At 72.4% G+C, this 55,207-nt stretch carries 53 protein-coding genes; 24 read left to right on the forward strand and 29 right to left on the reverse strand.

The window, feature by feature from the left end; all coding sequences use genetic code 11:
* The first annotated feature begins 838 nt into the window (after positions 1-838).
* Positions 839-3,709: a Helicase associated domain protein gene (locus ACFYXE_RS35720; protein WP_389319909.1), complete on the forward strand. Its 2,871-nt coding sequence runs from the start codon at positions 839-841 to the stop codon at positions 3,707-3,709.
* A 221-nt stretch (positions 3,710-3,930) separates the two neighbouring features.
* Here the strand turns inward: ACFYXE_RS35720 and ACFYXE_RS35725 are convergent, their stop codons facing one another.
* Both ACFYXE_RS35725 and ACFYXE_RS35730 read right to left on the reverse strand, forming a co-directional pair.
* Positions 3,931-5,394, reverse strand: coding sequence for a hypothetical protein (locus ACFYXE_RS35725; RefSeq protein ID WP_389319912.1), 1,464 nt, complete (start codon positions 5,392-5,394; stop codon positions 3,931-3,933).
* Positions 5,395-5,685: 291 nt separating this feature from the next.
* Positions 5,686-7,908: an alpha/beta fold hydrolase gene (locus ACFYXE_RS35730; protein ID WP_389319915.1), complete on the reverse strand. Its 2,223-nt coding sequence runs from the start codon at positions 7,906-7,908 to the stop codon at positions 5,686-5,688.
* Positions 7,909-7,990: 82 nt separating this feature from the next.
* Between ACFYXE_RS35730 and ACFYXE_RS35735 the strand changes: the two genes are divergently transcribed.
* The 4 genes from ACFYXE_RS35735 to ACFYXE_RS35750 all read left to right on the forward strand — a co-directional run bounded on the left by ACFYXE_RS35735 (position 7,991) and on the right by ACFYXE_RS35750 (position 12,133).
* Positions 7,991-8,560 carry a TetR/AcrR family transcriptional regulator C-terminal ligand-binding domain-containing protein gene (locus ACFYXE_RS35735; protein ID WP_389319918.1) on the forward strand — a complete coding sequence of 190 codons (570 nt, stop codon included), beginning with the start codon at positions 7,991-7,993 and terminating at the stop codon, positions 8,558-8,560.
* A gap of 354 nt (positions 8,561-8,914) precedes the next feature.
* A complete protein-coding gene (locus tag ACFYXE_RS35740) occupies positions 8,915-9,304 on the forward strand; it encodes a RidA family protein (RefSeq protein ID WP_389320213.1) in 390 nt (129 codons plus the stop codon).
* 398 nt (positions 9,305-9,702) lie between these two features.
* Entirely contained in the window at positions 9,703-11,139 is a 1,437-nt protein-coding gene (locus tag ACFYXE_RS35745) for an FG-GAP and VCBS repeat-containing protein (protein WP_389319921.1), read from the forward strand.
* 319 nt (positions 11,140-11,458) lie between these two features.
* Positions 11,459-12,133, forward strand: a complete 675-nt coding sequence (locus ACFYXE_RS35750) for a class I SAM-dependent methyltransferase (protein WP_389319924.1) — start codon at positions 11,459-11,461, stop codon at positions 12,131-12,133.
* A 195-nt stretch (positions 12,134-12,328) separates the two neighbouring features.
* Here ACFYXE_RS35750 and ACFYXE_RS35755 read toward each other — a convergent pair whose 3' ends face one another.
* Together ACFYXE_RS35755 and ACFYXE_RS35760 are read right to left on the reverse strand one after the other, a co-directional pair.
* On the reverse strand, positions 12,329-12,943 hold the full coding sequence (locus ACFYXE_RS35755) for a class I SAM-dependent methyltransferase (RefSeq protein ID WP_389319927.1): 615 nt from the start codon (positions 12,941-12,943) through the stop codon (positions 12,329-12,331).
* 76 nt (positions 12,944-13,019) lie between these two features.
* Positions 13,020-14,615, reverse strand: coding sequence for an MFS transporter (locus ACFYXE_RS35760; protein WP_389320216.1), 1,596 nt, complete (start codon positions 14,613-14,615; stop codon positions 13,020-13,022).
* Between the two features lie 159 nt (positions 14,616-14,774).
* Here ACFYXE_RS35760 and ACFYXE_RS35765 point away from each other — a divergent pair, with 159 nt between their 5' ends.
* Positions 14,775-15,119, forward strand: a complete 345-nt coding sequence (locus tag ACFYXE_RS35765; protein WP_389319930.1) for a hypothetical protein — start codon at positions 14,775-14,777, stop codon at positions 15,117-15,119.
* Here the strand turns inward: ACFYXE_RS35765 and ACFYXE_RS35770 are convergent.
* Both ACFYXE_RS35770 and ACFYXE_RS35775 read right to left on the reverse strand, forming a co-directional pair.
* On the reverse strand, positions 15,106-15,372 hold the full coding sequence (locus tag ACFYXE_RS35770) for a hypothetical protein (RefSeq protein WP_389319933.1): 267 nt from the start codon (positions 15,370-15,372) through the stop codon (positions 15,106-15,108). The two genes, ACFYXE_RS35765 and ACFYXE_RS35770, sit on opposite strands and share 14 nt — an antisense overlap.
* Before the next feature lie 140 nt (positions 15,373-15,512).
* Positions 15,513-16,241, reverse strand: a complete 729-nt coding sequence (locus ACFYXE_RS35775) for a TetR/AcrR family transcriptional regulator (protein WP_389319936.1) — start codon at positions 16,239-16,241, stop codon at positions 15,513-15,515.
* An 89-nt stretch (positions 16,242-16,330) separates the two neighbouring features.
* Between ACFYXE_RS35775 and ACFYXE_RS35780 the strand changes: the two genes are divergently transcribed.
* Both ACFYXE_RS35780 and ACFYXE_RS35785 read left to right on the forward strand, forming a co-directional pair.
* Positions 16,331-17,191: an SDR family oxidoreductase gene (locus tag ACFYXE_RS35780; RefSeq protein WP_389319939.1), complete on the forward strand. Its 861-nt coding sequence runs from the start codon at positions 16,331-16,333 to the stop codon at positions 17,189-17,191.
* Positions 17,192-17,414: 223 nt separating this feature from the next.
* Positions 17,415-19,091, forward strand: coding sequence for a flavin-containing monooxygenase (locus ACFYXE_RS35785; protein ID WP_389319942.1), 1,677 nt, complete (start codon positions 17,415-17,417; stop codon positions 19,089-19,091).
* Between the two features lie 188 nt (positions 19,092-19,279).
* Here ACFYXE_RS35785 and ACFYXE_RS35790 read toward each other — a convergent pair whose 3' ends face one another.
* The 5 genes from ACFYXE_RS35790 to ACFYXE_RS35810 all read right to left on the reverse strand — a co-directional run bounded on the left by ACFYXE_RS35790 (position 19,280) and on the right by ACFYXE_RS35810 (position 23,470).
* Complete coding sequence (locus tag ACFYXE_RS35790) at positions 19,280-19,543, reverse strand: GlsB/YeaQ/YmgE family stress response membrane protein (protein WP_389319946.1); 264 nt, start codon at positions 19,541-19,543, stop codon at positions 19,280-19,282.
* 35 nt (positions 19,544-19,578) lie between these two features.
* Positions 19,579-20,502 carry an ion transporter gene (locus ACFYXE_RS35795; RefSeq protein ID WP_389319950.1) on the reverse strand — a complete coding sequence of 308 codons (924 nt, stop codon included), beginning with the start codon at positions 20,500-20,502 and terminating at the stop codon, positions 19,579-19,581.
* Between the two features lie 257 nt (positions 20,503-20,759).
* Positions 20,760-21,890: a hypothetical protein gene (locus ACFYXE_RS35800; protein ID WP_361176994.1), complete on the reverse strand. Its 1,131-nt coding sequence runs from the start codon at positions 21,888-21,890 to the stop codon at positions 20,760-20,762.
* Positions 21,891-22,163: 273 nt separating this feature from the next.
* Positions 22,164-22,886 (reverse strand): cysteine hydrolase family protein, encoded by a 723-nt coding sequence (locus ACFYXE_RS35805; RefSeq protein WP_389319955.1) that lies wholly within the window; start codon positions 22,884-22,886, stop codon positions 22,164-22,166.
* Entirely contained in the window at positions 22,886-23,470 is a 585-nt protein-coding gene (locus ACFYXE_RS35810; RefSeq protein WP_389319958.1) for an isochorismatase family protein, read from the reverse strand. The genes ACFYXE_RS35805 and ACFYXE_RS35810 overlap by 1 nt, the downstream gene beginning before the upstream one ends.
* Positions 23,471-23,592: 122 nt before the next feature.
* Here ACFYXE_RS35810 and ACFYXE_RS35815 point away from each other — a divergent pair, with 122 nt between their 5' ends.
* Positions 23,593-24,645: a GlxA family transcriptional regulator gene (locus ACFYXE_RS35815; RefSeq protein WP_389319961.1), complete on the forward strand. Its 1,053-nt coding sequence runs from the start codon at positions 23,593-23,595 to the stop codon at positions 24,643-24,645.
* 111 nt (positions 24,646-24,756) lie between these two features.
* Here the strand turns inward: ACFYXE_RS35815 and ACFYXE_RS35820 are convergent, their stop codons facing one another.
* Positions 24,757-25,134: a DoxX family protein gene (locus ACFYXE_RS35820; RefSeq protein ID WP_361177002.1), complete on the reverse strand. Its 378-nt coding sequence runs from the start codon at positions 25,132-25,134 to the stop codon at positions 24,757-24,759.
* Positions 25,135-25,349: 215 nt separating this feature from the next.
* On the opposite strand from ACFYXE_RS35820, the gene ACFYXE_RS35825 reads away from it, so the two are divergent.
* Entirely contained in the window at positions 25,350-25,523 is a 174-nt protein-coding gene (locus ACFYXE_RS35825; protein ID WP_361177004.1) for a hypothetical protein, read from the forward strand.
* Between the two features lie 166 nt (positions 25,524-25,689).
* Here the strand turns inward: ACFYXE_RS35825 and tpg are convergent, their stop codons facing one another.
* Complete coding sequence (gene tpg, locus ACFYXE_RS35830; protein WP_389319966.1) at positions 25,690-26,247, reverse strand: telomere-protecting terminal protein Tpg; 558 nt, start codon at positions 26,245-26,247, stop codon at positions 25,690-25,692.
* A gap of 6 nt (positions 26,248-26,253) precedes the next feature.
* The gene (tap, locus tag ACFYXE_RS35835) at positions 26,254-28,509 is read right to left on the reverse strand and encodes a telomere-associated protein Tap (RefSeq protein ID WP_389319970.1); all 2,256 of its coding nucleotides are present in this window, start codon (positions 28,507-28,509) and stop codon (positions 26,254-26,256) included.
* A 348-nt stretch (positions 28,510-28,857) separates the two neighbouring features.
* Between tap and ACFYXE_RS35840 the strand changes: the two genes are divergently transcribed.
* Positions 28,858-29,826, forward strand: a complete 969-nt coding sequence (locus tag ACFYXE_RS35840) for a hypothetical protein (RefSeq protein ID WP_389319973.1) — start codon at positions 28,858-28,860, stop codon at positions 29,824-29,826.
* A 27-nt stretch (positions 29,827-29,853) separates the two neighbouring features.
* On the forward strand, positions 29,854-30,144 hold the full coding sequence (locus ACFYXE_RS35845; RefSeq protein WP_389319976.1) for a hypothetical protein: 291 nt from the start codon (positions 29,854-29,856) through the stop codon (positions 30,142-30,144).
* Positions 30,145-30,247: 103 nt separating this feature from the next.
* Here the strand turns inward: ACFYXE_RS35845 and ACFYXE_RS35850 are convergent, their stop codons facing one another.
* Both ACFYXE_RS35850 and ACFYXE_RS35855 read right to left on the reverse strand, forming a co-directional pair.
* Positions 30,248-31,600, reverse strand: coding sequence for an aldo/keto reductase (locus tag ACFYXE_RS35850; RefSeq protein WP_389319979.1), 1,353 nt, complete (start codon positions 31,598-31,600; stop codon positions 30,248-30,250).
* A 121-nt stretch (positions 31,601-31,721) separates the two neighbouring features.
* A complete protein-coding gene (locus tag ACFYXE_RS35855) occupies positions 31,722-31,937 on the reverse strand; it encodes a DUF6199 family natural product biosynthesis protein (protein ID WP_389319982.1) in 216 nt (71 codons plus the stop codon).
* A gap of 291 nt (positions 31,938-32,228) precedes the next feature.
* Here ACFYXE_RS35855 and ACFYXE_RS35860 point away from each other — a divergent pair, with 291 nt between their 5' ends.
* Both ACFYXE_RS35860 and ACFYXE_RS35865 read left to right on the forward strand, forming a co-directional pair.
* Positions 32,229-32,990 carry a formylglycine-generating enzyme family protein gene (locus ACFYXE_RS35860; protein WP_389319985.1) on the forward strand — a complete coding sequence of 254 codons (762 nt, stop codon included), beginning with the start codon at positions 32,229-32,231 and terminating at the stop codon, positions 32,988-32,990.
* Positions 32,991-33,129: 139 nt separating this feature from the next.
* A complete protein-coding gene (locus ACFYXE_RS35865) occupies positions 33,130-33,654 on the forward strand; it encodes a hypothetical protein (protein ID WP_389319988.1) in 525 nt (174 codons plus the stop codon).
* 115 nt (positions 33,655-33,769) lie between these two features.
* Here ACFYXE_RS35865 and ACFYXE_RS35870 read toward each other — a convergent pair whose 3' ends face one another.
* Positions 33,770-34,426, reverse strand: a complete 657-nt coding sequence (locus tag ACFYXE_RS35870) for a hypothetical protein (protein WP_389319991.1) — start codon at positions 34,424-34,426, stop codon at positions 33,770-33,772.
* Between the two features lie 109 nt (positions 34,427-34,535).
* Entirely contained in the window at positions 34,536-34,943 is a 408-nt protein-coding gene (locus tag ACFYXE_RS35875; RefSeq protein WP_361177024.1) for a rodlin, read from the reverse strand.
* Positions 34,944-35,143: 200 nt separating this feature from the next.
* Here ACFYXE_RS35875 and ACFYXE_RS35880 point away from each other — a divergent pair, with 200 nt between their 5' ends.
* Positions 35,144-36,013: an endonuclease/exonuclease/phosphatase family protein gene (locus ACFYXE_RS35880; RefSeq protein WP_389319995.1), complete on the forward strand. Its 870-nt coding sequence runs from the start codon at positions 35,144-35,146 to the stop codon at positions 36,011-36,013.
* Between the two features lie 24 nt (positions 36,014-36,037).
* Here ACFYXE_RS35880 and ACFYXE_RS35885 read toward each other — a convergent pair whose 3' ends face one another.
* The 5 genes from ACFYXE_RS35885 to ACFYXE_RS35905 form a co-directional block, all read right to left on the reverse strand.
* Positions 36,038-36,724 (reverse strand): HNH endonuclease, encoded by a 687-nt coding sequence (locus ACFYXE_RS35885; protein WP_389319998.1) that lies wholly within the window; start codon positions 36,722-36,724, stop codon positions 36,038-36,040.
* Between the two features lie 191 nt (positions 36,725-36,915).
* Positions 36,916-37,431 (reverse strand): GNAT family N-acetyltransferase, encoded by a 516-nt coding sequence (locus ACFYXE_RS35890; RefSeq protein WP_389320001.1) that lies wholly within the window; start codon positions 37,429-37,431, stop codon positions 36,916-36,918.
* A 397-nt stretch (positions 37,432-37,828) separates the two neighbouring features.
* A complete protein-coding gene (locus ACFYXE_RS35895) occupies positions 37,829-39,016 on the reverse strand; it encodes an NAD(P)/FAD-dependent oxidoreductase (protein WP_389320004.1) in 1,188 nt (395 codons plus the stop codon).
* 79 nt (positions 39,017-39,095) lie between these two features.
* Positions 39,096-40,043: an RNA polymerase sigma factor SigJ gene (gene sigJ, locus ACFYXE_RS35900; RefSeq protein WP_389320007.1), complete on the reverse strand. Its 948-nt coding sequence runs from the start codon at positions 40,041-40,043 to the stop codon at positions 39,096-39,098.
* A gap of 178 nt (positions 40,044-40,221) precedes the next feature.
* Entirely contained in the window at positions 40,222-40,728 is a 507-nt protein-coding gene (locus tag ACFYXE_RS35905) for a MarR family transcriptional regulator (protein WP_361177035.1), read from the reverse strand.
* Between the two features lie 285 nt (positions 40,729-41,013).
* Between ACFYXE_RS35905 and ACFYXE_RS35910 the strand changes: the two genes are divergently transcribed.
* From ACFYXE_RS35910 to ACFYXE_RS35940, 7 genes are all read left to right on the forward strand, one after another.
* Positions 41,014-42,300 carry an MFS transporter gene (locus ACFYXE_RS35910; RefSeq protein WP_389320011.1) on the forward strand — a complete coding sequence of 429 codons (1,287 nt, stop codon included), beginning with the start codon at positions 41,014-41,016 and terminating at the stop codon, positions 42,298-42,300.
* Between the two features lie 843 nt (positions 42,301-43,143).
* Positions 43,144-44,532 (forward strand): ATP-binding protein, encoded by a 1,389-nt coding sequence (locus ACFYXE_RS35915; protein WP_389320014.1) that lies wholly within the window; start codon positions 43,144-43,146, stop codon positions 44,530-44,532.
* Between the two features lie 2 nt (positions 44,533-44,534).
* On the forward strand, positions 44,535-44,951 hold the full coding sequence (locus tag ACFYXE_RS35920) for a roadblock/LC7 domain-containing protein (RefSeq protein ID WP_361166875.1): 417 nt from the start codon (positions 44,535-44,537) through the stop codon (positions 44,949-44,951).
* On the forward strand, positions 44,948-45,304 hold the full coding sequence (locus tag ACFYXE_RS35925; RefSeq protein WP_389320019.1) for a DUF742 domain-containing protein: 357 nt from the start codon (positions 44,948-44,950) through the stop codon (positions 45,302-45,304). Before ACFYXE_RS35920 ends, ACFYXE_RS35925 begins: the two co-directional genes overlap by 4 nt.
* 25 nt (positions 45,305-45,329) lie before the next feature.
* Positions 45,330-45,893 carry an ATP/GTP-binding protein gene (locus ACFYXE_RS35930; RefSeq protein WP_361166869.1) on the forward strand — a complete coding sequence of 188 codons (564 nt, stop codon included), beginning with the start codon at positions 45,330-45,332 and terminating at the stop codon, positions 45,891-45,893.
* Positions 45,890-47,098: a cytochrome P450 gene (locus tag ACFYXE_RS35935; protein ID WP_389320023.1), complete on the forward strand. Its 1,209-nt coding sequence runs from the start codon at positions 45,890-45,892 to the stop codon at positions 47,096-47,098. Before ACFYXE_RS35930 ends, ACFYXE_RS35935 begins: the two co-directional genes overlap by 4 nt.
* 12 nt (positions 47,099-47,110) lie before the next feature.
* Positions 47,111-48,343 (forward strand): cytochrome P450, encoded by a 1,233-nt coding sequence (locus ACFYXE_RS35940; protein ID WP_389320026.1) that lies wholly within the window; start codon positions 47,111-47,113, stop codon positions 48,341-48,343.
* Between the two features lie 12 nt (positions 48,344-48,355).
* On the opposite strand, the gene ACFYXE_RS35945 is transcribed toward ACFYXE_RS35940, so the two are convergent.
* The 3 genes from ACFYXE_RS35945 to ACFYXE_RS35955 are packed head-to-tail and all read right to left on the reverse strand — an operon-like array spanning position 48,356 to position 50,565.
* Positions 48,356-48,919 carry a TetR/AcrR family transcriptional regulator gene (locus ACFYXE_RS35945; protein ID WP_389320029.1) on the reverse strand — a complete coding sequence of 188 codons (564 nt, stop codon included), beginning with the start codon at positions 48,917-48,919 and terminating at the stop codon, positions 48,356-48,358.
* Between the two features lie 28 nt (positions 48,920-48,947).
* Complete coding sequence (locus ACFYXE_RS35950) at positions 48,948-50,339, reverse strand: amidase (protein WP_389320032.1); 1,392 nt, start codon at positions 50,337-50,339, stop codon at positions 48,948-48,950.
* Positions 50,326-50,565, reverse strand: coding sequence for a hypothetical protein (locus ACFYXE_RS35955; RefSeq protein WP_389320035.1), 240 nt, complete (start codon positions 50,563-50,565; stop codon positions 50,326-50,328). The genes ACFYXE_RS35950 and ACFYXE_RS35955 overlap by 14 nt, the downstream gene beginning before the upstream one ends.
* Before the next feature lie 239 nt (positions 50,566-50,804).
* Between ACFYXE_RS35955 and ACFYXE_RS35960 the strand changes: the two genes are divergently transcribed.
* Positions 50,805-51,725 (forward strand): MBL fold metallo-hydrolase, encoded by a 921-nt coding sequence (locus tag ACFYXE_RS35960; RefSeq protein WP_389320038.1) that lies wholly within the window; start codon positions 50,805-50,807, stop codon positions 51,723-51,725.
* Positions 51,726-51,739: 14 nt separating this feature from the next.
* Here the strand turns inward: ACFYXE_RS35960 and ACFYXE_RS35965 are convergent, their stop codons facing one another.
* Both ACFYXE_RS35965 and ACFYXE_RS35970 read right to left on the reverse strand, forming a co-directional pair.
* On the reverse strand, positions 51,740-52,189 hold the full coding sequence (locus ACFYXE_RS35965; RefSeq protein ID WP_389320041.1) for a hemerythrin domain-containing protein: 450 nt from the start codon (positions 52,187-52,189) through the stop codon (positions 51,740-51,742).
* A 9-nt stretch (positions 52,190-52,198) separates the two neighbouring features.
* The gene (locus ACFYXE_RS35970; RefSeq protein WP_389320044.1) at positions 52,199-53,143 is read right to left on the reverse strand and encodes a LysR family transcriptional regulator; all 945 of its coding nucleotides are present in this window, start codon (positions 53,141-53,143) and stop codon (positions 52,199-52,201) included.
* Positions 53,144-53,276: 133 nt separating this feature from the next.
* On the opposite strand from ACFYXE_RS35970, the gene ACFYXE_RS35975 reads away from it, so the two are divergent.
* Positions 53,277-53,666, forward strand: coding sequence for a VOC family protein (locus ACFYXE_RS35975; RefSeq protein ID WP_389320047.1), 390 nt, complete (start codon positions 53,277-53,279; stop codon positions 53,664-53,666).
* A 22-nt stretch (positions 53,667-53,688) separates the two neighbouring features.
* Here the strand turns inward: ACFYXE_RS35975 and ACFYXE_RS35980 are convergent, their stop codons facing one another.
* The gene (locus tag ACFYXE_RS35980; RefSeq protein WP_389320050.1) at positions 53,689-55,122 is read right to left on the reverse strand and encodes an aspartate aminotransferase family protein; all 1,434 of its coding nucleotides are present in this window, start codon (positions 55,120-55,122) and stop codon (positions 53,689-53,691) included.
* Positions 55,123-55,207 lie beyond the last annotated feature (85 nt).

The following is a 55,207-nucleotide window of genomic DNA, read 5'->3' on the forward strand; positions in this document are numbered from 1 at the left end:
TCCGATCTCCCGCGGAGCGGGTCCCTTCGGGCTGCGCCCGAAGTAAGCGAAGCACCGCGCTGCGCGCGGTGCTTCCGTTCCCGCTCCGCGGGAACGGAAGCTGGGGCACTGCGTGCCCCAGCACACCAGCCTGGCTTCGCCAGGCTGGTGAAGGTCCGTTCGCTGCGCTCTCGGACCGGCGGGACTTCGTCCCGCGCCAGGCTTGCGCTGCGCTCCAGCCTGACTGGCGGGTCCGCTGCGCTCCCCCGCCTGGGGCCCTTCCGGCTGCGCCTTCAGGGCCTTTGGGCCCGCTGACGCGGGCCAGCTGGCTACGGGAGAGGGCGGAGGCTGCCGGGGGTCGTCATCCGGCGTAGGTAGTACAGGCTCAGGAGGAGCATTGTCGGGAAGATGACCGAGCCGGCTCCCGTAAGGATCAAAGTCCAGGAGCTGGGGTGTCGTTCCGTCAATGTCCATATGAAGACGCCTAGTTCAAGTGTGCTGAACACTGCGAAGAACCAGCAGTACTTCTTCAGCTGTCCGCTGGTCTTGCCTCTGCCGAGGAACCAGTGTGCCTGTTTGTTTCGCATCCGTCTCCTCTGCCCTTGTCGTGGTGGGATACGCCATGTGCTCACGCGGCTGGGGTTTGGTGTACTGCGTGCATCAGTTTGATGCAGCATGTATTTTTGGGGAAAACATGGGGCATGGTGGAGCTGTACTGAAATTAGCCAGCGAGAAGGTGCTTCCACGTTGGAGGCCCTGAGGTAGGACGGATCACCCGGAGGGCGTAGGGCGGTCGAGGGCTGTCAGAGCTACCGTCCCCCGCACGTCCGTGTGGACCCGCGCCCCAGAAATGGACACTATGGCAGTCGTTCAACTCCGTGAGCACCAGGTTGATCAGAAGTCGGCTTTTCGTCGGTGGGTGGGATTTCCTGCGAGGTCATCCGTGCCCCCGCAGGGTGCCAGAGGCACGATCGTGTCCGCGACCGGCTCGGGTAAAACGATCACGGCCGCTGCGTGCGCGCTGGAGTCGTTCGCGGGCGGCCGGATCCTCGTCACCGTGCCGACCCTGGACCTGCTCGCCCAGACCGCCCAGGCGTGGCGGGCCGTGGGCCACCGGGCGCCGATGGTCGCGGTGTGCTCGCTGGAGAACGACGCGGTCCTCGACTCGCTGGGGGTGCGCACCACCACGAACCCGATCCAGCTCGCTTTGTGGGCCAGGTCCGGGCCCGTCGTCGTGTTCGCCACGTACGCCTCGCTCGTGGATCGCGAGGACATCGGCGCACCTGAGGGCCAGGGGAAGGTTCGTGGGCCGCTGGAGGCTGCCCTGGCGGGCGGGGAGCGGCTCTACGGGCAGCGCATGGAGGGCTTCGACCTCGTCATCGTGGACGAGGCCCACGGCACCGCCGGTGAACTGGGGCGTCCCTGGGCGGCGATCCACGACAATGCTCGCATCCCCGCCGATTTCCGCCTCTACATGACCGCTACCCCGCGCCTCCTCGCCGCGGCCCGGCCTCAGCGGGGCGCGCACGGCCAGGAGGCGGAGATCGCCTCGATGTCTGACGACCCGGACGGCACGTATGGTGCCTGGCTCGCCGAGCTCGGTCTGAGCGAGGCGATCGAGCGCGGGATCCTCGCCGGATTCGAGATCGATGTCCTGGAGATCCGCGACCCCTCCCCTGCCCTCGGCGAGACCGACGAGGCCCGGCGGGGTCGGCGCCTGGCGCTTTTGCAGACCGCGCTCTTGGAGCATGCCGCGGCGTACAACCTGCGCACGGTCATGACGTTCCACCAGAAGGTCGAAGAGGCCGCCGCGTTCGCAGACAAGCTCCCCGTGACCGCAGCCGCGCTGTACGCCAACGACGCCACCGAGCAGGACCTGGCTGCCGCCGAGAAGCTGCCGAAGTCGTCGATCGACGCCGTCTTCTACGGGCTGGAGGCCGGCCGCCACGTCCCACCGGACCGGCTGTGGTCGGCCTGGCTGTGCGGAGACCACCTCGTGGCCGAACGCCGGGAAGTGCTGCGCCAGTTCGCAGACGGCATTGATGCGACCGGACGCCGGGTGCACCGCGCCTTCCTCGCCAGCTGCCGCGTCCTGGGAGAGGGGGTCGATATCACCGGCGAGCGAGGTGTCGACTCCATCTGCTTCGCCGATACCCGCGGCTCCCAGGTCGAGATCGTCCAGAACATCGGTCGGGCGCTCCGGCTCAACCGTGACGGCAGCACGAAGGTGGCCAGGATCATCGTGCCCGTCTTCCTGGAGCCCGGCGAGGATCCGAGGGACATGGTGGCCTCTGCCAGCTTCAAGCCGCTCGTAGCCGTCCTCCAAGGCTTGCGCTCGCACGACGAGCGCTTGGTCGAACAGCTCGCCTCCCGCGCCCTCGCCAGCGGCAGACGCACAGTCCACATCCAACGCGACGAGGAGGGACGGATCGTCGCGGCCGTCGGCACGGGCGAGGGCGAGGGCCAGGAGCGCACCGACGCAGCGGCCGAGTCCGCGCTGCTCCACTTCTCCGGCCCACGCGATGCCGCGACCATCGCGGCGTTCCTGCGCACCCGGGTCTACCGTCCCGAGTCGCTGGTGTGGCTGGAGGGCTACCAAGCCCTGCTCCGCTGGCGGAAGGGGAATCAGATCACCGGTGTCCATGCCGTCCCCTACGACACCGAGGCCGAGGTCGGCGTCACCAAGGGCTTCCCCCTCGGCCGGTGGGTGCACCAACAGCGCAAGGCGCTGCGGGCCGGGGAGTTGGAGGAGCGGCGCAAGATCTTGCTCGACTTGCCGGAGGCCGGGATGGTGTGGGAGCCGGGGCAGGAGGCGTGGGAGGCCAAGCTCGCCGCGCTCCGCTCGTTCCGGCGGGCCACCGGGCACCTCGCACCGCGTCAGGATGCGGTGTGGGGCGAGGGCGAGGCGATGGTGCCCATCGGGCAGCACATGGCCAATCTTCGCCGCGAAGGCGGCCTCGGCAAGGATCCGAAGCGTGCCGCCGTACGCGCGGCGCAGCTGGCAGCGATCGACCCGGACTGGAACTGTCCCTGGCCGCTGCGCTGGCAGCGGCACTACCGGGTCCTCGACAACCTCGCCCAGGACGAACCGGGCGGGACGCTGCCCGACATCGCACCCGGCGTGCAGTTCGACGGCGACGACATCGGCACCTGGAGGTGGCGGCAGCAGGAAGCCGGTACCTGGGCGCAGCTTCTGCCCGAGCAGCGTGAACGGCTGACCGCCCTGGGTATGCGCGGCGACGTCTTCCCTGCGGCTGCTGCAGACGCGGCGGGGCTCGGTTCGGCGCCGGTTGCCGCCCTGAAGGGCTCGAAGAAGCCCGGGAGCAAGTCTGAGCAGGCGTTTCGACGGGGCTTGGTCGCCTTGGCGCAGTGGGTGGAGACGGAGGGGTGGCGGCCCGTCCCGCGCGGCGCGGCTGTGGAGATCGCGGTCGACGGCGAGGCAGAGCCGGTGGCCGTACGACTGGGTGTATGGCTCTCGAATACCAAAGCGCGGCGGGGCAGACTCAGCGCGGAGCAGCGCGCTGCCCTCGCCGCACTTGGTATGGAGTGGGCGGGTCCGGCTCCGGTCGCCGAGGTCGCTTCGGGGCCGTCCGCGCCGCCGGCCGCTCTGAAGCCGCGGGGGGTGCGCGAGCACTTGGAGGGGTGCGGCAGGGCGCGCTACGGCGGTGGTACGTGCGTCTGCGATCTCATCGATCAGTACGGGCCGCCCTGTGAGCGCGACGACGACTGACCGCTCTCCCGCTCCTTACTGGGCCCCCATGAGTCGGCGCGGTGGGCTCGGCCGCCGCGCAAGCGGCTGTGTGGGCTGCGCTCCCCGGCCGGGGTCGCGCGTTCGTTGCGGCGCGTTCCTTCTTCGCTTCGGCCCGGGGGGGATGGGCAGAGCGGCGGCAAGGGGGATGTCCGTATCCCGACCGCAGCCATGCCGTGCGGTGACGTGCCCGGAGTGGGTGGTCAGGGGGTGATTCCGATGTCGTTGATGTGGCTCCAGGTTTTCTCCTGGGTGGCTGTCATGGCGGGCCATCGCAAGCCGCCGGGGCGGGGGTTGATGCGGGATGCGAAGGTGCTGGGGTGGTAGTGGGGGGCGTAGAAGCAGCCGGTGCTGTAGATGCGGTCGAATGCGGTGCATGAGTGGGCGATGGTGCGGGGGGTCGGCTTCTTGCCGGTGCGTGTCCACGTGTCGAGTGCTGTGATCGAGGTGGCGTATTCGGCGTCGCTCAGTTCGCTGTGGTCGCTTTCCCTGGTGAACGTCTGCACGAGGTGGCGGCTTCGGTGGGCGCCCTTGAGGGTGGCGCGGTAGGCCGTCTCGTGTTGCACGAAGGCGGTCGGGTCGTCGATCGCGTGCATCGTCAGGACGGGGATGGCGATCTTGCCGGTCAGGTCGCTGTCGTAGGACAGGTCGCGTTTGGCGGTCGGGTCTGCCGTGAAGCGCTGGATGCCGGCGTTGAGGGCCTTGTCGTCGTGGGATCCGGAGTATGTGACGCCTTTGTTGGTGAAGGGGTTTCGGCCGCCCAGGCGGTGGTGGACGATGTCGCGGAATGTGAAGGTGGCGAAGCTCAGGTGTGATTCAAGGGTGCGTTCGGGGATTTTGGTGACGGCCAGGATGTCGTCGAGGTTGCGCTGCTGCAGGGGTGTCCGGTTCTGCGGGGGTGATGCGTAGCCGGTGCATTCCTGGAGTCGGGTGCGCAGGCCGGTGGTGGTCATGGTCGAGTCGGCGCGCAGGCCTTGCCACACAGGGTATTGGGGTTCGTTCGGGCGGGGGTGGTTGTTGCAGTAGTACTGGTACACCGTGCGCAGATCGACGCGGTAGTCGTAGCCGCGTGAGGCGCCGGCCAGGACGCCGTTGGTCAGGAGTGCGCCGTCGTAGGGGCCTTGGGTGGGGGCGTATTTTTCGACCACTTTTGCGGCGACGTTTCCGCCCCAGGACTGGCCGTGCACGTAGGTCCGTTTCGGCTGGGCGAATTTTTTCACGAACAGGCGGCGTACGTTCTCGGTGTCCTGGGCTGCCATGCGGGTCCCGAATCCGCCGCGGCGGTAGGACGAGCCGGCCCAGGCATAGCCTTCCTTCACCATCACCGACCAGCGGTTCAGGTCGTCGGCGCTGCGTTGGGGGTCGGGGGTGGCGTTGAGGTCGGGGCCGCCGTGGGCGTGGACGACGAGTGAGCCGTTCCAGGTGTGGGGAAGGGCGATGGTGTAGTGCGCGCCGTTGGTGTCTTGTCCGCTGTAGCAGGTGGCGGTGTGTGTCAGGTCTGCCGGGCAGGTGGTCGGTGCGGGGCGGTCCGGGGCGGCGTGTGCGGTCGGTGTGCTGGTGAGGGTGCCGAGCAGTGCGCCGGTGGCGCAGGCCGCTGCTGCGATGCGGCGCTTGGTCCGGGGTGTGGGTCGCCGGGGAGGGGAGGCAGAGGTTCTCGGGTTGTTCAAGGTGCGGCTCCTTGTCTGTGCACGACGCTTGTCGCGTTGCGCACAGGAGGCTAAGGAGGGGGTGAACGGATGGCTATGCTGCGGCTGTTGCGGTCATTGTGTTCGCCGATGAGTTTGTCGTTGTGTCCCCCGCGGGTGCGTGTCGTTGTGTCCCCCGCGGGTGCGTTGGAATTGTGCGGGTGGGGCTGCGGGGTCGTCCTTCGTTCGTTCGGGCGTCCGTGCTGTCCGTGTGCACGGGGTGGTCTGCCTGGCTTGTTGGTGGGTGCCGGGCGTGGGATGCCCCGTCGTTGCTCATCGAAGGTTTCTGTCGTGCAGCCAGGTGCGGATGGCTTCGATGTGGTGGGCCTTGGTTTCCAGGGGCAGCCAGTGTCCGGCGGGTATGCGGGTGATGGTGAGGTCTGCGCAGGCCGCGCGCATCGGGTCGCCCTGGCGGTTTCCCGAGATGGTGCAGATCGCGTCCCATTCTCCGTTGATGAACAGCACGGGCTGGGCCAGGCGGCCGCCGTGTGGTGCGGTGAGCGCGTAGGCGGTGTTGGCGTCGTCGTTGGTGTACCACGCGCAGGGAGGGCTGAAGCCGTGGGCTTTGAAGGCCTGCACCAGGGCGTCGAAGTCCGCCGGTGGCCACAGCGCGGGGTCGGCTGCGGTGGGTGGTGCGCGGTGCGCGGCGCCGAAGCGTCCGCCGTCGCGGGTGACCGTGGCGGCCGGTGGGATCGTGCTGGTCGAGGCGGGGTTGCCCGGCTGGTAGATCGAGGCCAGCGTTGCCGCCGGGTCGGCGTCGAGGTCGGCGACCGCGGCGTGGAAGTGGGTCGTGTAGTAGCGGTAGTAGTCCCACTGTCCGTCCGGGTACCGGTCGGCCGGGTAGAGCTGGCGGTCGACCAGGGGGACGAGGGTGGTCAGGCTGTTGGCGGTGGGGAAGTAGGCCCAGGAGGTCAGTACGAGGCCGCGGCAGCGATGTGGTTCGTGTGCGGCCATCGCACCCGCCACGGTGCTGCCCCAGTCGTGGCCGATCCAGACCGCGGTCCGTGCGCCGAGGTGGTCGTGGAGCTCCGTCAGGTCCTTCACGGCTTCCTCGACGGTGTAGGCGTCGAACTGGGGTGGGGCGGAGGATTTGCCGTATCCGCGCAGGTCGGGCGCGATGCAGTGCCATCCGTCGGCGGCGAACGCCTCCATCTGGGCCCGCCACAGCAGGGCGATGCCCGGCCATCCGTGGAGGAAGAACATCAGCGGTCCGTCGGTCGGCCCGCACTCGAGGTAGTGCGTGGTGTGGCGGGGCGTGGCGAAGGTGCGCGAGAGCAGTGGTGGTGCGGTGTGGCGCCGGTGCTGGTTCTTGCTGTTCTGTGGGTGCGTGCGGGTGGTTCCGGTGAGGAGCGCGAGCAGGACCAGGGCGATGTCCAGGCTTGCGAAGGCGACGGCTGTGGGTTTGAGGCCGTAGCGTTCGGCGGCGAGTCCGGCGGCGAGGGCGGGCACGCTGAAGGCGAGGTAGCTGACGATGTACATCGTCGCGAACACCTGGCCTCGCCGGGCGGGCGGGGCCGCCTGGCCCAGGGCGTGGACGGCGGAGCGGAAGGTCGCTCCGAAACCGAATCCCGCGATCAGTGACCCGGTCACGTAGAGCGGCAGCGTGGCCGTCAGCATGGCGGCGATGGTGATCAGGACGCCGGTGGCGAGGGGCCCGAGGCCGAGCCATGCGCGAAGTGGGGGTGCGGCGAGGGCGGACGTGATGGTGCCTGCCGTTCCTGCGGCGAAGAACAGGCTGAGGATGAGGCCGGTGGCGAAGTGGCTGTGCACGTCCAGGACGGTGGTGAGGATCGACGATCCGAGCGAGAGGTACAAGCCGCCCAGGGCCCATGTGGCGCTGATCGACGGGAGCAGGGTGATGAAGATCGGCCGTGTCTGCGGCGGGAGTTGGGCGCTGGGGAGCAGGGAGCGCCACAGTGTTCGGCTGGTTGGGGACGGGGGTCGGGGGTGCTCGGGAATGAGCCATATGAGGGCGGCGAGTGCGAGGTAGAGGGCGGCGAGGGTCCAGAAGACGAGTTGGCGTGGGAGCGGGGCGAATTGCACCAGTGTGCCGGCGAGGGCAGCGCCGATCGCTATGCCGAGGGGTGGGACCGCGCTGCTGATGGTCGAGCCGAGCCGGGGGTTCGGCGCGGTGTCCATGATCAGGGCGGTGGTGGTGCCGGCGGCTGTTCCCACGGCGAGCCCTTGCACGATGCGTGCGGTCATCAGGTCTCCGGCGCCTTCGGCGGTGGCGAACAGCAGCATGCCTGTCGCGAGGAGGGTCAGGGCTGCGCAGGCGACGGGGCGGCGGCCTGTGCGGTCGGAGAGGGATCCGAGGGTCAGCAGGGCGGCGAGCAGGGCGAGGACGTAGACGGCGAAGATGACCGTCAGGGTGAATGTGGAGAGGTTCCACAGGCGTTGGTAGGTGGGGTAGAGGGGTGAGGGTGCTGACGCGGCGGTGAGCGTGGCTGCGCCCACGGTTCCGGCCAGGAAGAACGAGGCTGAGCGGTTGGGCATGTGACCTCCACCTGAAAGCCAAGATCTTTGCTTTACCAGGTCCATCATAGTAGAAGCAAAGATCTTTGCGTATGCTGGTGGTGTGTCTCACCATGCAGCCGCCAGCCGCCCCGGAGGGCGCAGCAGCCGGGTACTGACCGCGATCTACACCGCGGTCGGCGAGCTCGTGGGCGAGGGCGCCGACAGAATCACCTTCCCGGTGGTCGCCGATCGGGCCGGGGTCAACCCGACGACGCTCTACCGGCGCTGGGACGGCGTCCACGCCCTTCTCGAAGAGGTCGCTGTCGCCGCGCTGACCCGGGACGGCGAGTCGGTGCCCGACACCGGATCCCTCCAGCAGGATCTGACCCAGTGGGCGCAGATCATCGCCGACGACATCACACGTCCCCACCGGGCCCGGTACCTGCGCGCGATGGTCTCGGCCCGCACGGAGGTCGTCGCGCGTTGCCCGGTCACGGAAAGACGCCGCGAGCAGGCGTCAGAGGTGGTGGGCCGGGCCCGCGAACGCGGTGAGAGGACACCGGGCATCCAGCAGATCCTCGACCACGTCATCGCGCCCCTGTACCACCACGTCGTCTTCGCGCTGCCCGCCGATGGCGAGTACGCGCGACGGCTGGTCCGTGACGTGCTGGCCATGGCCGAGTCCGAGTAGGCCGGCACCGGCGGGCACCCGCCGTGCACCGCGCCGGGTGCCACCGTCGGCAACGACGGCATCGGGTCGTGGCGGTAGCAGGAGGCGGACACCTGGGCACGGCAGACCGGCCGCGGCTCCTCGCCCACCACCCGCGCCATGAAGCCTCCGGTCGACGCTCAGGCCTGCACCGGGCCCCGAGTTCGGCGTGCTCGCGCGCTGACTGGCCCTGGGTGACCTGACCCGCAGGGCCCGTGACGCACGGCCTGACCCTCCATCACCGCAACGACCGAAGAGGTGAGCGGGTCCTTTAAGGTGTTCCCTCCGCGATCTTTGGAGGGGGTTCCCGTGGAAGACGACACGGACGAGGGCCGGATGCTCGAGATGCCGCCCGTCGACGGGATCGTTCCCGGCAATGGGTACAGCCACGTGGTGGTCGGCGAGGGCAGGATCGTGATGATCTCCGGGCAGATCGCTCTGAACGACAGGGGCGAGCTCGTCGGACCGGGGGACGCGGGCGCCCAGGCTCGGCAGGTATTCGAGAATCTGAGGCGCTGTCTGGCTGCGGCGGGCGCCTCCTTTGCGGATGTCGCGAAGCTGACGTACTTCGTCACAGACATCGCGATCCTGCCGCAGATACGGACCGCGCGGGACGCGTTCATCGACACGAAGCACCCGCCGGCGAGTTCCGCGATGCAGGTCGCGGCACTGGTCAGGCCCGATCTGCTCCTCGAAGTGGAGGCCATGGCGATCGTGCCATGGTGAGCGTCCCGGCTGCTTCGGCCAAGACGGAGGAGCCGGGACCGCAGCCAGCGTCGTCATGGGGCACGACGAGCGTGATCCGGTAACCCCGCTCGCCGAGCGCGGGCGATGCGGCAGGCGAGCCGAACTGGCCACCGCCGGTCGAGGCGGCTCGTCGGTCGCCCGCCGGTGGCCTCAAGAAGTACCTGCTGGGCACTTCAGGCGAGCCAGCTCCTGGGGAATTCCACCATCGTGCACGCGGGCAGGCCAAGGTAGACGTAGTGGGCGATGTCGGCCAGGTGCGCGGGATCCGCGGGCCCCGCCCGGGCCGGGTGAGCCCTGGCAGAAAGCCGTGCAACCGTTCCCCTGCTCCGGAGGTCTTGAAGACGTCTTTTTCGATCAAGTTCCTAGGGGGCACGGACGTGCAAGGTCACATCCGTCACGCCGTCGCGGTCGCCGCGGTGGCCGGCACACTCACCGCAGGCATGCTGGTCTCCAGCAGCCCGCCAGCCGATGCCGCCGCGGGCCCCGCGGCCAGCCGGTACTCCGACGATTTCAACGGCGACGGCTACCACGATCTGGCGCTCGGCTCCCCGGACGCCGACGTGAAGGTCACGGGCGCGGACGAAGTCGCCTCGACGCTGGGCGGCGCGGGCTACGTCACCGTCTCGTACGGTGGCAAGTACGGCGCCCAGAAGACCGGCCTGAAGGCCATCACCCCGAACAGCCCCGGTATACCGGGCGATGCGGCCCCGGGCGCCCGGTTCGGGCAGGTCCTCACCAGTGGCGACTTCAACGCCGACGGTTACGCGGATCTCGCCGTGGCCACCCGCGACGAGAAGGTCAGCCTGCTCTGGGGCAGCCGCACCGGACTCAAGGGCGGCACCCTGATGGCCGACCCCATGGACCGCCACGGTTACGGGTCGGTGCTGAAGGCCGGCGACTTCACCGGCGACGGCAAGACCGACCTGGTCGTCGGCTACTCCACCTCGCTGCGTCTGTTCAAGGGCCCCTTCACGCCGGACGGCTCGCCGGTGTCGACAAGGAACATCGACACCGGCCGCACCTACCCGGTCTACGTCGGGGCGCAGGACCGGTTCGCCGTGGGCCGCATCAACAAGGGATCCATCGATGACCTCGTCCTCCTCGGCGAGGACCGCATGCGGGGCCGGGTCCTGCTCGGCGGGGCCTCCGGCCTGCGCTTCACCCCCGTCACCGTCCGGGGCGGCAACAGCGTCGTCATCGCCGACTTCGACCAAGACGGCTACGGCGACATCGCGGTCGGTGACTCGGCATCCCAGCTCGACACCGAAACGGGCGCGGGCGTGGTCCGGGTCAACTACGGCGCGTCCAACGGCGTGGACGAGAACCGCGGCATGCGCATGTTCACCGAGGACACCCCCGGCATCCCGGGCGGCGTGCAGCGCAACGACCACTTCGGCTCGTCCGTTGCCGCCGCCGACCTCGACCGGGACGGCTATCCCGAGCTGATCACCGGCGCCCCCGGTGAGCGCAAACCCACCTGCGAGAACTGCGACATCAGCGGCGGCGGCATCTACGTGCTCAAGGGCTCCAAGAGGGGCGTCATCGGCACCGGCGCCGCGTTCTACGCCTACAACGCGTCCGGTCTCCCCCGCCCCGCCGGCACCTACCGCATCCCCACCCAGCTCAAGACCACCGACCTGAACAACGACAAGCAGCCCGAGATCACCGTCCCGGTCCGGGCGACCACCCCCGAGGTCTGGTCGGTCGGCACCAAGAGCGGCAAGGTCGCCGGTTCCTCACCCACCCGCGTCGTGAAGCCGCCGCTCGACGCTCAGGTCAGCACCGGATCCGAGTTCGGGGTGCTCGCGCGCTGACGGGTGCGACGGCACCGCGCCATCTCCTGAGGGCGAGGCAACTGCGACGTCCTCTGATGAGCAGCGTCGCCTTGGTGTCCCTGCCGGGATGTCACCTGAGCATTCGTCCGGCCATACCTCCACGTTCGTCGTACTCGCAGGCGGCCCGTGCCTGACGGCGCGCGGTGCAATCTGGCCGCCGCCCATTTGCCGTTCCGGCAAGTTGTTATGTCGTTCGACGGAGGCCCGGGCACCATCGAACGCGTTCCCCGCAAGCGTTCGGGGGCAGGTCAGGTGACCAGCGGTGCGGTTCGGCGCCGCGAGCGACAGGAGGCAGCTGGTGGCAGGAGATCACGCGCACGGCCAAGGCGGTGCGCACGACGAGCAGGCGGCTGCCGCGATGTTCGAGCCGACGGGGTGGGACGAGCGGTACGCCGGACAGGAGCGGTTCTGGAGCGGCGAGGCCAACCCGCAGCTTGTCGCCGCCGCCGGTGAACTCGCCGCAGGGGCCGCGCTCGACGTCGGCTGCGGGGAGGGGGGCGACGTCGTCTGGCTGGCCGGGCGTGGCTGGCGCGTGACGGGTGCCGATTTCTCGGCCGAGGGTCTCGCCCGCGCCGCCCACCACGCCGAGGAGGCCGGTGTGGCCGACCGCGTCGACTGGTGGCAGGTCGATGCCCGGACCTTCGAGGCCGGTGGCCGCTCGTACGACCTGGTCACCAGCCACTATCTGCACGCCCCCGACGGCGGCATGGTCGAGGTGACCCGCCGCCTCAGCACCGCCGTCGCGCCCGGCGGTCTGCTCCTGGTCGTCGGCCACGCGCCCTCCCACGAGTTCACCCAGCTGTCCGAGAGCCACCGCAAGGCGATGTTCCTGGCCGAGGAACTCCTGCCGGGTCTGTCGGACGACTTCGAACCCGTCGTCGTACGGCAGGTTCCTCGCGTGCTCAAGCGGGACAGCGGGCCGGTCGAAGCCGAGGACTCGGTCCTGCTGGCACGCCGTGCGACGGCGGGGTGAGCCTCTTCCCTGTATGCGTAGCGGATCGGCCCGGAGCACGAGAAGGCGATCCGGAGCAGGGGGCGTGCCCGTCAGCCGATCGGGAGTGCCGGATCACCTGCACGGCCGGCCCTCACCTCAGGTCCAGGCGTCGACGGCGCGGAGGAGGATCGCCGTCAGGGGGTGCCCCGGCGCGGCTGCCCGGCCGCCGCGTCCTCAGCCGAGAGGTGCCCGGTGCACACTGATCGCGTAGCCGCCGCCCTCGTAGGGGTGGGCGTCCCACGTCGCGAAGCGGTCGGTGAGGGTGAGGCCGGCCGCGGTGCAGTACGCGTCGTAGTCGGCCAGGGTGAGGGCGGGGTGTACCGGCAGGTGTGCGTTGTCCAGGCCGAAGCCGGCCACCAGGAGGCCGCCGGGGCGCAGGGTCGCGGCCAGGCGGGCGGCCACCTCGGGCTCGGTGCCCGGGGCGAGGAGCTGGAAGATGTTGCCGGCGGCGACGACGAGGTCGAAGGGTGCGGCGCCGGGGAGCGCGGCCGCGTCCAGGGTGGCCAGGTCGGCCTGGAGCCACGGCAGGTCCGGGGCCGTCCTGCGTGCCACGGCCAGCATGGAGGGGTCGACGTCGATTCCGACGCAGTCGTAGCCGAGCTCCGCGAGGCGGATCATGACCCGGCCGGTGCCGCATCCCGCGTCCAGTACCCGTGCCCCGGCGGGCGCGAGCGCGGCGCACAGGCGTGCCTCGCCGTGCATGTCCTTGCCGCTGTCGGCCAGGGCGGCGAACCGGGCGGCGTAGTCCTCGCCGGACGCCCCACCGGTCAGTTCTTCCCAACGGTTCATGAGGGACAGGATAGGCGGGTGGGGCTTATGTGCCGTGTGTCCGCCCGGTGGGCCCATCGCGGGGTGCCGGCGGAGGTCAGGCCCTTGACCGGTGCTCGTCCGACCGGTGCTCCTCTGGGGGCGGGGGTGCCGGGGCAGCGGGGCTCGGCGGGGCCGTCTGCCGCTCGCCCTCGGCGGTGGCCGGTGTCCCCGCGCCGCCGGGGTGGCGTAGGGCGAAGAGGAACGCGATGCCCAGCGCGATCGCCATGGCGTAGAACACCCATTGGTTGGCCTGGGCGAAGTCCATCCGCACACTGGACATCGCGTCACGGGTGGCGGTGGCCGCGGTGCCGCTGCCGGTGGGCCGGTGGGTGTCGCCGTTGCCCGTCATCGCTTCCGCGATGTCCTTCGCCACCCCGTTCGCCGTGTCCGGGGGCACTCCTCGCGAGGTCAGCGTCGAGACGACGTTCTCCGTCGTCCGGTGGGTGAGGATCGTTCCCAGGACGGCCAGGCCCACGCTCGCCGCGTAGTTGCGCACGGTCTGCGTGATGCCGGTGACCTCCCCGTAGGAGGCCCCGATGGCCCGGTTGACGGCGTCGGTGGAGGCGGGCGCCAGGATGAAGCCGATGCCCGCGCCGGCGAGCGCCACGTAGGGCCACTGGTCGTGCATCGACAGGTCGGTCAACTTGCCTGCCCACAGGGCGAATCCGACGGCGCCCACGATGGTGCCGATCTTCATCGGCGCCCGGGCCCCCTGTTTGTCCAGCATGCGGCCGCCCCACTGGGAGGCGATCGCGAAGCCGGCGAAGAAGTACAGCAGGTACAGGGCCGCCTGGCTGGGAGAGGCGCTCAGCGAGACCTGTGCGTAGACGGAGGCGAAGAAGAATACCGGGACGAAGGCCAGCATGGCGAAGAACAGCACCAGCGTGTCCACGGTGAACGCCTTGTCGCGGAAGACGGCGAGGTTCACCAGCGGGTGCCGCCTGCCGTGTTCGTAGCGCCAGAACAGCACGAGCACGGCCAGACCGCCGGCGATACAGGCCCAGGTCGCCGCGCTGTCCCAGCCCCAGGTCGCGGCCTGCTGGAAGCCGAGCACGCTCACTCCCATGCCGACCGCGATCAGGGCGGCGCCGACGGTGTCCAGCGACTCCCGGCGCCTGCGGTCCGCGATGCGCGCGATCATCGTCAGCACCAGGGCCACGACGGCGACGGGCACGTTCACCCAGAAGATCGCCCGCCAGGTCCAGGACGTGAGCCAGCCGCCCAGCAGCGGGCCGAGGGCCGTCAGCGCTCCGGACAGGCCGAAGAACAGCGCCAGGGCGCGGCCGCGCCGGTCCAGGGGGAAGACGGCCACCACCACGGCCAGGGCCGCGGGGAACAGGAGCGCCGCTCCCAGACCCTGCGTCGCCCGGAAGATGATCAGCCAGCTCTGGGCGAAGTCCCCCCGGGGGACGCAGCCGCAGAGCACCGAGGAGACGACGAAGACGAGGGTGCCGATGATGACGATCCGGCGTGGCCCGTAGAGGTCCGCCAGGCGGCCGCCGAGGGCGAAGAACGCGGCCAGCGACACCAGGTAGGCGTTCACCACCCACTGCATGCCCGAGGCCGACAGGCCCAGTTCGTTCACGATGTCAGGAGCCGCGATGGAGACGATCGTCTGGTCGATGAACGTCATCGACACCGCGAAGAGCATGGCCGCCAGGGCCAGCTTCTGGTTCGGGGCCCTGGGCGCCGGTTCAGCGGCTGCGCCCTGCGCCGCGTGAATACCGCTCACCCGTAAATTTTAGGCTGGTTGTCACGGAGTGGCACCCGGGGGACGATCACCCCGGGGTCCGGGATGGAGGGGCTGGAGATGTTCGCCGGGGGAACCGCGCGGCTGCTGGTGGGCAACGACGGTGACGCACCGCTGGAGCTGTCCGTGGAGCCGTGGGCAGATGTCCATCGGCTCCTGCCGGGGCAGACGTGCGTCGTGGTCACTCACTCGCCGGCCCAGGACGGTTCCTGGCCCGGAACGACGCGTGGGGACGAGCCGTTCCAGGTCGAGCACCGGCGGGATTCGGTCACGGTGTGGGCCAACGGCAACTGCTTCCACCTCCGTGACATGGCGGGCGGTGCGATCTACGCGGCCGACCGGGACTGCCCCGTCCGGGGCCAGGTCGGGCGCGGGCCACTGGAAGGGGGGCCTACACCTCGTTGAAGCCCCGCGACGCGTCGTAGATGTCGAGTTCGATGAAGATCACGAAGAAGCTCGTCACCACGTACTCGACCACGACGTGGTCCTCCCGGACCGAGCGGGTCACCGTGTCGGTCATGTAGGCGAGGTGGCTGCCGGCGCCCTCGGGGTCGGCTGCGATCCTTTCGACCAGGCGCAGGAACGTCTCGCGGTCGTCGGACGGCATGTAGTCGCGGAATCGGGCGACTTGCTCGGTGAACTGCACTCGTCTCTTCATCGGGACAGCACTCTATGAGCACGGCCGGAGCCGGTGCCGGGATTTTCCGGCCGGGCCCCGCTCGCCGGTGGGCGGCTTGGGCGCCGCTCTTCCCCGCCGGCCCGGGACCGGCCGGTGCCGGGCCGGCTGCGGGTACGCGATCAGGCGTCCTGCGCGCGGTCGTCCGCCGCCAGGCGCGTGAGCCATTCACGCAGCAGGCGCTGCTCGGCCTCGCTCAGCACGTCGGTGTCGTCGGGCAGGGCGGCGCGCAGCGCGCGGGCCGCCGCGGCGGGAGCGGACTCGGCTGTGGGGATGGCCGGCTCGGCGCGGGTGACGGCCGCGACCATGGACTCGCGCAGGACGGTCAGCAGTGCCGGATCGCGGCGGTCGGCGGGGGTGGAGTGCCAGGTGGTGACCGCGCCTTGGCCGGTTGCCCGGATGATCTGGGCGGCCAGTTCCTCGTCGACCCGCAGCCATCCCCCGGCCGCCAGCCGGCGTACCCGTTCGTGGAGGATCTCCAGGCCCGCGCGGTGTGCCGCGGCCGATTCCTGGCTGGTGGTCCGGTTCATCACCGCGAACAGTTCGGGGCGGGTGACTCCGAACTCGACCACGGTGTCCCAGCCGTGGCGCAGGTCCTCCACCGGGTCCTGCGGGGCGGGGTCGAGTCGCGCGTGCTTTCTCTCCAGGAACTGGGCGTAGCCGTGCTCGGCGACGGCTTCGAGGAGCCCGTCCTTGTCTCCGAAGAGGCGGTAGATCGCGGGCGGCTGCATTCCGGCCGCGGCGGCGACCGCACGGGTGCTCACCGCGTCGGGGCCGCCGTTTTCCAGCAGCTCGACGGCCGCCTCGATGATGCGGCGCCGGGGGGTGTCGGTGGAGGCACGCGTAGCCATGAATCGATGGTAGCGGAGATTTGATTCCACCGGAATTTTCAGTGTTACCGTTTAAGTGATTCCACTGGAAACAAGGGCGGGAGAAGCCCATGATCATCGTGACCGGAGCCACCGGAAAGCTCGGCCGCCGCACCGTCGAGCACCTCCTGGAGCGCGTCCCCGCCGACCGCGTCGGCGTCAGCGTGCGCGACCCCCGCAAGGCCCGGGACCTGGCCGACCGCGGCGTTCGCGTCCGGCGGGGCAGCTTCGACGACCCCGCCTCGCTCGCGCACTCCTTCGAGGGCGCCGGGCAAGTGCTCCTCGTCTCCCTCGACCGCACGGGCCAGGAGTGCGTCAGCGGCCACCGCACCGCCATCGACGCCGCCGCGCGGGCCGGCGCCGGCCGCATCCTCTACACCAGCCAGATGGGCGCCGCCCACGGCTCCCGCTTCCAGGCATGCCGCGACCACGCCCGCACCGAGGACCTGCTGCGCGCCAGCGGTCTGCCCTGGACCGCGCTGCGCAACGGCTTCTACGCCTCCAGCGCCCTGCAGTTCCTGGAGTCCGCCCGCCACAGCGGCGACATCGCCCTCCCCGCCGACGGCCCCGTCGCCTGGACCGGCCACGACGACCTCGCCGAGGCCACCGCGGCGATCCTCGCCGAGGAAGGCCGCTTCGAGGGGCCCACTCCGCCGCTCACCGCCTCGGCGGCGCACGACTTCGGCGCCATCGCCGAGATCGCGTCCCAGACCACCGGCCGGCCCTTCACCCGCACCGCCGTCCCCGACGGCGCCTTCCGCGAGCAGGTCCTGGCACACGGCGCCCCGGCCCCGGTCGCCGACCTGATGCTGAGCATCTTCGCCGCGGCACGGCACGGCGAGTTCACCGCCGTCGCCCCGGCCCTGGCCCAGCTGATCGGGCGGGAGCCCGCCACCTTCCGCACCCAACTGGAGCGCGCCTGGGCCCAATAGATCCGGGCAGACGCGCTCCCGCCGGGCAGCGCCGGGGGCGCCCCATCCCCTCCCGTCGCCGGCCCGCGGGCGCCCCCGGAAGCCCTCCGGCGTCGACGGCAGGCACTGCCCGGCCCCGCGCCGTGTCCGGATTCATGGGCCCGCCCGCGCTCTTGACTACCCGTTGACTTGGTATGACCTTCCTTTTACCTTTGCGTCGGGGGACAGCGGCCACCGGGGGGACATGGGCATGGGCGGGGCCTGCGGCACCGGCGAAGAGGTGCCGGACCTGGACGCGGTGGTGGTGGGGGCCGGATTCGCCGGGCTCTACCAACTGCACCTGCTGCGCGAACTCGGCTTCTCCACCCACCTGTTCGAGGCGTGCGGCGACGTCGGGGGGACCTGGTACCGCAACCGCTACCCCGGGGCCCGTTGCGACATCGAGAGCACCGCGTACTCCTACTCCTTCTCACCGGAGCTGGACCAGGAGTGGGAGTGGAGCGAGCGCTACGCCGCGCAGCCGGAGATCCTGCGCTACCTGCGGCACGTCGCCGACCGTTTCGGCCTGCGCCGGGACATCACGCTGAACACCCGCGTGGATCAGGCCGTCTACGACGAGGCCCGCCACGTGTGGACGCTGGCGCTCTCCACCGGCGGCACGGTGAGCGCGCGCTTCGTGGTGCTGGCGACCGGCTGCACGTCCGCCGTGAAGAAGGTCGACGTCCAGGGACTGGAGACGTTCGCCGGCCGCACCCTGCACACCGCCGACTGGCCCCGCCAGGAGCCGGACCTCACCGGGCAGCGGGTCGCGGTGCTCGGCACCGGGTGCTCCGGCGTCCAGGCCGTGCCGGAGCTCGCGGCACGGGCCGGCTCGCTCACCGTGCTCCAGCGCACGCCGGTCTACGCGCTGCCCGCACACAACCGGCCGCTCGACGCCGCCGAGATCGCCGCGACGAAGGCGCACTACCCCCGCTACCGGCAGGCCCAGCGGGCGTCCCGCGGCGGCACGCTCTTCACACCGCCGACCCGCCCGGCACTGTCGGTCAACGCGGCGGAACGCACCGCGGCCTACGAGCAGGGCTGGCGGTCGGGCGTCCTGAGCGGCCTGCTGCGCACGTACACGGACCTGCTCACCGACCCGGCGGCCAACGAGACCGTCGCCGCGTTCGTGCGCGGCAAGATCCGGGAGTCGGTCACCGACCCCGGCGCGGCCGACGCGCTGTCCCCGCGCACCTTCCCCTTCGGCACCAAACGCCCCTGCCTGGAGTCCGGTTACTACGCGGCCTTCAACGAGCCGCACGTGGACCTCGTGGACCTGCGCCGCACACCGCTGGTGGAGATCACCCCGCACGGAGTGCGCACCACCGAGCGGGACTACCCCGTGGACACCCTGGTGCTGGCCACCGGCTTCGACGCGCTGACCGGCTCGCAGACGGCCATGGACATCCGCGGGCGCGGCGGCATCACGCTGCGACAGAAGTGGTCCGAGGGCGCGGCGAACCACCTGGGGCTGGTCGCATCCGGCTTCCCGAACCTCTTCACCGTCCTCGGCCCGCTCAGCCCCTCGGTGCTCAGCAACGCGGTGACGGCCGCGGAGCAGCACGTCGAATGGATCGCCGACTGCCTCGTCCACCTGCGGCGGCACGCGCTCACCGAGATCGACGCGAGCGCGCAGGCGGAGCGGGAGTGGTGCGCGCACGTCGCGCAGGTGGCGGAGCAGACGCTCTACCCCTTCGTCGAGTCCTGGTACACGGGCGCGAACGTGCCCGGCAAGGCACGGACGTTCCTCGCCTACACCGGCGGGATGGTCGACTACCGGGCGCGCTGCGAGGACGCCGCCCGAAACGGCTACGCCGGTTTCACCCTGGCCCGCGCCGCCGGTTCCGCGGGCGGGTCCGTGGCCGGGCCGGTGGGGTCCTGACCGAGGCCTCGATCGGGTGGCCGGCCGACGGGGTTCCTCGGCCCGCCGGCCGTGTCCGCCTCGGCCTTTCGTTCCCCCGGCGGGGCCCGGTGGAGGTCCCTCCGGTGTACAGGGGCTGATACAGGGGCTGACGGGGGCGCCGGTGGCGCGCGGTGCGGTCCGGGACCCCGGTGCGGCCTGCGGCCCGGTCAGGAGCGGGACTTGAACCTGTCCAGGGCCGCGACGCCCAGAGCGGCCAGGCCCGTCTGGATGGCGAGTTCGATCCAGTCGATGCCCTTGGTGTCGGCGACGTCGAATCCGGCGGCGATGCCCGTGCCGACCAAGGCCGCGGCGATGCCGACGAGGATCGTCCAGAGCACTCCGATGCGCTGGCGTCCCGGGACGACCAGTCGCCCCAGGATGCCGACCACGATGCCGATGAGTATCGCGCTGATGATGCCCGAGATCTCCATGCCCGCCCGCCTCTCTCCTCTACACGCTTGTCGATTTACGGGTGCCCGCGCCCGGCCTGAGCACTCCTCAGCTCTTCGCGGGGGTGCGGCGCGGGCAGGTGCCGCAGGCTCTCCTCCAGGTCGTCCAGTGCACGGCGGGCCGTGGCGATGCGGGCCTGCAGCTCGTCCTGCGCGGCGCGCGGGGCGGGCGGGGCGGGCGGGGTGCCGCCCGCCCCGTCCGCCTGCCGGTCCCGGGCGGCCGTCTGTCCGTCGCGGGCGTCCGCCGTGCCCCGGGCAGCCTCTTCCTCCTCCAGGGTGCGGGCCTCTTCGAGGGACGTGATGACCACGCCGATCAGGACGTTGACCAGGATGAAGGAGGCGATGAGGACGTACGAGGCGTAGTAGAAGATGCTCCAGCGGGAGATCTCCAGGCCGGCCCGGACGCTGTCCCCCAGGCCGTCCAGGGTGACCAGGAGGAACAGGGTCAGGGCCGCGCGGCCGATGGAGCCGAAGTGTCCGGGGTCGGCGTCGGCGAAGAAGACCCAGCCCACCATCGCGTACACGTACAGCAGCAGGGTGCCCACGAGCACGAAGCTGACGGTGCCGGGCAGGCTGCGGCCCACCGCGACCAGCACGATGCGCAGTTGGGGCAGGAAGCGGGCCGCCCTGACCACGCGTGCCAGGCGCAGCAGGCGCAGGACGGTGGCGTTCTCGCGTACCGCGGGCGCGCAGGCGCACAGGACGACCGCGAGGTCGAAGAGGTTCCAGGGGTCGCGGAAGAAGGCGGCGGGGCGGTCGGCATGGGCGCAGGCGCGGAGGATTATTTCCAGGGTGAAGGCCACCAGGAAGCCGTGTTCGACCATCCTGAGCTGAGCGTCCCACCGGTCGGCGATGCCGGAGTAGGTCTCGATGCCCAGGACGGCGGCGTTGGCCAGGATGAGGGCGAAGGCGGTGAGGGCGAACCAGCGTGCCTCGCTCACCGTGCGGCACCGTGCCGCGAGGCGGCGTCTGGCGGCCGGTCCCCTGCCGCCGCCCTCGCCCGCGTCGCCCCGTACCGGCGCGGGCACGGGCGCCCGGCTCTCAACCTGCTGTGGCTGATGTCCATTTCCGTTCACAGGAACTGGATCTTAGGAGGGCGACAGGGGCCGGGGGTGCCACGGCGCGGGCCCGTGGCCGCTCCCCCGGCCCGGCCGCGGACCGCACGGCCGGGCCGGGCGCGGGCCGTGCTGCCGTGCGGCTACTTGCGGACGGGGCACACTCCCGGGGCGGCGACGGTGTTGTACTGGGGTGCGGCCTGCGGGGTGACCGTGGTGCTGCCGAGCTGGTGAAGGATCTCGTCGGAGAGCAGGTCCTGCTGGCCCTTGAGGGCGTCGGCGACCACGGTGGCCTTGGGGAAGACCATCTCCGCGGCGATGTTGTCCTGCACGATGCGCGCGAGGTTGTCCAGGGCGGTGAAGACCGGGTCGGCCGGCGGTTCGAGGCCGGGCAGGTCGATCAGGTGGGTGGAGACCTTCGCCGCGTTCATGCAGTCCTTGATGATGATGGTGTTCTGGTTGAGCACGCTGGTGGTCCACTGCGAGATGACCACGCAGTACAGGTCGGCCCACGCCGTCTCGCCGACCTTGGCGCGCCAGGTCTTCATGATGTCCTGCACGCCCTTGATCTGGGCCTGCGAGGCGTGCTCCATGTTGGTGCGGATGGCCGGGTAGACGCTGCCGGAGAACTTCTCGAAGGACGCCATGTCGAAGTGCTTGGCGGCGACGGAGGACTTGATGAACGCCAGGGCGCCGTCGAGGATCGTGGCGCAGGAGGTCTGCAGCGCGGCGGGCAGGCCGGCGGCGGGCAGGTTCTGGCGGGCCGTGGAGAGCTTGGCCGCGTAGGCCTTCAGGGGCTCGATCCAGGCGGTGGAGGTGTCGTCGTTGTAGGCGACCATCACCAGGTCGTGCGGGTCGATGCGGTCCGCGTTCGGCAGGTTCGGGATCTTGTCCGAGAGGTACGAGGCGATCACGGAGAAGATGCCGAGCGGGGTGTGGGCGATGGACTTCGCCAACTCGAACGTCGGGGAGACGGGGTTGACGGACTCCTGCCCGCTACTGGTGACGAGGGTGAACCGGCCGCCCTTGGCGTCGTTCTGGACGACGACCACCGGGGCCAGGTGTTTGATCAACTCGGCTTTGAGGGTGGCGTAGTTGGCGCGCATGCCCGCGTTGACGGCGAACATCGACTCGCGAGCCTGTTCCTGGGTGACCGCGGCGGCGGCACTGTCCGCCGGGAGGGTGTCGGCGGCGCTCGGGGTCGCCGTGTAGCCGAGCAGGGCGGCGGTGCTGACGCCGGTGGCGCTGCCTATGAAGCTTCTGCGCGTGGCCATCTTCGTTTTCTCCATGGGGCTGTTGAAATCGGTCTGTGGCGCTGGGGGGGAATTGCATTCATTGGGGGGAATCTCCCTGTTGGGGGGATGGGGTGGGGGTGAGATCTGGGCGCGCGCTTCGGCAGGGAAGCGCCGGGGCTGCTTCCCTGCCGAAGTGCGCGGACGTCGGGTGGGGTGCGTGCGCGGACCCCGGGTGGGGTGCTGCGCGGGTGCGGCGTGCGGCCCGCGGACGTCGGGCGGGGCTCGTGGGGTGCCGCGTGCGGCGCGTGGGCGCTACTTGAGGTCGCGCTGCTTGGGGACCACGACGCCGAAGCGGTCCTGGATCGTGGCGAGGGCGGCCTCGTGCACCTGGCGGGCGGGGATGCCGCGGGGGTTGCCGTTGACCGGGAGCGGGCGGGTCGCCGAGGCGTCGCCGATCACGGTGGGGTTGTAGCCGTTGTAGACGGCGCCCTCGGTGGTGAACAGGGTGCACATGTGCGTCATGAAGCCGGAGATGATGACGTTCTTGCGGCCGGTCTTCTTGAGCTCGGCGGCCAGGTGGGTGTCGTGGAAGCCGTTGGGGACGGCCTTCTCCACGACGCTCTCCCCCTTGACCGGCTTGAGGTCGGGGATGATCTGCCCGGCCTTCGACTTGAGGTCGTAGCCCTTCTCCACGATGTGGATGACGGGTGTGTGCGCCTTGCGGGCCCGCTCCAGGAGGGTCTTGGTGTTCTTGACCGCCTCGCGCCAGCCGGTGAGCTCCATGGTGCCGCCGGTGTAGACGTTCTGGTAGTCGACCAGGACCAGCGTCGCGTTCGACAGCTTCGCGGGCGTCTCGTCCAGCTTCATCAGCTGGCGCAGCGTGGTGGTGTCCTTGGCGTAGTTCTTCTCGTGGCGCTGGTCGCGGCTGTCGGTGCGGGTGGCGGCCTGGGAGCTGCCGCCGCAGGCGGACAGGGTGGTGGCGAGCACGGCGGCGGCGCCCAGGGCCGCGGCGGTACGGAGCAGGTTGGTCTTCATCAGACGATCTCCTTGTGGGTGGGGACCACGACTCCGTACAGGTCGGCGATGGTGGCCAGCGCGCTGTAGTGGACCTGGCAGGCGTCCAGGTCGGTGCCGGTGACCGGGAGCGAGCGGGTCGCGGTGGCCTCGGCGACGACGGTGGGGCGGTGGCCGTTGAGGAAGGCGCCCTGCGCGGTGAACGCCACGCACATGTGGGTCATCCAGCCCGCGATGACGACGTCCTGGCCCTCGGTGAGGTGGGTGGCCAGGTCGGTGCCGACGAAGGCGTTCGGGGCCTGCTTGACGACGACCGGCTCGCCCTCCAGGGGGGCGACCCTGGGGTGGATGCTGCCGATCTCGGCGCGGATGTCGTACGGGGTGCCCTCGCCGCCGTCGTTGATGACGTGCACGATCTTGGTGCCGGCCTCGCGGGCCCGTGCCAGCAGCTGCGCGGCGGCCTCGAGGGACTTCTCCCAGCCGTCGAGTTCCATGACGCCCTGGGTGTAGGTGTTCTGGAAGTCGATCAGGATCAGTGTCGAGCCGGCCAGCTTCGCGGGCGTCTGGTCGAAGCCGTTGAGCTCGCGCAGCGTGGTTCTGGACATGGGTGTACCGCCTTCGGAGATGCGTGGGAAAGGTGCAGTTCGCGGTGGTCCGCCGAGCTGCGCTGCTAACGCTAGGACCGGGCCGGGACGTCGGCAATGACATGTAGCCTGCAGATCCAGACATGCCCGCTGTCCGGCCGCCCGCGGCCGGCCCGCTCGACCGGGAGGGATCCGTGCCGGACACCGCCGCCAGACGGCTCATCGTCATCGTGCTCTTCGGGGGCGTCGACCTGCTCGACGTCACCGGGCCCCCCGAGGTGTTCTCCCTCGCGCTGCGCGAGACCGACGAGGCGGCGGGCTACCAGGTCGTGCTGGCCGCCGCGACCATGGACCCGGTCGTCACCGGCGCGGGCGTGCGCATCCTGCCCGACCTCACCTTCGAGGAGGCGGCCCGGCGCAGCATCGACACGCTCCTGGTGCCCGGCGCCGTGGAGGTGGACGAGGAGCGCCGCGTGCACCCGCTCGTCGACCCCGGCCTCGTCGCCTGGGTGAAGGTGCTCGCCGGACGCTCGCACCGGATCACCTCCGTGTGCGTGGGCGCGCACCTGCTGGCCGCGGCGGGGCTGCTGGACGGCAAGCGGGCGACCACGCACTGGTCGACCGCGCAGCAACTGGCCGCCGACCACCCGGCCGTGGAGGTCGACGCCGACCCCATCTTCATCCGCGAGGACAACGTGTGGACCGGGGCGGGCATCAGCGCCTGCCTGGACCTGTCCCTGGCCCTGATCGCCGACGATCTGGGCGAGGCGGTCGCGCTGCGGGTGGCCCGCCAGCTGGTGATGTACCTCAAACGCCCCAGCGGGCAGAGCCAGTTCAGTGTTCCGCTGGCCCAGGTCTCCACGACGCGGCGCATCGAGGACCTGCGCCACCACATCCTGCGCCGCATCGGCGAACCGCTGTCCGTCGCCGATCTTGCCGCGTACGCGCATGTCAGCGACCGGCACCTGACGCGGCTCTTCAAGACCGAACTGGGCGTGACCCCGCACGCGTACATCGAGTCGGTGCGCGTGGAGAAGGCACGCCACGACCTGGAGTCCTCGGACGCCACGCTCGAACGGATCGCGTCCGCCTGCGGTTTCGGCACGGTGGACACGCTGGTACGGGCGTTCCGGCGCCGTCTGAACACCACGCCGAGCGAGTACCGGCGCAGGTTCCGGGTGCCGCAGATGCCGTGAACCGCCTTCCGCTCCCCCGGTGTTGCCGGGGCGGGGGGGGTGGTTGGTCGTCGCGGCCGGTCTGGTTCGGGGGCGGACGTGCGGGAGGGGGTCGAGCTCCGGCGCCGGGGGTCAGTCCTTTGCCGCCCGGTCCGCCACCGCGCGTGCCCACAGCACCAGCGGCACCTGGAGCGGGAGCCGGGCCAGGGCGGCGGCCCGCAAGGGGGCGGGGCGGTCGCGCCAGTCGAGGGCCATCTGCGCGTTGCCCGGGAGGATGCCCACGAAGTAGACGGCCGCCGCGCGCGCGGCCGGGCGGCGGGTGCGGGGCAGCGCGACACCCGCGGCCAGGGCGAACTCGACGACTCCGCTCGCCCGGGTCCAGGTGCGCGGCGACCCGGGCAGGACGCGCGGCACCATCGCGTCGAACGGCCTCGGCGTGGCGAAATGCAGCACACCGGCACCGGCCAGCAGCCCGGCGAGCAGCAGTGAGGAGCGGTCGGGGCGGGGCATGAGGCCTCCAGTCAGAGCGCGGGCGAGGGCGCGGCCGTCCTGCCGGGGGCCGATGTTACTCGAAAGTCAGTACAGGTTGTCGAGGGATGATCCGCGCTCTCCGACGACCGGACGAGGCGGTTCGTCGGCATCAGCGGATATACGGCGCCCTGCCACGCCTGCATGGGCCGCAGTTGGGCATACGGGGTTCACTCCCTACCAGAGAGGCTCCTGCCATGGCCGGCATAGTCGCAGCAGTGCTGTTCTTCGTCGCTTTCCTGATCAACGCGGCCGACATCAGCACCAACGATGTGTTCTCCTCGACCAACGTGATGCTGCTCGGGCTGATCGCTCTGGCCCTGCAGGTGGCGGGCATCGGCAGCAGCCGGACCCGGACCCGCAGACGCTGACACCCCACCCGGCAGGGGCTGGTGACGCCACGTCACCAGCCCCTGCGGCATGTCGCCTCACGTGCGCGCCGCCCGGGTCCGCACGCTTCAGTGCGGAGCGGTGGAGCTGGCCCGCTGTCCGCCCCGGCTGGGGACGGCAGTCCGCAGCCAGTGGGCGGGCATGCTTCTACAGGTCGATCCGGATGTGTTCCACGTCGGTGAACTCCACCCCCAGCCCCCGCGCGCGGGAGTCGTTGGCGCGGAAGTACATCTGGGCCAGGCCGTCGGCCGCGATCTGCTGGAGCTGCCGTTCGTCGGCGCCCTGCTCGCGGGCGGTGAACAGGCGCTCGGCCCACTGGGGCGGCAGGGCCTGGGTGATGTCGCGGACCCGGGCGTCGTCGGTGGTCCCGGGGGCCGCGGTGAAGCCGAAGCGGGCGCGGGTGGAGACGACCAGGCCGTCGGAGGAGGCCGCTCTCCTGCGGGCCTTCGCCCTGACCTGCGGCTGCCACCGCTTCTTGACCTCGCCCTCCAGGCGGGCCCGCAGGTCCTTGCGGGGCCGCTTGAGCCGGCCCGCCACGTACCGCTCCACGGTGCGCTGGGACACCCCCAGCGCCTGAGCCGCGGCACGGGTGCCCTTGAGCTGCTTGACCAGGTATCTCATCTGCGCCTGCGCGCTCTGCGGGATACGGCGGGTGAACGCCGACTCCAGGGCACGGTCCAGGCTGTCCGCGAGCAAGTCCGTCATGGCCCGCTACTCCCCCGCTCCGGCGCTCGGGTCGCTCTTGATGAGGTTGGCGATGTTGAACACGCCGCCCGCCGCCTCGAACTGCTCCTCGGCCCACAGCACGCTCCGGGTGCCCTGGTGCTTGACCATCCCCGGCGAGACGCCCAGCCGGAAGCCGCCGGGCACCGGCTTGCCCTCCTCGGTGTGCGGCAGGACGTCCAGCGGGGACGGGCCGGACGAGGGGTAGACGATCGCGTCGGTGCCGACCGCCACCGGATACAGGTCGGCGGCCGCCGCCGTCTTCATCAGCTTGCGGTGCAGACCGACGCGCTGGCCGGCCAGGACCGCCGCCCGGATGTCGGGGCGCCACGTCTCGCGTTCGAGCGCCGGATAGGGCTCGTAGTAGGGCACTTGGCCCCGGCTGCGCTGGCGCAGCTTGCCGATGCCGCCCTTGGCCGTGGCCTTGATGGCGGTGGCCAGCAGCGCCATGGTGGGATCGGCGGTCCCGGCGCGGGCCATCGCGTCCAGGAACGCGCTGCCGCCCAGATCGGTGCTCACGCCGAGGTCGGCCATGGTCGCCACGTAGGCGTCGCGCAGCCGCTTGTACCAGCCATCCAGGTAGCGGCCCGAGACCGTACGTACATAGGCCTCGATCGGCGCGACGTCGAAGCCGAGCTCGACCGCGTAGGCGACGGTGGGCGTGGCATACCAGGCAGGTCCGGTGGGGCGGTCGCCCTTGGGTGTGAACGGTGACGGGAGCCGGTCGCCGTCGACGGTGCGGCCGCCCAGTTCCACCCGGGACAGGTCGACATGGCTCAGGTCGACCAGCCACGAGCCGGGCAGCGCGGCGTCGAAGGCCGGGCCGTCGGTCAGGTGGGTGGGGCCGTTCAGGCCGACGGTGAGGCCGTTCGCGGCCGCGGCGAACGACATGTTGATGTCGACCGCGACCAGGAAGGGGTTCATGCACTCCTGGTCGGTCAGCGGCCGGCACCAGTCGTAGGGCTCCTCCATCAGCATCTCGGCGGGGGTGCGCAGGTGGTGGCGGGCGAACTTCCCCTTGAGGACGGGGTGTTCGTCGGGGACCTCGCACTCCACGACGTCGTGGACGGCGGTGAGCGCGTCGTCGTTGAACGCCCGCTTGAACTCGCCGCTCGCGGTGTCCTTCTCCGCGCGGGTCGGCGGGCGCAGCGCGACCATCAGCTCCAGGCCGGTGACGGCGGTGGTGCCGCGCGGTGTCATCACCCGCTGTGCGTACAGGCCGAGGTAGCGGGCGAGGTCGGCGGGGTGCATCGTCGGCAGCTGCGGGTCGTCCCTCTTGTCCCACTCCCTGGCGTCCAGCGCGTTCCACGCCAGGATGCACAGCTGGACGCAGCGGCGCCGGGAGCCCTCGGGCTCGCGGTAGATGCGGGCCCAGGGGCCCAGGCCGCGGCGGGTGAGCTGCAGACCGGCACGCTGGATCTGCCGGACGACCGTGTGGTCGTCGGGCAGCCGGCCGGTGCGCCGCTCTTCCTCGGACAGGGCGGCGGGCAGGCCGTAGCGCTCCAGTGCGGCCCGGGTCAGGACCAGGACCGGGTCGGCGTCGCGGCCGTTGCGGTGCAGCCGGGCCTGCCCGAGCCGGGCCTCGGACAGCGTCCACTCCACCAGCGCGGGCAGCGACTTGGCGGGCACGTCCAGGACCAGGCCGCCGACGCAGTACGCCGACACCTGCCCGTCGGCATCCGCGTCGACGACGGCCAGCGGGCCGTTCGCGAAGCGCGGGTCGGCTGCGGCAGGGGCGCTCTTCTTCGCCGGGCGGCGCCCCGTCGGGGCCGGTCCGGCGGCGGGCGCCCGGCGGGACTTGGCGGCGGCCGGGGCCGCGGGGGCTGCCGCCGCACCGGGGGGTTCGGGCGCCGGCGCGGGCACGGGTGCGGCCGGGGGACGGGGCTGGAGGTGCGGCTGCGGTACGGGGACGGGGGACGGCTCGGCGACAGGGGCGGCGGAGCCGGGGCCCGGGGCGGGAGCAGTGGCCTGGTCGGCGGCGGGGGCGGGGAAGCGTTCGGACAGCTTCTCCAGCAGGCGGGCGTAGGCGGCCCGTTGCGGCGGGCGCGGTTCACGGCGGCGTCCCGGCTGGGTCGCCTCCCAGCTCGCGACCGTCTCCCTGCGGGTGTTCAACGCGGTCGCGACCTGCGTCTGGCTCAGCCCGGCGGCCTCCCGCAGCCGCCTGCGCTCGACCGGTTCGGGCAGGTCGGCGACTTGCTCCAGCAGTGCGTCCACCGCACCGAACAACTGATCATCCGTGGCCACAGGGCTCACCTCCGAGAGGCAGCGTACCTACGATCATGCGCCCGATCGCGCACCGAATCGCCCATCCGATCGCCTGCTGATCACTCATGGGACGCGAGGGTTGGGGCCAGCCCCGCGGCGGGCGACCTCGGAACCAGGACCTCACGGTCGAGACCATCGCGCCGCCGCGCCAGTGCGCCGTTCCGACGTCGCACCGTCGGGACCAAAGTCCCGATTCTCACCTGGGCCTTATGGAGCCCTTTCGCACACGCTGCGGCATATGGCACTGTCTTTCAAGATCATTTCGGTGGGGGAGCCGGCGCCCGGCTCCCCCACCGAGGTGCTGTCGAACACGCACGAGAGGGTTTCATGAACAACCGTCAGCGCAGCGCAACAGGCCTGGTCGCCGCCGTGACCGCCACCTCACTCGTCCTGGCGATCGCCCCGTCGGCCTCGGCCGACGCACTGGACCGGCGCCACCAGAAGTCGGCCGCGAGCATCGAGCGGGTCACGGGCACGCAGGACCTGGCAGCCTCCTCGACCGCCCGGGGCTTAGCCGCACGGAGCCTGACGTCGACCGACGCCGGGACGGTGACCGTCCGCGTGCCCGAGGACACCGCCGGACGTGTGCAGACGACCGCCCCCGACGGCTCCACGTTCGGGCTCGCCCTGCCGCAGGACAAGAGCACACGGGACAAGAGCGTGCAGGGCGTGAGAGCGGGGGCCGGGACCATCGTCTACGCCGACGCCGCCGACTCCACCGACCTCGCCGTCCAGCCCACCGCCGAGGGCGGCGTCCGCACGCTGGTCTCCCTCAAGGACGAAGACGCCCCCACCGAGCAGCGCTTCGGACTGCGGATACCGGCCGGAGCCCACCTGGCCGCCAACGACAGCGGCGGCTACGACATCTTCCAGGACTCCGGGCAGGGCTTCACCACCCTCAAGGGCACCATCTCGGCACCGTGGGCCAAGGATGCCGACGGCAAGGACATCGCCACCAGCTACAAGCTCGAGGGCGACACGCTGGTGCAGAGCATCCACACCAACGACGCCACGGCCTACCCGGTGGTCGCGGACCCCCACTACACCTGGGGCATCGTCAGCGGCACGGTCTACTTCAACAAGAGCGAAACACGGAAGATCGCGCTGGGAGGCGGGCTCGCCGCCACCATCATCGCGTCCATACCCGCCGGATTCACCACCGCCGCCGGCATCACCGTGGCCGCGATCACCACGATGGCCAACATCGCCCAGTCCCACAAGAAGTGCCTGAAGATCAAGAGCTACGGGAAACCCGGTGAATACTCGGGCAAGCAGGGCGACGGATACTGCCGCTGACATGCCGACGCAGAAAGGTGCCCTTCGATGACGACCCTCTGGCTCGCGCTCATCGCCGTCTTCGTCCTCGTCGAGGTCTGGCTGACCCGACGGTCCCACCGCCGCTCCGCATGGCGAACCCTCGACGGTGACCGCATCGCCCTGGCCGCCGGCGCGGCATGGTGCGCCGTCGTCGTCGCCATCTCGTGGGCCGACGACAACGACCCCGTCGGCGGCCTCCTGTTCGGAGGACTGACCGGCGTCGCCATCGCCTGCCTCGTCGCCGGCGCCCGGCGCAGGATCGCCTACCGGCGAGGCAAGAGCGGCGTCTCCTGCTGACCGGGACGGACCACCGCAGGTGCGGGCCGGGGAGCACTTCCCGGCCCGCCCCGGCCCCCGCCGGGCAGGGCCGGGCAGGGCCGGGAGGCACGCAGGGGGCCGGTCAGTCGGTGATTTCCCTGAGGTACGGGGACAACTCGTCCCACGACCCCACGTCGGCCAGCAGCAGCTGCACCAGCTCGATCGACCACTTGTGGTCGCAGTTCCTCGCCCCGAACAGGGCGGCCAGGACGGCGCTCACCGGCATCCGCAGGAACTGCTTCTTCAGCCCCTTGCGGCTGGGCACCGTCACACCGTCCAGGACGGCCGGGTCGATGCCCCAGCGGCCGTGGACCCAGTCGGTGACCGCCTGGCGGTCCGGGGTCGCGTTCTGCTGGGCCAGCGCGGCGCGCAGCGCGTCCTGGTTGCGGAGGGCCTCTTGGAGGAAAGCGCGTACCGGGGCGGGAAGTTCGAAGGCGGTGTCGTTGTCCGTGCAGGAGTTGTTGTTCTTGCGCCACTGGTCCACCGCGTCCAGCGCCCCGTAGTCCACGTCGAAGTCGAGCGAGTCCGGGCTGAGGGTGAGCTGACGGAGGTTTTCCCGCTGGCGGTCCGGGTCGCCGCTGCTGGTGATCATCGAGGTGCTGCCCTCGCGTCCCGCGCCGTGCAGGCCGTTGACCGTCTCGGCCGCCGCCTTGAGGGCCTCGGTCACATCGGTTCCGCTCTCCCCCGCGACCTGCTGGGCCACGCGCTGGGCACCGTAGTAGTAGAGCGCGGCCCCGGTGTCCTTGACCAGGTCCTTCAGGGCCGGGTCGGTGAGGATCGACTCCAGGGAGTTCTCCACGATGTCGATGGGCGCGGCATCGCCCAGTTCGCCCAGCAGGGCGGCGTGGGTGACGCCGACGTTGCCCACGCCGATCCCCGCGGCCACCTTCTGGTCCTTCAGTTCGGTCAGCACGTGCCAGGCGGTGCGGGCCGCCTGGTCGTCCTCGCCGATGTTGTGGATGACCAGCCCGTCGATGCGGCCCGCGAAGAGCTGGGCCACCGCGGCCAGGCGTGCGCGCAGTTCCTCGGGCCGCTCCCCCGCCCGTACGTCGAACTTGTAGATGACCTCGTAGGCGTTGCGGGGCAGTGCGGCCAGTTCGTCCGCCAGCAGCGCGGTGCTGTTGCCGTAGCTCTCGGCGCAGTCGAAGCGGCGGTAGCCGGCCTCCACGGCGGACCGCAGCTGCGGCTGGTTCTTGCCGTCCACGCCGAAGACCGTCCAGGGCTTGGCCGCCTGCGTGGCCGGTGTCTCGGTGGCGTCGGTGGTCTCGGCACGCTGGAGGGCGGCGTTGAACGCCTGGTTTCCCGCGCCGCGCTGGAGGGCCGCCAGGTGCGGCGGGACGCTCACGGGCAGGTAGCCGGTGTCCGGCTGGAGGCGCGCCGGACGTGTCGGGGGTGTGCGGTGGCCCTCGTGCCGAGCCGGTGCCTGCGTACGCATCCGATCAGTGTGGGGGTGCGGGCGGGGCGGGTGAAGAGGTGCGGGGCGGTGGCCGGGGGCAGGGTCGGCTGCCCGAACGGTCAGGCCTGGTCGCGGGCGCGTGCCACCTGCGGTGCGGTGGTCAGGTGAGGTGGGTGATGAGCATCCAGGCGACCGCGACCAGGAAGACGACGCCCACCACCCTGGTCATGGTGTAGCCCGCCTTGGTCGGTTCGGTGGCGTCGTAGTCCCGTACGAAGGGGCGCTGGAGGGGTCTGTTCATCCTCCACAGCAGCTGGGGCTTGATGACCTGGACCAGCCCCATGAGGGCGAAGAGGCAGAGCAGTACGACGATCATCGGTCCTCCCGTTCGGTCACGTGGTGGGTGACCTGTCTCGATGAGGGCGCACCGCGGCCGCCCACTCCTGGTGTCCGGCAGCCGGCGGACGCTGCGACCGGCTGCGTGGCCCGCTTACCCCGAATTCCGGGACGTAGCTGGCGGCGGGCGTGCCGTGATCCGGTTTCAGGGGGTGGGTTCTGGTCCCAAGGTCGCTGCCATGAGGGGACCTTGGGCCGATGCCTGCCCCGACTCCTGTGGTGAGCATGAGGGTTGTTCGTGCGACCGGACCAAGGAGACCAAGGAGGGGGCATGCGGGTGGGGCAGGGGAAGCAGGACGAGGCGGTGGACTGGGTGGAGGTGCCGGGCGGGCTGCTGCTGCGCGGGACGCCGGCCGAGGAGGTGGCGGCGGTGGCCCGGCGTTACGCGGACACCGGGGTGCCGCGGGAGTGGTATCTGAAGGAGGCCCCGCGCGCGGAGGTTCATGTCCCGGCGTTCCGGATCGCCCGCACCCCGGTCACGGTCGGCCAGTGGGCCCCGTTCGCGGCGGCCACCGGCAGGCCGGCCCCGCGGGGTGTGGCGGACCATCCGGTCATCGGGGTCGCCTGGGAGGAGGCGGCGGCATACTGCCGGTGGATCGGCGCGCGGCTGGGCTGCGCCGTGCGGCTGCCCACGGAGGACGAGTGGGAGCGGGCCGCGCGGGGGGCGGACGGCCGGGAGTTCCCCTGGGGCCGGGAGTACCGCACCGGCCTGGCCAATCTGACCGACCTCGGCATCGGCACCACGACGCCGGTCGGCTCCTTCCCTCAAGGGGCCAGCCCCTTCGGGGTCCTGGACATGGCGGGCAACGCCGACGAGTGGACCTCCACCCTGTACGCCCCCTACCCGGGCGCCCCCGAGGAGGTCCCGGTCACCGAGGACTGGGCGCACGACCGGCACGTCACCCGGGGCGGCGCGTTCCGCCACGACCGGGACCTGGCCCGGTGCGCCCGCCGGCACGGCGCGTACGAGAGGGATCTGGCGGCCATCGGTGTGGGCTTCCGCCTGGCGGCCCCGGCAGCCCCAGTGGGCTAGCTGCATCCCGCCGGTGTGCCGGTGCGCCTTCCTGTGGTCATCTCCCCTGTGCGGGGCGGCAGTTGGCGGTTTTTGCGGGGAGGGAGGCGGGGGGTGGAGGTGTCTTCCCCCCGCCCCGCCGGTGGTGCAGGATCCACGCATGACTGAGCAGCGAACCGATGGAGCGCCGCCCGCCGATGCGGCCCACACCTACCTGACGGCGCTCCGCGAGCGGCTGTCGGCCGACGGGTGCGGGGTGACCTCGTCCGCGTGGGGCGCCTGCCGGGTGGCCGTCGGTGACCGTGCGGACCGTAAGACCCGGTGGTTCGGCACCAAGGTGGAGCTGGTCGTGCTGGCCGCCGCCGTGCCCGGTGTCGATGGTGCGGCGATGGCGGAGTTCACCAAGTGGGCGATGTCCTACGCGCAGAGCCTGCGCAGCGGCCTGCCCGGCGCGCGCAACGCGATGATGGTGCTGCCCGCCCTGGTCAGCGGTCGGGTCGAGGCGTCCGCGCGGGACTGGGCCGCCCAGGACGCCCGGATCCTGGGCACGTCCGTGATCGGCCGCCCCCTGACCGTGGAGACGGGCGCCGGGGTCTCGCGGGTCACCATGTACCGGGGCGGGGTCGCGTGGGGCGGGATGTTCACCCGCCATGTGCTGGAGAAGGCGTCCTTGTACTTCCCCTGAGGCTTGTACTTCCCCTGCGGGCGAGGCACTTCCCCTGCGGACGAGGCACTTCCCCTGCGGATGAAGTGCCGCCCCGGTGCTTCGGCGTACGCCCCGGCCTGTCCGGTCCGGGGTGTCAGGCCCGGTCCTCTCCCGGGGGAAGGAGGCGGCGGGCCGCAGCGCGTTCACGCTGGCGTCCTTCGCGTTCCTCGCGCTCGTGCCGGGCGTCGCTCTCGTACTCCTCCACGCGCAGCTCGTAGGAGTGCTTGAGGTCGTCGAGGGCTTTGTGGGCCGGTGGTGGGGTGTCGCCGCGGCGCCAGGCGTAGACGCACTCGATCAGGTGGTCCACCGCGGTGCGCAGGAACCAGGCCCGGTTGGCGTGGGGGAAGGCGTACTCCATCATGCGCAGGCTCTGCAGGTAGGTGGTGGCGTCCAGGAGGCGTTGGCGCAGGGGTGCGTCGCGGACCTCCAGGGCGGCCATCCGCACCGCGCGCAGCAGTGTCTCCCAGCGGGCCTCCCACTCCTGTTCGGCGTGGTGCTCCCGCCGGATCGCCTCGCGGGTGAGGTCGGGGTCGGCGTAGCGGCGGGTGTCGGGCGGGGTCTTGGCGGCCTGGGTCTCCAGTGCGGCCAGGGCGGCGGACAGGCCGGTCGCGACGGTGATCCGCTCGCTCTCCCCGCGTGCTTCCTTGGCCTCTTGGAGCTGGCGGTCCAGGGCGGTCGTGGAGGTGCGCCAGGTGATCAGACCGCCGACGAGGACGCCGAGGAGGCCGGTGAGGGGGGAAATCCAGTCCATGCCCCAGTTTCGCGGGCAGTGCGGTGGCGGTGGAAGGCTTTCGGTGGCTCCTCGCGCAGCACTGCGGGCCGGGCCCCTGGGGGTCCGGCCCGCAGCACGCGTGGGCGGCTCAGTGGTTGTTGATGCCGTTGCCCGACAGGGCCGGGATGTCCTCCAGGACGTGCGAGATGGGCTCGTCGCCCTTGGCCTGGGTGGAGTTCTCGGCGCACTGCTGGTTCTGCGGCGCGGACAGGACGGGGATGTCCTGGACCGCGACGGGGACGAGGATGCCCACCAGGGAGCCCACGTTGGCCTTGGCCGGGATGCCGGCGCAGAGCTTGTTCAGCGAGCCGTCGACCAGGGTGGCCTGCGGGCTCAGGTTCCCCTGGGTGGCGCTGTTGCCGAACGCCTGTCCGGCGCCGTTGCCGCTGGCGCTGGTCGTGCCCGCGTCGTCGCCGATCGCGGCCGCGGTGCCGGCGCCGCCGGCCAGGGCGACGGCGGCGAGACCGAGGGCCAGGGGGATGTTGCGCGTGCTCATGTCACTCCAGTACGGAAGGTCACTGCCAGAAGGGGCCAGTACACCGGCTGCGGCCTCAACTGCCGGACATATTCGCCCGTTTGCGGGGTGTCGCGGAGCGAAGCTGACGGCGGCGGCCCCCCCTCCGGTGGCGTCCGGTGCGGATCCGGGCGCTGCGATCGGGGTGATCCTCTGGGTGCGCGGCGGTGTCATGTGATGGCATGTGGGGGCACCTTGAGGAGGCGGCGGTGGGCAGAGTGGGCGCGCGGGTGGTCGCGGCGGTGGTGATCGTGGCCTGTGTGGCGCTGCTGGGGCCCAGTGCGCCCAACGGCGCGCTCATCGCCCGGCCGCTGCCCGCCGGTGCGCCCCGCGAGGTCGTGGCGGACCGGGTCATGACGTGGAACATCTGCAATCCGTGCAACGCCAGCGGGCAGAACCTGGGGCGGGCCGCGGACATCGCCACCTACGCGCCGCAGGTCATCGGGATGCAGGAGGCGTGCGTGCGGGACGTCGAGATGATCCGGGAGCACCTGGAGCACGTCTACGGGCTCGTCTACCACGTGGAGTACGGCTCGGTGCTGCGCAGCCGCAGCCGCTGCGGGGGCTGGCCGTGGAGCCCGGGGGGCTTTGGTCAGGCGATCCTCTCGGCGGCCCCGATGACGGACCGCGAGAACGTGGAGTACCCCGACGGCGGATCGGAGGACCGCGGGTATCTGGCCGTCACCACGACGGTGGGCGGCCGTTCCGTGCGGGTCTTTAACACCCACCTCGCCCAGCGGCGCCAGGAGGACGTGCGGGCGGCGCAGACGCCCGTGCTCGCCGCGGCCGTGGCGCGGCACGAACGCGCCGTCGTGCTCGGCGACTTCAACGCCGTGCCCGAGGCGCCCGAGCTGACCCGGATCTGGGCCGTCGCCCGGGACGCGGACCCCGCCTGCCGTCCTCCCTCGACCGCCGGATGCCGGCCGACCACCGACTGGTTCAGCAAGTTCGACTACATCTTCCTGCGCGGCATCACCGCGCGCGGGCACGGCGTGCACCCGAGCGACTTCTCCGACCACGACCTGCAGCACGCCGACCTCGATGTCGGCTAGGGGTTGGCCGCACGGCGGCCGGGGTCAGGTGCGGGGGGTCTCGGGAGCCTGTACGTAGGTGACTTCCTGGCGTCCGCAGCCCTCGGCGAGCGCGGCCAGCGCGGTGACCTCGGCCCGGTCGGCGCTCAGCCCCCAGCGGAGCTTGGTCCCGGTCCACTCGGCGGCGTAGGTGCAGCGGGCGTCGGCCAGCGGCGGCAGCCACTGGGCGGGGTCCTGGTCGGCCTTGGAGCGGCTGCTCTCCTGGGTGACGGCCAGCAGGCCGGCCTCGGCGTCGAGGTCGTGGGCGTAGGCGTGGCGGCGCTGCGCGCTCCACCGCCAGGCGCCGGAGTCCTGGGCCTCGGCGAGCGGGACGGTGTGGCTGACGGCCAGGGCGCGGGGGTCGGTGACGGTGCGTCCGTCGTAGTAGGAGTACCAGGTGCCGGAGGTCACGGTGCAGGGGCCCTCGATGACGGGTGCGGTGCGGGACTCGGCGATCAGGACCTTGGCGCGGGTCGTGCAGCCCTGGTCGTCCGGGCGGTCGGTGGCGCCGGTGCGTTCGTGGTTCTGGCGGGATTCGGGCGCCTGCGGCAGGGCCTTGACGGCGTCGGCCAGGCTCATCCGCTGCGGTGCGGGGGCCTGGGGCGCGGCGGATGCCGGGGTGAGGGTGAGGGCGGGCAGGGCCAGGAGGGCGGCGGCGGTCAGGCCGTGCAGCATCGGCTTGGTGGTGGTCATGTGACGGTGATAGCGGGCGGCGTGGGGCAGTTGGGGGTGAAGGGGGTGTGTGTCACCCGCTCGGATGGATCAGTCGTACCGCAGAGGCGCCGGGTCGCCGGGGCCCCGGGTCGCCGCAGGGAGGGGGCGGGCGGGTGCGGGTGGGCCCGCCGGGCGAGGGAGGGTGGCTCCTTCGCCCGGCGGGCCGGGGGTCAGATCCCGAAGGGGGCCGCGTAGCGGACGGTGCCGGAGGGCAGCGGGCGGCTCTCGTCCAGGGTGAGGGCCATCATGGCCTCGTCCGGGACCTCGATGCTCAGGCCGATGCCATGCAGGGAGGCGCGGCCGAAGCCGAACCTGGGGTAGTACGCGGGGTGGCCGAGGACGGTCACGTGGTACTCCCCCCGTTCCTTGGCGGCGGCCAGTGCCGCGCGGATGACGGCCGAACCGGCGCCGGTCTTCTGCTGGTCGGGCCGTACGGCGACGGGGGCCAGGCACAGGGCCGGGCTGTCGCCGATGTGGCAGCGGGTCAGCAGGGCGTGGCCGACGAGTGTGCCGTCCTGGTCGGCGGCGACCAGGGACAGGCCCTCGATCCAGGAGGAGTCGGCGCGCAGGGCGTCGACGAGGTCGGCCTCCTGCGGGGTGTCGAAGGCCGCCAGGTTGATGGCGCGGACGGCGGGGATGTCGGCGCCGGTCTCGGCGCGGGTGAGCCAGGTGTCGTGGGTACGCATGACGGGGTGAGGATCCGTTTCATGGTGAGGTTCGTCAGGGGGGTGTCCCGCGAGCTCACGCTCCAGCGGGACCGGGCGGCTGGGTCAGACCGTCGCCCGGGACGTGAGGGTGATCCGGGCGCTGCGCGGTGCAGTGGCCTTGAGCGCGGTCATCAGCCCCGCCTCCCTTTCATCCTCGATCCATAGCCGTACGAACCCTTCAAAAATATCACGCTGTCCGGTTCTTCTCCTTGGGATTCTCGCCCTTGGGATTCTTGCCTTGGGGATCTTCTCCTTGGGGGCTTCTCCTTGGGGGTCTTCTTCCGCGTTCTTGTGCCGGTCTCGTCTTCGCCTGCCGTGGGACCGGTCCGGCGGGCGGGTTGCCTCCGGGAGGGAACCCGCGCCGGCCGGCGGGGGGTCACACGGTGGCCGGGGTGGGCCGGTCCGTGGCGGCCGGGGTCAGGCGGTGGCGGCGGGCGGGCAGGAGCATGGTCGGGTGGGTGACGCTCCAGAAGGTGGAGGCGCAGATGAGTTCCTTGACGCGGGCGCCGGCGCGGCCCGTCAGGACGGTGGGGGTGACCTCGTCCTCTTGGGTGACGCGCTGCACGATGGCGTCGCGGCGGCCGAGGCTGACGCACTGGGCGGCGTAACCGATCGTGGTCCGGGGGACCTTGCGGCCGGCCAGGCGGGCCGCGAGCACGTCGGCGGCGTGCCACGCCATCGGGGTGGCGGTGGCGCAGCCCATCCGCAGCGGGCCGCCGCCCGCGCCCGGGGCCAGTGCGGCGTCGCCGACGGCGTACACGTCGGGGTGCGAGAGCGAGCGCAGGGTGGCGTCGACGAGGATCTGCCCGGTGGCGGAGACCTCCAGGGTGGTGGCGGCCGCGATCGGGTGGACGGTGAACCCGGTGGTCCACACGGTCGCATCGGCCGGGATCGGCCCCGCCGCGGTGAGCACACTCCCGGCGCGGACCTCGGTGATGTCGGTGTGTTCGTGGCGCGTGATGCCCAGGCGGGCGAAGGCGGCGTCCAGGTGGCGGCGTGCCTTGTCGCTGAGCCAGTCGCCGATGCCGGCGCGGGCGGCGACGGCGACCTGGAGGTGCGGGTGGGATTCGGCGATCTCGGTGGCCGCCTCGATGGCGGTCAGTCCGCCTCCCGCGACCAGGACGCGGGCGCCCGGCGCCAACTCGGCCAGGCGGGCCCGCAGTCGCAGTGCCGCCTGCCTGCCCGCGATGTGGTGGGCGTGCTCGGCGGCGCCGGGGACGCCCTGGTCGGCGGCGGTGCTGCCCAGCGCGTAGACGAGGGTGTCGTAGGCCAGGGCGCGGGTGCCGTGCTCGTCGGTGAGGGTGACGTTCTTGGCCTGCGTGTCGAGGGCGGTGACGCGGGCGGTGCGCAGGTGTACGCCGGTGCCCGCGTAGATCTCGCGCAGCGGGCGGCGCGGCAGGTCCTGGCCGGCGGCGAGCTGGTGCAGGCGTACGCGTTCGACGAAGTCGGGGTCGGCGTTGACCAGGGTGATCTCGACGTCGTCGCGGTGCAGGCGGCGGGCGAGGCGGCCGGCGGTGATGGCTCCGGCGTAGCCGGCTCCCAGGACGACGATGCGGTGCTTCATGGTGGGCTCCCGTCTGGCTGATTCACCTCCTGAACCGGACAGGGCCGCGATCCCTGACAGGGAGCGGGCGTGATGTGGGTCACCACACCTTCGCCAGGGGGCGGTGGGGGCCGCCGGCCCGCCACTGGCGCGTGATGCGGGTCAGCTTGTCGGGGTTGACCTGGAGGTGGAGGGCCCGGACGGTGCCCTCGGGGTCCGCGTCGAGGCCGATGACGCCGATGATCTCCTCGCCGGCCCCGACCAGGACGGCGGGGTCGTCGTTGACGACGGCGGCGTGCAGGGTGACGCTGTCGCCGAACCGGGCCCGTTTGGCCGCGTCGGCGCGGAACAGGCGCCGCAGGTAGCGGGCGATGCGCAGCGCGCCGATCAGCGGGGTCCTGCGGGCGGAGATCTTGCTGCCGCCGTCGGCCACGCTGACCGCGTCGTGGGCGAGCAGTTTGACCAGGGGTTCGGTGTCGCCGCTGAGGGCCGCGGCCAGGAATTCCTCGACGATCTTGCGGGCGGTGGCCGCGTCCGCCCGGGCGCGCGGGCGGCCGGTGGTGACGTGCTGTCGGGCCCGCCGGTAGATCTGCTGGCAGTTGGCCTCGGTCAGGCCGAGGATCCGGGCGATCTCGCGGTGCGTGTGGCCGAAGGCCTCGCGCAGGACGTAGACCACGCGTTCGTTGGGCGAGAGGCGTTCCATGAGGGTGAGTACCGCCAGGGACACCGACTCGCGCTGCTCGGCGGTGTCGGCCGGGCCGAGCATGCGGTCGCCGGCCAGGACCGGTTCGGGCAGCCACTGGCCCACGTAGGTCTCCCGGCGGGCCCGGGCCGAAGTGAGCTGGTTGAGGCAGAGGTTGGTGAGGACCTTGGTCAGCCATGCCTCGGGGGTCTCGATGCGTGCGCGGTCGGCGGCGTGCCAGCGCAGGTAGGTGTCCTGCACCGCGTCCTCGGCGTCGCCGGCCGAGCCGAGGAGCCGGTAGGCGATCGCCTCCAGCCGGCCCCGGGCGTTCTCGAACGGGTCGGCCTCGTGCGCGCTGAGCAACATCCGGCCAGGATCGGCCATTTGTGCAGGCCACGTCCAGCCTTGAGGTGGCCGGAACCGGGCGGGTCGCAGCGGGGGTGGGGGTGCGGGGGCGGGTTCCGGTGGCCGCCCGGCGTGGTCGCCGGGCCGACGCGCAGGCGTATGCGGGCCGGGGCTCTCGTGGAGGCGCCCCGGTGTCCGCTCACGTGATGGTGGTGTCGCCCAGGGCCTCCAGGACCTGGCGCAGTCCCGTGCCGGCCTGTTCGACCAGGTCGCGGTCCACGTCCGCCAGCAGGCGGGCGTAGTTGGCCAGGTGGTCGGTGAACAGGGCCCGGGTGACCTCGTGTCCGCGGTCGGTGAGGCGGATCTTGACGGTGCGGCGGTCCTCGCCGTCGCGCACCCGTTCCACCAGGCCCTTGGCCTCCATCTTGTCGACCCGGTTGGTGATCGTGCCGGAGGAGACCATGGACGCCTTGAGGAAGGTGCCGGCGGTCAGGGCGTAGGGCGGGCCGGAGCGCTGCAGGGTGGTCAGGACGTCGAACTCGCCGGCGTCCAGGCCGTGCCGGGCGGCGGTGGCCTTGACCGACTTCTCCACGACGACGCCCAGGCGCTGGATGCGTCCGAAGAGCTCGACGGGCCAGAGGTCGCCGGTCACGTCGGGGCGCTCGGCGGCCCACTGGCCGATGATCGCGTCCACGGCGTCGCTCATCGCCGCCACATCCTCTCGGTACGGATTCCGCCGGTCCGGAGTCCCGGGTGTCCCCCGGTCTGCCCCGGGTGTCCCCGGTGCGAGTCCCGTGCGGATTGTCTCGGCTTGTCTCGGCAGGAACTCTATCAGTACTGGTTCTCTTAGATTCGAGATACTTGACCCTGGGATAACCAGATGCTTCCATCTCAGTGTCGAGATGGTTGAGACCGCAGGGTCTCCCGTCCCTCCTCGGCCCGGCTTCGCGACCCGCCCTGCCGTCCTGCCCGCCCCTCCGGAGCCGCCGCCATGCCCATGTCCGTGCGCACCCGCACCGCCCCGCCCTCCCCTCCCGGCCCTCCCGGCCCTTCCGGCCCTTCCTCCCCTTCCGGCCCTTCCGCCCTGTCCGCCGCGGCCGGTGCCGCGCGCCGGGTCCCGGCCCTGTGGCTGGCGCTGCTGGCCGCCCCGGTGGCCGCGAGCGCCAACGCGCCCGTCCTGGTCCTGCCCGACATGGCCGGCTCCCTGGGCGTGCCGGTGGCCTCGGCGGCCTGGCTGGTCACCGTCCACGCCTGGGCCATGGCGGTCGGCACCCCGCTGATGGCGGGCCTGCTGCGGCGGCGCGGCTTGGGCCCCACGCTCCGGCTGAGCACCGTCCTGCTCATCGCCGGTACCGCCGCCCTGGCCGCGGCGCCCTGGCTGCCGCTGGCGGTGGCGGGCCGGGCGGCACAGGCCGCGGGCGGCGCGGGCCTGGTCACCGCGGCGATGAGCCTGGCAGGCTCGGTGCGCCGGATGGGCGTGATCAGCGCGGGGTTCGGGACGATGGGAGCGGTCGGCCCGCTGCTCGGCGCCACCCTCACGCACACCGTCTCCTGGCGGCTGTCGCTGGCCGTGGGCGTGCTCGCCCTGTCGGCGCTGCCCGCGGTCCTGCGCCGCGCCGACCTGTCCGCGCCGCCGGCCGGCGCGCCCTTCGACGGCCGGGGCGCGGCCCTGCTGGCCGTGGCGGCGACGGCTCTGGTGCTCGTGCCGCGGCACCCGCTGCCCGCGGCCGGCGCGGCGGCGGCCGCAGCCGTGCTGCTGGCCCTGCACGTCCGCTCCCGGCCCGCCGGTTTCGTGCCGGCCGCCCTGCTGCGCGCCCCGGCCTTCGTGATCTCGGCCGTGCTCGCCTGCGCGCTGGCGACCTCCTACTTCGCCCTGCTGTTCACCGTCCCGCAGCTGCTGCGCGAGCGCACCGGCTGGACCTCGGCCACCGTCGGCGCCGGCCAGCTGGCGGCCCTGCTGGCCGGCTCGGCGCTGTCGATGGTGCTGGCCGCGGCCGCGGGCCGCATGAGCCGCCCCCGGGTCCTGGCCGTCCTGATCACGCTGGGCGCGCTCGCCCCGCTCACCGCCGCGGCGGCCCCCTGGGCGCCGCTGCTGCTGCTCGCCGCGGCACTGGCGGTGCTGGCCACCAGCACCGGCCAGGCGACGCTGGCGGTGCATGCGACCGCGGCCGCGCCGGCCGCCCAGCGCCCGGCCGCGCTCGGCCTGTTCAGCCTCTGCTACCAGCTCGGCGGCGCCTTCGGCCCGGCGGTCGCGGCCGCGGTGGCACTGGGCGGCTGAGGCCGGGAACAATCCGCCCCACCCGCGCGTTCTTGTGTACGTGGCTGCGGAGGGGACAGTGTCCCCGGGCCCACCTATTGCCCATGGGGACGATCGTTCGGCTGAAGCCCCATGGAGCCTTTCGCCGAGAGGCGACCGCCCTCCGCGTGCCACCACCTACGGCCCCGGCTGGTCTCCCCCGTCCAGCCGGGGTCTTCTGCCGCCCGCCGCGCCCCGAGCCGTCGTACGGCCGTGGTGCTTACCGGCCGGGTTGGGCCCATATCGGCCCCGTCCTCCACAAGATCCCCAGGTCATCCGGGCCGCGCAGGGTGGACACGACAAGATATCGTTTACGAGCACGGCCAACTGGCTCTTTTCAGCTACCAGTTGGCCGAAAAGTGTGCCATGGGAAGCCTGCCGCGACCGAGGGAAGCCAGAAGTGCTGATGAGTGCAGTGAGACAGGGCGGGCCCTCACGGCGGCCCCGGTGCGCCCACTGGCTCGGCTCTCCCGCGACGTCCGCCGCACGGCCCGCCGCCGTCACCGGCCCCCGGCCCGTGCGGCTTCTGCCCTAGCCGGCGCACCCTCCCCCGCCCGGCGACCCGCCGGCCCGAGCCGTTCCCCGGCCCGTGCCGGGCCCCGACAGCCCAAGGACATCCGTGACCGGCCCGCACCCCCAACCGCCGCCGTCCGCCGCATCCGCCGCGGCCGCGGCGGGCGGGCCCGTGGGCCGGCACCGCACGCATCCCGCGCACCGCACGCACCGCGGGCCGGGGCGGCCCTGTCCGTCCCCGCCGCCGTCACCCCCCGTCCCCTGGACGGCCCCTGGCCGTCCCACCCCCCTTTGACACCTGTAGAGGACGTGATGACAGACCTGATACAGGCCACCACCGTGGTGCCCTCAGTGCTGGCCCTGGCCGCCGGCAGCGCCGCCTGGCGGTTCCGGTACCAGTACCGCGGTGAACGCGCCGCCGGTGACCGTCTGCGCCGCGAGGCCGAGGAGAGCGCGAGCCGCCAGCGCGCCGTCGAGGGCGTGCTGGCCCAGCTGGCCGGCGGCGTGATCCCGGGGCTCGGGGCCGAGGCGGAGCGTCTTGGCACCGGCCACGGGGTCGACATCGAACTGCCCGAGACCCTGGTGAACACCGCGCTCGCGCAGCGGCTGACGGAGCTGGCCAACTCCGCGGCCCACACCGTGCGCAAGGTGCAGTACGACGCCCAGACCAGCACCGGCGACCAGATCGCCGAGGCCCGCCAGCACGGGCGCGACGAGGCCGCCCGCGCCCGGCAGTCCGCCGAGGACTCCAGCCGGGCCGCGGTGCGCGCCGTCTCCTCCGCGATGGTGGGCATGGCCTCCAAGCTCAGCCAGCGGGTCAGCCAGGGCGTGCGGCGCCACGAGGGCGACGAGGCCTACGAGACGCTGGTGGGCATCGACCACCCCACTCAGCAGATGCTGCTGGTCGCCCAGAACTACGTGGTGCTCTCCGGCGGCAAGCTCTCCCGGCGCTGGCCGGCCACCCCGATGACCGACGTGGTGCGGGCGGCCATGGGCAGCATCGAGGAGTACGAGCGGGTCGAGCACCAGGAGCTCAACGTCACGGTGACCAGCCGGGCGGTCGGGCCCATCGTGCACGCGCTGGCGGTGCTCCTGGACAACGCTGTGCGCTACTCGCCCTCCTCGGCCCGGGTGCACGTGGCCTTCCAGGAGGGCCACCACGGGGTCTCGGTCATCGTGGACGACGCCGGTCTGCGCATGAACGAGGAGCAGTTGACGTGGGCCCGGCAGATCCTGACCGGTGCGCGGCGCGACGACATCAACCAGCTCGGCGCGCACCCGCAGACCGGTCTGCGGGCGGCCGCGGCGCTGGCCGGTGACTACGGGTTCCGCATCGACCTGGAGGCGCCGAACCCGTTCGGCGGCACCCGGGTGTACATGTTCATCCCCAAGAGCCTGCTGACCACGTCCGTCGCGGCCGTGCCCGCCCCCGCGGCCCCCGCACCCGCCCCCGCGCCCGCGCCCGCGCCGGTTGGTGGCGCGGCGGCGCCCGCCGAGCCCGCGCCGGCCCGGCGCACCACCGCCAGCGGCCTGACGGTCCGTTCGCGCCGGGGCACTCCCGCCGCCCGGCCGGCCGCGGGCGCCCCGGCGCCGTCCGACACCCCGGCCTCGCCGGGCCGCCCGGCCATCGCCGCCGCCTGGGCCAAGGGGACGCGCAGCGCACGTACCGAAGACCCCACCACCACGCACGAAGGAGCCTGACCGTGACCACCGGCAACGAACTTGGCTGGCTGCTGGACCGATCACTGGGGTCCCTCGAAGGTGTCCGGCACGCGGTGCTGATGAGCTCCGACGGTCTGCTGCACTCGCGTACCTGCGGCATCGGGCAGGACGACGCGGAGAAGTTCGCCGCGATCACCGCGGCGGTGCGGGCCGCGGCGCTGGCCTACGACGAGGAGACCGGCGGCGGGGGCACCCGGCAGGCCCTGATCGAGCTGACCAACCACGTGGGCCTGATCACCCAGGCCGGGGGCAACACCATGCTGTCGGTGCAGACCAGCGGACCGGACGCCGACATCGGCCTGATCACCCATCACATGCTGGAGCTGGCGCAGCGGGTGGGCCACGAGATGAAGGTGGCCCCGCGGCAGCCTTCCGACCTCGGCCTGCCGACGACGTGAGCGGTCCGCGGCGAGACCCGGACCTGGTCAGGCCCTACGTCCGTACCGACGGGCGGGTGCGCGCCGACCCCGAGGTGCGCCTGGAGACCGTGGTGCTCGCCGCGAGCGGCCCCCGTGAGGGCCTGGGGGCGGACGCCCGGCGGGTGATGGGCCTGTTCACCCATGCCGGCGGCGGCGGTCTGGCGGTCGCCGACATCGCGGCCGCCCTGGAGTTCCCTCCCTCCACGGTCCGCATCCTCGTCTCCTCCCTCATCGACGACGGCCTGCTGACCCGCCCGGTCGCCGCCGAGGAGGACCAACCCCAAACCGATCTGCTCCAGGAGGTACTGCGTGGTCTCCGCGCCCTCGTCTGACGGCCTCATCTATGTGCCACCCGGCGTGACCCGGTCCGCGAAGATCGTGATCTCGGGAAGCTTCGGCGTCGGCAAGACGACGTTCGTGGGCAGCGCCTCCCAGATCCCGCCGCTGCGCATGGAGGAGCGGATCACCCAGGCCAGCGCCGGGGTGGACGACCTGGCGCGCACCCCGCGCAAGACGACCACGACCGTCGGCCTGGACTTCGGGCGCCTGCACCTGAGCGACGCACTGGTGCTGTACCTGTTCGGCACCCCCGGCCAGGACCGCTTCCGCCCCATGTGGGCGGGGCTGACCGAGGGGGCGCTGGGCGCGCTGGTCCTGGTCGACACCCGCAACCTGGAGGCATCCTTCGAGATCCTCGCGCTGCACGAGGAGCAGGGCACGCCCTACGCCGTGGCGGTCAACCTGTTCGACGGCGCGCCGCGCTACGACCTGGACGAGATACGCCAGGCCCTGGACCTGGACGCGCACACGCCGCTGACGACGTGCGACGCGCGCGAGGGCACCTCCAGTGTGCTGGCCCTGATCACCCTCTGCGAGTACCTGTCCGAGATGCACGCACCCGTTTTGGAGCCGCGCCCGTGACCAGCCCGACCCCGACCGATCAGGCCCCGGAGCGCCGGATCGCCCTGCACGAGGCCGAGTTCGCGGCCGACCCGCACGCCGCCTACGCGCAGATGCGCAAGGAGTTCGGGCCGTTCGTGCCCGTCGACCTCATTCCCGGCGTCCCCGCCACCCTGGTCATCGGCTACGCCCAGGCCCGGCGGGTCCTGAACGACCCGCTGCGCTTTCCCGCCGACCCGCGGGTGTGGGAGCAGTCCGTGCCCGCCCAGTGCCCGGTGCGCCCGATGATGGAGCACCGGCCCAACGCGCTGCGCTCGGCCGGTGAGGAGCACACCCGCTACCGGTCGGCGAACAGCGCCGCGATCAACGCCGTCGACCAGCACGAGCTGCGCACCGTGGTCGAGCGGGTCGCCGACGCCACGATCGCGGAGTTCCGCGACGGCGAGGGCGCCGACCTGCTGAGCCAGTACGCCTGGCCGATCGCCTTCCGGGTGCTCAGCGCCCTGCTGGGCTGCCCGGACGAGACGGGGCGGCGCATCGCCGACGGCATGGCCAAGATCTTCGAGGGGGTCGACGCGGCCAGCGGCAACCAGATCCTGTCCGAGGCCGTCGCCGACCTGGTGGCGCTGCGCAAGCGCCTGCCGGGCGACGACGTCACCTCGCGCCTGCTTGCGCACGCCGCGGCCCTGGACGACGTCGAGATGGCCCATCAGCTGGTCACCCTCTACGGCGCGGGCATCGAGCCGCTGACCAACCTCATCGCCAACACCGTCCTGCGGATCCTGACCGACGACCAGTTCTCCGGGGACCTGCACGCGGGCGGCTCCTCGGTCCGCGAGGCGCTGGACACGGTGCTCTACACCGACCCGCCGCTGGCGAACTACTGCATCAGCTATCCGCCGCACCCGGTCGACGTCGACGGGTTCCTGCTGCCCGCGCACCAGCCGGTCCTCATCTCGATGGCCGCCTGCAACAACGACCCCGCCCTGGGCGACCAGCGCATCGCCAGCAACCGCGCGCACCTGTCCTGGAGCACGGGACCGCACGCCTGCCCCGCCCGCAGCCACGCCTACCTGATCGCCGAGACGGCCATCACCCACCTGCTGGACGCACTGCCCGAGATGGACCTCGCCACCGCCCCCGCGGACCTTGTCTGGCGCCCCGGCCCCTTCCACCGGGCGCTGGCCGCCCTGCCCGTCCTGTTCCCCACCGCCGCATCCGCCTGAAGGGACACCACCATGGCCTTGTCCACGGAGCCGATCATCCTGGACCCCACCGGGGCCCGCGCGCACGAGGAGCACCGCCGGCTGCGGGAGCACGGCAGCGCGGTCCGCGTCGACATCCTCGGCGTGCGCGCCTGGTCCGTCGCCGACCCCGCGCTGCTCAAGGAACTGCTGACCAGCCCGAGCGTCTCCAAGGACGCCCGCACCCACTGGCCCGAGTTCGGCGAGAGCGTCGCGCGCTGGCCGCTGGCCCTGTGGGTGGCGGTGGAGAACATGTTCACCGCCTACGGATCCGACCACCGGCGCCTGCGCCGCATGGTCGCCCCCGCCTTCAGCGCCCGCCGCATCGCCGCGCTGCGCGAGAACATAGACACCGTCGTCACCGGCATCCTCGACCACCTGGACACGGTGGCGCCCGGCGAGAGCGTCGACCTGCGCGAGCACCTGGCCTACCCGCTGCCCATCGCGGTCATCAGCCGCCTGATGGGCGTCCCCGACACGCAGCAGGACGCCTTCCGCCAGGTCGTGGACGGCGTCTTCGACACCACGCTGACCGCCGCGGAGTCCGAGGCCAACACCAAGGCCCTCTACCAGGCCCTGCAGCAGCTCATCGACACCAAGCGGACCGCGCCCGGCGACGACATGACCTCCCTGCTGATCACCTCGCGCGACGAGGACGAGGAGGGCGGCCTGTCCGAGGACGAACTGCGCGACACCCTGCTGCTGATGATCAGCGCCGGGTACGAGACGACCGTCAACGTCATCGACCAGGCCATCACCCAGCTGCTCGCCCACCCCGACCAGCTCGCGCTGCTGCGCTCCGGGCAGATCGACTGGAACGAGGCGGTCGAGGAGACCCTGCGCCTGGAACCGGCCGTGCGCCACCTGCCGCTGCGGTTCGCGGTCGGCGACATCACGCTGCCCGACGGGCAGACCATCGCCCGCGGCGAGGCGATCCTGGCCTCCTACGCGGCCGCCAACCGCCACCCCGACTGGCACGGCGAGAGCGCGGACGCCTTCGACATCACCCGCACCGTCAAGGAGCACCTGGCCTTCGGCCACGGCGTGCACTTCTGCCTGGGCGCCCCGCTGGCCCGGCTGGAGGTCGCCACCGCGCTGCGCCTGCTCTTCGACCGCTTCCCGCAGCTCGAACTGGCCGTGCCCGCCGACCAGTTGCTGCCGCTGGGCTCGCTGATCAGCAACGGCCACCAGTCGCTGCCCGTACGGCTGCGGCCCGCCGCCGGCTGAGCCGGCGGGGGTTCACCGGCGGGGGCCCAGGAGGCGGGCCACCAGGCCGCGCGCGTAAGGGGCGTCCAGGCCGTCGGGGCGGAAGAGGATGCGGTAGATCAGCGGGGCCACGACCGCGTCCATGACGGCCTCGGTGGCGGGGGCGTCCTCGCCGCGGGCGGTGGCGCGGGAGGTGATGGCGTCGACCTGTTCGGCCGCATAGGCCGAACAGCGGCCGGCGTTGCTGCCGTCCGGGTCGCCCAGCAGGGCGTCGCGCAGGTAGGCGCGGCCGGCGGGCGCGGCCATCTCGTCCAGGAACTGCTCGGCCCAGGCGGCCAGGTCGGCGGCGAGCGTGCCGTGGTCCTCGGGTGGCGCCTCGGGACGCAGGCGCTCCACCGCCACGTCGGACAGGAGTTCCTGGAGGTCGCCCCAGCGGCGGTAGACCGTGGAGGGGGTGACCCCGGCGCGGGCCGCGACCAAGGGCACGGTCAGCTTGTCGCGGCCGGACTGCGCCAGCAGGTCGCGCACGGCCCGGTGAACCGACTCCTGGACCCGGGCGCTGCGTCCGCCCGGGCGTGCCATCGGTTTGCGTTGCATGGCACCACCTTAAAGCGAAGCCTTTGCGTCAGGCCGCCGGTGCGGGGGCGGGTGCCGGGCGGGTCTGTTCGTAGGCGTGTCCCACGCGCAGCAGGAGCGCCTCGTGGAAGGGGCGGGCGAGCAGTTGCAGGCCCACCGCCGGGCCCCCTGTGTCCCCTGCCGTGGGCAGGGTCAGGGCCGGTACGCCGGTGATGTCGGCGGGTGCGCACAGGCGTACGTAGGCGTCCGCGACGCTCTCGGTGGTGCCGTCGGCCCAGGTGAGCGTCTCCTGTCCGGCGGGGACCGCGGTGGCGGGGACGGTGGGGGCGGCGAGCACGTCGATGTCGGTGAACAGCTGTGCCCAGGCCCGGCGCATCAGGGTGCGGGCGCGCTGGGCGCGCAGGTAGTCCCCGGCGGACAGGAGGGTGCCGGCTTCCAGCAGGGCGCGGACTTCGGGGGTGTAGCGGTCGGGTGCGGTGCGCAGGCCGGGCTCGTGGTAGGCGGTGGCCTCGGGCACCATCAGGCCCCACTGGACGGCCTGGACGTGGCGGGCCAGGGGGATGTCGACCTCGACGAGGCGGGCGCCGAGTCCGGCCAGGTGGTCGATGGCGGTGCGGACGGCGTGCTCGACGTCGGGGGCGAGGCGGTCGAAGTAGTAGGTGCGGGGCACGCCGACGCGCAGCCCGCCCAGGTCGCTGTCCGGGCCGGGCGGGTAGGGGGTGCGGGGAGCGGCTGCGGAGGCCGGGTCGCGGGGGTCGTGGCCGGCCAGTTCGGTCAGGACCAGGGCGGCGTCCTGGACGGTGCGGGTGATCGGGCCGACGTGGTCCAGGGACCAGGAGAGCGCGGTGACGCCGTGCCGGGAGACCAGGCCGTAGGTGGGTTTGAGGCCGACGACGCCGTTGAGTGCGGCGGGCACGCGGATGGATCCGCCGGTGTCGGTGCCCAGCGCGAAGGTGGCGGAGCCGGCCGCCACGGCCACCGCCGAGCCGCCGCTGGAGCCGCCCGCCACGCGGTGCGGGTCCCGGGCGTTGTGGGTCTGGGGGGTCGTCAGGCCGTAGGCGAACTCGTGGGTGTGGGTCTTGCCGAGCAGGACGGCGCCGGCGGCCGCGAGGCGGGCGGCGACGGTGCTGTCGGCGTCGGCGCGGTGTCCCTCGCGCAGGCGGGAGCCGGCGCCGGTCGCGGTGCCCGCGACGTCGATGAGGTCCTTGAGTCCCATCGGGATGCCGTGCAGCGGGCCGCGGTGGCGCCCGGCGGCCAGTTCGTCCGCGGCGGTGCGGGCGGCGCGGCGCGCCTGTTCGCCGTGGACGGCTGCGTAGGCGTTCAGGTGCGGTTCGGTCCGCTCGATGCGTTCCAGGACCGCGTCGAGGAGTTCGACCGGGGAGAGGGTGCGCGCGCCGATCGCCGTCGCGGCCTGGGTGAGGGTCAGGTCAGCCGGTTGCATCGGTGCGGTCCTTCCGGGGGGTGCGGGGGTTCGCCGGGGTGAGGGGGTCCTGGGCCCGGTAGGCGGCAGCCGGCGGGGTGTCGGCGAAGTCCAGGTCCCGCAGGGCGGATACGACGCGGTGGATGTGGTTGGCCGTGGCGGCGGCCCCGGCGTGCCGGGCCCGGTCGAGCGGGAGTCCGGCGCGGGCGGCCAGGCGGGCCGCTTCCTGAGGGGTGAGGTCGGTCATGGGGGGGGTGGGTTCCTCCGGTAGGGCCGGGGCGGCGGTGGTGCGCGGTGGCGCGTCCGGGATCACCGCACACCCCGTAAAAGCCAATTGTTTGCGTTAGTGGACGCTAGGGCCTACGGTCACCTAAAGCAAATCCATAGCTTTTAGCGGCGGGCGGGCCGCCTCCCGACCGAGCGACCAAGCGACCAAGCGACCAAGCGACCAAGCGACCAAGCGACCAAGCGACCGACGAGGATCCGATGACCGCACACACCGCCCCGGACGCACCTGCCACTCCCCCGCCCGCAGCCTCGTGGACCGTGGGGGACGTGACCGTCCACCGCATCGACGAGACGGCGCTGCCGGCGCGGACCGGGCCCTGGCTGCTGCCCGGCGCCACCCGGGAGGTGGTGGACCACCAGGCCTGGCTGCGCCCCGACTTCGCGGATCCGGACGGGACGCTGCGCCTGCACAGCCACAGCTTCGCCTTCGAGACCGCGGGCCTGCGGGTGCTGGTCGACACCGGGATCGGCAACGGCAAGACGCGGGCCAACCCGGCCTGGCACCGCCTGGAGACCGGCTACCTGGAGCGCCTGACGGCCGCCGGATTCCCCCCGGACTCCGTCGACCTGGTGATCCTGACCCACCTGCACACCGACCACGTCGGCTGGAACACCCGCGAGGCGGGCGGCACATGGGTGCCCACCTTCCCCCGCGCCCGGTACCTCACCTCACGCGCCGAGCGGGAGTTCTGGGCGGGCCGGCCCCTGGACGCGGCGCGCCGGCAGATGTTCGAGGACTCGGTGCTGCCGGTGGAGCGGGCCGGGCTGCTGCACCCCCTGGACGTGCCCGCCGAGGGCCTGGAGGTCGCCCCGGGGCTGCGCCTGCTGCCCACGCCCGGTCACACCCCCGGCCACCTGGCCGTCCACCTGGGCGACCGGGGCGGGGACGCGCTGATCACCGGCGACTGCGTCCACCACCCCGTGCAGTTCGCCGACCCGGGCATCGGCTCCTGCGTGGACACCGACCCCGCGCTGGCCGAGGCCACCCGGCGCCGCCTGCTGCCCCGGCTCGCCGCGGCCGGGACCCTCGTCCTGGGCACGCACTTCCCGCCGCCCACCGCGGGCCGGGTCGTCGCCCACGCGGGCGGCCACCGGCTGGTGCCCGTCCGGGCGGCGTGAGGGCGCCGCCCGGCTCAGGGGTGCGCCGCGCGCCAGGCCGCCATCGAGCGGTTCCACTCCTCGCCCGTCAGGGCCGTCAGGGACGCGGGGAAGAGGCCGTCCTCCTCCTTGGCGATGTGGCGGTGCAGTTCGTCGACGGCCGCGCGCAGCCGGCCCGCGTCCGCCTCGCGGGTCAGGTCCAGGGCGGGCAGCAGGGCGGCGAGTTCGCGGTGCTCCTGGACCAGGGCATCGATGTAGGCGGCGTACTCCTCGTCCTGGCGCATCACCGCGAACAGCCCGTCCTCCTCGCCCCGCCAGTGCGCGGCCAGTTCGCGGGCCATGACGTCGACGAGTTCGCGGGCCCGCGCGGTCTCGCCCCGGTCCAGGGCGCGCACGGCGTCCCCGCCGGCGTCGGTGACCCGTTCGTGCTCGGCGACGAACTCCTTGATCAGCGGGATGTCACGGCAACCGCAGTAGTGGCACATGCCCTTTTTCTACCGGATCGTTCCGCCGGGGGCGGCCTCGTGCGGGTGCGGGCGGGGTGCTCCCGCGGCCGCGCTCTCCGGCGGCCCGGCCACGTCCAGCAGCTGGAGGAGGGCGGCGGCCGCCGGGGAGGGGGTGGCGCGGCTCCAGATCAGGCGCTCCACCCGCAGCGGGCCGTCGGTGACCGGCACGGTGCACAGGCCCGGCAGCGCGGCGGCGAAGGCCGCGGGCAGCAGGGCGATGCCCAGGCCGTGGCGGACCATCCGGGCCATCAGCTCGACGCCGGACACCTCGAAGGCGACCTCGCGCCGCACCCCGGCCGCCGCGAAGGCCTGGTCGGACTGGGCGCGGGCGGCGCTGCCGTCGGCGAAGTCGACGAACGCCTGCCCGGCCAGGCGGGCCAGGTCCAGGGCGGGCGCGGCGGCCAGCGGGTGGTCGGGGGCCAGGACGGCGACGTGCCGGCCCCGGGCGAGGTCCCGCTCGTGCACGCCGTGGGTGCGAAACCCCGGCTGCACGCCCAGGAACGCCGCATCCAGCAGGCCCTCGCGGACCTGCCCGACCAGGCGTTCGCTGGATCCGGCGCGCAGGCTGATCCGCACCTGCGGGCAGCGCAGCCGGTAGTCGCGCAGCAGCGCGGGCAGGTCCACGGCCGTCACGGTGGGGATCGCCCCGAGGGTCAGCCTGCCGCGTATCTCGCCGGTGGCCGCGGCCACTTCGGCGCGGGCCCGCTCGGCGGCCTCCAGCGCCTGGCGGGCGGCGGGCAGGAACGCCTCGCCCGCCGGGGTCAGCCGCACCCGGCGGCTGGTCCGCTCGAACAGGCGGGCGCCCAGCTCCTTCTCCAGGCGGGCCACCTGGTGGCTGAGCGCGGACTGGACGACGTGGCACCGCTCGGCGGCGCGGGTGAAGCTCATCGTCTCCGCCACCGTGATGACGTAGCGCATCTGCTGGAGATCCATGGATCCATCGTGAAGTGCGATCGACGGCGATGACAAGCATGTGTTGGACCGATCGATCGCCGCTCGGAGATGCTGGGTCCGACGGCGCGGTACGGCGGACAACGACCGCGCCCCCGATCCTCTGGAGACCTCCGTGCGCGTGATCGCCTTCGACCACCTCGTCCTGAACGTCGCCGACATCGAGCGTTCCCTGGCCTTCTACACCGGCCCGCTGGGACTGGAGCCGGTGCGGGTGCGGGAGTGGCGGGACGGGCAGGTGCCCTTCCCCTCGGTGCGGGTGAGCCCCACCACGATCATCGACCTCGTGGTGCCCGGCGCCGACGCGCCCAAGGGGTCCAACGTCGACCACATCTGCCTGGTGGTCGAGCCGCTGGACTGGCAGCAGGTCATCGACTCCGGCGACTTCACCGTGCTGGAGGGTCCCGGCAAGCGCTTCGGGGCCCGGGGCACCGCGCTCTCCCTCTACGTGCAGGACCCCGACGGCAACACCGTGGAGCTGCGCTGGTACCCGCAGGACTCCTGACCGCGCGCCCCTGCCCCACCGCTCACAGCCCGGCGGCGGCCTCGCCGATCGCCTGGTCCAGGACGGCCAGGCCCAGGGAGAGCTCCTCACGGGTCGCGGTCAGCGGCGGGGCGATACGGAAGACCCCGCCCATGCCGGGCAGTTGGACGATGTTCATGTGCAGGCCCAGTTCCAGGCAGCGCCGGGTGACCTGGGCGCCCAGCGCGTCCGAGGTCTGCTTGGTGGCGCGGTCGGTGACCAGTTCGAGGCCGGCCAGCAGGCCCCGGCCGCGGATGTCGCCGACGACCGCGTGCCGGCCGGCGATCTCCTCCAGCCCCTCGCGCAGGAAGGCGCCCAGGCTCTGCGCGCGGGCATCCAGCCGCTCCTCGGCCAGGACGTCCAGGACGGTGTTGCCGACCGCGGCCACCAGCGGGTCGGCGACATGGGTGGTGAAGAACAGGAATCCGCGCGCGTGCGCCTCCGCCTCGATCTCCGCGCTGGTGACCACGGCCGCCAGCGGCAGCCCCGCCCCCAGCGTCTTGGACAGGGTCAGGATGTCGGGCACGACCCCGTCGCGCTCGAAGGCGTACCAGGTGCCGGTGCGGCACAGCCCGGTCTGCGCCTCGTCCAGGATCAGCAGCATGCCGCGCTCACGGCACTTGGCCTGCAGCGCGGCGAAGTAGCCGGGCGGCGGCTCGATGATGCCGCCCGAGCTGAGGATCGGCTCGACCAGGCAGGCGGCCAGGCTGCCGGTGGACTGGGCGTCGATCAGGTCGAAGGCGAAGTCCAGCTGGCGGCGCCAGTCCAGCGCGCCGTCGGGCGTGGTGAAGTCGGGCCGGTAGGCGTGGGGCACGGGGATCGCGAAGTTGCCGGGCACGGCCGGGCCGTAGCCCTTGCGGCCCGCGCTGTAGGTGGCGGACGCGGCGGCCTGCGTCATGCCGTGCCAGGAGCGGGCGAAGGAGACGACCTCGTGCCCGCCGGTGACGAGCTTGGCCATCCGCAGGGCGGCCTCGTTCGACTCGGCACCGGTCGTCAGGAGCAGCGTCTTGTCCAGCGGCGCGGGCAGCGTGCCGGCCAGGCGGCGGGCGAGGTCGACCACCGGGCGGCTGAGCATGCCGCTGTAGAGGTGGTCCAGGCCCGCGATCTGGCGCTGGACGGTCTCCACGATCCGCGGGTGGGAGTGGCCCAGGATCGCGCTCATCTGGCCGGAGGTGAAGTCGAGGATGCGGCGGCCCCCGGCGGTGAAGACGAAGCTCCCGGCGGCCCGTTCGATGATCTCGGGGGTGAACTCGCCGCCGTAGCGCACCAGATGGCGCTCGGCGTCGGCCCAGAAGGCATCACCGGACGACGCACCGGCGGACGGGGCGGGAGCGGCCTGCCCGGAGGCGGACGGGGCGTCGGCGGGCGGGGTGGGAGCGGCCTGCCCGGAGGCGGACGGGGTGGGGGTGGACGGCGCGGGGGTGGTCGAAGCAGCCATGCCGTCGACGGTATTTCGCTCCCGAGCGACACGTCCATCGCACATTTGTGGCTGTGCTGTTCGGCTCGGCCGTACAACAATGAGG

It is taken from the genome of Streptomyces sp. NPDC002564, from assembly GCF_042889645.1.
Taxonomy (GTDB): Bacteria; Actinomycetota; Actinomycetes; order Streptomycetales; family Streptomycetaceae; genus Streptomyces.

Coding starts and splice junctions, on each gene's coding strand:
- ACFYXE_RS35720 (WP_389319909.1), top strand. CDS start 839: ATGGCAGTCGTTCAACTCCGTGAGCACCAGGTTGATCAGAAGTCGGCT.
- ACFYXE_RS35730 (WP_389319915.1), bottom strand. CDS start 7,908: ATGCCCAACCGCTCAGCCTCGTTCTTCCTGGCCGGAACCGTGGGCGCA.
- ACFYXE_RS35740 (WP_389320213.1), top strand. CDS start 8,915: ATGCTCGAGATGCCGCCCGTCGACGGGATCGTTCCCGGCAATGGGTAC.
- ACFYXE_RS35755 (WP_389319927.1), bottom strand. CDS start 12,943: ATGAACCGTTGGGAAGAACTGACCGGTGGGGCGTCCGGCGAGGACTAC.
- ACFYXE_RS35760 (WP_389320216.1), bottom strand. CDS start 14,615: ATGCTCTTCGCGGTGTCGATGACGTTCATCGACCAGACGATCGTCTCC.
- ACFYXE_RS35765 (WP_389319930.1), top strand. CDS start 14,775: ATGTTCGCCGGGGGAACCGCGCGGCTGCTGGTGGGCAACGACGGTGAC.
- ACFYXE_RS35770 (WP_389319933.1), bottom strand. CDS start 15,372: ATGAAGAGACGAGTGCAGTTCACCGAGCAAGTCGCCCGATTCCGCGAC.
- ACFYXE_RS35775 (WP_389319936.1), bottom strand. CDS start 16,241: ATGGCTACGCGTGCCTCCACCGACACCCCCCGGCGCCGCATCATCGAG.
- ACFYXE_RS35780 (WP_389319939.1), top strand. CDS start 16,331: ATGATCATCGTGACCGGAGCCACCGGAAAGCTCGGCCGCCGCACCGTC.
- ACFYXE_RS35785 (WP_389319942.1), top strand. CDS start 17,415: ATGGGCATGGGCGGGGCCTGCGGCACCGGCGAAGAGGTGCCGGACCTG.
- ACFYXE_RS35790 (WP_389319946.1), bottom strand. CDS start 19,543: ATGGAGATCTCGGGCATCATCAGCGCGATACTCATCGGCATCGTGGTC.
- ACFYXE_RS35800 (WP_361176994.1), bottom strand. CDS start 21,890: ATGGCCACGCGCAGAAGCTTCATAGGCAGCGCCACCGGCGTCAGCACC.
- ACFYXE_RS35805 (WP_389319955.1), bottom strand. CDS start 22,886: ATGAAGACCAACCTGCTCCGTACCGCCGCGGCCCTGGGCGCCGCCGCC.
- ACFYXE_RS35810 (WP_389319958.1), bottom strand. CDS start 23,470: ATGTCCAGAACCACGCTGCGCGAGCTCAACGGCTTCGACCAGACGCCC.
- ACFYXE_RS35815 (WP_389319961.1), top strand. CDS start 23,593: ATGCCCGCTGTCCGGCCGCCCGCGGCCGGCCCGCTCGACCGGGAGGGA.
- ACFYXE_RS35820 (WP_361177002.1), bottom strand. CDS start 25,134: ATGCCCCGCCCCGACCGCTCCTCACTGCTGCTCGCCGGGCTGCTGGCC.
- ACFYXE_RS35825 (WP_361177004.1), top strand. CDS start 25,350: ATGGCCGGCATAGTCGCAGCAGTGCTGTTCTTCGTCGCTTTCCTGATC.
- tpg (WP_389319966.1), bottom strand. CDS start 26,247: ATGACGGACTTGCTCGCGGACAGCCTGGACCGTGCCCTGGAGTCGGCG.
- ACFYXE_RS35840 (WP_389319973.1), top strand. CDS start 28,858: ATGAACAACCGTCAGCGCAGCGCAACAGGCCTGGTCGCCGCCGTGACC.
- ACFYXE_RS35845 (WP_389319976.1), top strand. CDS start 29,854: ATGACGACCCTCTGGCTCGCGCTCATCGCCGTCTTCGTCCTCGTCGAG.
- ACFYXE_RS35850 (WP_389319979.1), bottom strand. CDS start 31,600: ATGCGTACGCAGGCACCGGCTCGGCACGAGGGCCACCGCACACCCCCG.
- ACFYXE_RS35855 (WP_389319982.1), bottom strand. CDS start 31,937: ATGATCGTCGTACTGCTCTGCCTCTTCGCCCTCATGGGGCTGGTCCAG.
- ACFYXE_RS35860 (WP_389319985.1), top strand. CDS start 32,229: ATGCGGGTGGGGCAGGGGAAGCAGGACGAGGCGGTGGACTGGGTGGAG.
- ACFYXE_RS35865 (WP_389319988.1), top strand. CDS start 33,130: ATGACTGAGCAGCGAACCGATGGAGCGCCGCCCGCCGATGCGGCCCAC.
- ACFYXE_RS35870 (WP_389319991.1), bottom strand. CDS start 34,426: ATGGACTGGATTTCCCCCCTCACCGGCCTCCTCGGCGTCCTCGTCGGC.
- ACFYXE_RS35875 (WP_361177024.1), bottom strand. CDS start 34,943: ATGAGCACGCGCAACATCCCCCTGGCCCTCGGTCTCGCCGCCGTCGCC.
- ACFYXE_RS35880 (WP_389319995.1), top strand. CDS start 35,144: ATGTGGGGGCACCTTGAGGAGGCGGCGGTGGGCAGAGTGGGCGCGCGG.
- ACFYXE_RS35885 (WP_389319998.1), bottom strand. CDS start 36,724: ATGACCACCACCAAGCCGATGCTGCACGGCCTGACCGCCGCCGCCCTC.
- ACFYXE_RS35890 (WP_389320001.1), bottom strand. CDS start 37,431: ATGCGTACCCACGACACCTGGCTCACCCGCGCCGAGACCGGCGCCGAC.
- ACFYXE_RS35895 (WP_389320004.1), bottom strand. CDS start 39,016: ATGAAGCACCGCATCGTCGTCCTGGGAGCCGGCTACGCCGGAGCCATC.
- sigJ (WP_389320007.1), bottom strand. CDS start 40,043: ATGTTGCTCAGCGCGCACGAGGCCGACCCGTTCGAGAACGCCCGGGGC.
- ACFYXE_RS35905 (WP_361177035.1), bottom strand. CDS start 40,728: ATGAGCGACGCCGTGGACGCGATCATCGGCCAGTGGGCCGCCGAGCGC.
- ACFYXE_RS35910 (WP_389320011.1), top strand. CDS start 41,014: ATGCCCATGTCCGTGCGCACCCGCACCGCCCCGCCCTCCCCTCCCGGC.
- ACFYXE_RS35915 (WP_389320014.1), top strand. CDS start 43,144: ATGACAGACCTGATACAGGCCACCACCGTGGTGCCCTCAGTGCTGGCC.
- ACFYXE_RS35940 (WP_389320026.1), top strand. CDS start 47,111: ATGGCCTTGTCCACGGAGCCGATCATCCTGGACCCCACCGGGGCCCGC.
- ACFYXE_RS35945 (WP_389320029.1), bottom strand. CDS start 48,919: ATGCAACGCAAACCGATGGCACGCCCGGGCGGACGCAGCGCCCGGGTC.
- ACFYXE_RS35950 (WP_389320032.1), bottom strand. CDS start 50,339: ATGCAACCGGCTGACCTGACCCTCACCCAGGCCGCGACGGCGATCGGC.
- ACFYXE_RS35955 (WP_389320035.1), bottom strand. CDS start 50,565: ATGACCGACCTCACCCCTCAGGAAGCGGCCCGCCTGGCCGCCCGCGCC.
- ACFYXE_RS35960 (WP_389320038.1), top strand. CDS start 50,805: ATGACCGCACACACCGCCCCGGACGCACCTGCCACTCCCCCGCCCGCA.
- ACFYXE_RS35965 (WP_389320041.1), bottom strand. CDS start 52,189: ATGTGCCACTACTGCGGTTGCCGTGACATCCCGCTGATCAAGGAGTTC.
- ACFYXE_RS35970 (WP_389320044.1), bottom strand. CDS start 53,143: ATGGATCTCCAGCAGATGCGCTACGTCATCACGGTGGCGGAGACGATG.
- ACFYXE_RS35980 (WP_389320050.1), bottom strand. CDS start 55,122: ATGGCTGCTTCGACCACCCCCGCGCCGTCCACCCCCACCCCGTCCGCC.